Genomic DNA, 56,048 nt, shown 5'->3' on the forward strand with positions numbered 1-56,048 from the left:
TCCTTCGTTCCTGTTTCCAGGCCCTCCGGGCGCTTCCTTCGTTTCCGACTCTATCAGATCTTTCCGATCCGATTTCCTCGGTGCTTTCCGGTCCCTTTTGCTTTCGCTCCGGGCCCTTCCGGCGTGTCCACTACTTTAGCCGATTTCCCCGGCGACTCATAATCGAGCCGATCGAATAGGAATTCAGGCATGCCGAAATAATCCCCTGCTGGGGTGTTATCTCGATTGAGTGGGGTGGCCGCTGCGGGGTGCTTGAACAAGCAGACCGTTTCCAGCGGCTCGGGCTACGTTACGAGGTCGGGCGGCCCGAGTCAAGGCGGCGCTTCCTGGGGGTGTGCGGGCGGTACGGGCTGACGGTGGGATCGCCGGTGATCCAGAACCGCCAGGGGTGCGGGGCGCCGTCGCCGCCGACTCCCGTGCGCGGGCCGCTGCTGACGCGGTCCGCCGCCGGGGGCGTACCGGTGAGCAGGGCGAGCGGGCCGTCCTGGCCCGCGCAGGCGTCCGCTCCGTTGAGGGAGAGCGCGATGTCGAGGGCGGTGGCGAGGCGGGCCGGGCCCTTCGCCAGCTCGTGGTCGGAGCGGGCCGAGCGGCGGCGGGGGCGGGCCTGGCCGGCGCCCTCGACGATCTCACCGGCGCGCAACAGGACCCCGCTCGCGTGCCCCTCGGGGCCGCACACCAGGTTCAGGCAGTGCCACATTCCGTACGTGAAGTAGACGTACGCGTGTCCGGGTGGTCCGAACATGACGGCGTTCCGTGCAGTGCGGCCCCGGAAGGCGTGCGAGCCGGGGTCGATCGCGCCGGCGTACGCCTCGACCTCGGTGAGGCGCAGTTCCATCCGGCCCTCGTCGGTGGTGCGGACGAGGGTGCGGCCCAGGAGATCGGGGGCCACGTCCAGGACGGGGCGGTCGAAGAAGGCACGTGGGAGCGGCGTACGGTCGGGGCTCTCGCTCATGCGGTCCGAGCGTAGTGGGGAACCGGCTACGGTCGTCGCGCGTATGTAGGGGTCAGGACCCGAGAAGGAGTGGAACATGGGATTCAAGAAGCTGCTCGCGAGCCTGGGTGCCGGTGGGGCGAGCGTGGAGACGGTGCTCACCGAGGAGAACGTCGTCCCGGGCGGGGTCGTCCAGGGCGAGGTGCGGATCCAGGGCGGCAGCGTCGACCAGCAGATCGAGGGGCTGTCCGTCGGGCTCCAGGCCCGGGTCGAGGTCGAGGGCGGTGACCAGGAGCACAAGCAGGACATCGAGTTCGTGAAGGTGCGTCTGGGCGGGGCCTTCGAGGTCAAGGCCGGGGCCGTGCACGTGGTGCCGTTCGGGCTGGAGATCCCGTGGGAGACGCCGGTGACCTCGATCGCGGGTCAGCAGCTGCGCGGGATGAACATCGGGGTGACGACCGAGCTGGAGATCGCCCGGGCCGTGGACTCCGGTGACCTGGACCCGATCAACGTGCACCCGCTGCCGGCGCAGCAGGCGATCCTGGACGCCTTCCTCCAGTTGGGCTTCCGCTTCAAGAGCGCGGACATGGAGCGCGGGCACATCCGGGGCACGCGGCAGCGGCTGCCGTTCTACCAGGAGATCGAGTTCTTCGCGCCGCAGCAGTACCGGGGCCTGAACCAGGTCGAGGTCAGCTTCGTCGCGGACGACCGTGAGATGGACGTCGTCCTGGAGATGGACAAGAAGCCGGGTCTGTTCGGTGAGGGCAGCGACTCCTTCCGTGCGTTCAAGGTGGGGCTGCACGACTTCCACGCGACCGACTGGGCGGCTTACCTCAACCAGTGGCTCGCCGAGGTCGGCGGCCGCCGCAACTGGCTCTAGGCTCGGCTCCGTCAGCGTTGACGGACGATTCGGAGGTACTCGACGTGTCCGAGGGCAAGAGGGCGCCGCTCCCCCATGACTTCCATCCGCCGGTGGCGGCCTTCACCGTGGTGAGCGACGACGTCGCGCCGGGCGGGGTTCTGAAGGACGCCCAGGTGTACGCGGAGGGGAACACCTCTCCTCAGCTGAGCTGGGAGGGCTTCCCCGCGGGGACGAAGAGCTTCGCCGTGACCTGTTTCGACCCGGACGCCCCGACGGGCAGCGGGTTCTGGCACTGGGTGCTGTTCGACATCCCGGTGTCGGTGACGGAGCTGCCGGCGGGTGCCGGGTCCGGGTCGTTCGCGGGGCTGCCGGCCGGTGCCGTGCAGGCGCGGAACGACTACGGGTCGAAGGACTTCGGCGGCGCGGCTCCTCCGGAGGGGGAGCTGCACCGGTACGTCTTCACGGTGTACGCGGTGGATCAGGAGAAGCTCGGTCCGGACTCCGACGCCTCTCCGGCGGTCGTCGGATTCAATCTGCGGTTCCACACGCTGGGGCGTGCCCAGCTGGTCGGTGAGTACGCGGCTCCCGCGGCGGTCTGATCGTTCGTTTGTTGTTTGCCTGCTTCTGGTCTTGGAGAGATCAGAGGCAGGCATCTTTTGTTTCGCGAGAAATTGCGTTGTCCGACCCGGCCGGCCCGGCCATCGTTGATCCAAGCCCACAGTCCCCTCCCGGGGTCGGGGCCGGCACACGGGAGGTGGGCAACATGCGGGACACGCTGGTACTCAACGCGAGCTTCGAGCCGCTTTCGACGGTCACACTCAACCGTGCGGTGGTGCTTGTCCTACAGGACAAGGCCGTCGTCGAGCAGGCCCATCCCGAGCTGCGGGTGCGCGGTGCCGCCGTCGATCTTCCGGTGCCCCGGGTGATCAGGCTCTGCCGTTACGTACGGGTCCCGTTCCGAAGACAGGCTCCGTGGTCGAGGAGGGGAGTGCTGGTCCGGGACCAGCACCGTTGCGCGTACTGCGGGCGGCGGGCGACGACGGTCGACCACGTCGTGCCGCGGGCCCAGGGGGGTGGCGACAGTTGGCTGAACACGGTCGCCTCCTGCGCCGAGGACAATCACCGCAAGGCGGACCGGACGCCGGAGCAGGCGGGGATGCCGCTGCTGCACCAGCCGTTCGAGCCGACGCCGGCGGACGCGATGCTGCTCGCGATGCGGGCGAGCGAGCGGTCGGAGCTGCCGGACTGGCTGGCGAAATCGGCCGCGTAGCCGTGTGATCCGTGATCGTGCGGAAGGGCCCGGCCCCCTCGGTGGGGGCCGGGCCCTTCCGCGTGCGGTCTAGCCGAGGGTCAGCTGGAGGATCGCCACGATGCCGACGGCGATGATCACTCCGCGCAGGACGGCCGGGGGCAGTCGGCGGCCGACCTTGGCGCCGAGCTGGCCGCCGAGGGTGGAGCCGACCGCGATGAGCAGGACGGCCGTCCAGTCGAAGTCGGCGACGAAGAGGAAGAAGACGGCGGCGACTCCGTTGACCAGGGCGCCGAGGATGTTCTTGACGGCGTTGATGCGCTGGAGGTCGTCGTGGAGCAGCAGGCCCATGAGGGAGAGGTAGAGCACGCCCTGGGCGGCGCCGAAGTATCCGCCGTACATGCTGGCGAGGAAGAGGCCGGAGAGGAGGACGGGGCCGCCGTCGGGGTGGGCCTCGGTGCCGGTCCGCTCGCGGCGGCGCTGGACGGCGGCAGCGATGCGGGGCTGGAACAGGACCAGGACGAGTGCGAGGCCGATGAGGACGGGGACGATCGCGTCGAAGGCCTCGGACGGCAGGGCCAGGAGCAGCATCGCTCCGATGAGTCCGCCGAGGAGGGCGACGGCGCCGAGGCGCAGGACGCGGTTCTTCTGGCCCTTGAGCTCGCGGCGGTAGCCGATGGCCCCGCTGACGGATCCGGGCACGAGGCCGAGGGCGTTGGAGACGTTCGCGGTGATCGGGGGGAGTCCGGTCGCGAGGAGGACCGGGAAAGTGATCAGCGTGCCCGATCCGACGATGGTGTTGATGGTGCCGGCGCCGATGCCGGCGGCGAAGACTGCCAGGGCTTCCCAGATGGACAACGCCATCTCCTTACATGGTCAGTGGCTCGCCTCCCCGCCCTGGCGGTGCCGGGGTCGAGGGGCTCGCACCGATCATGCACGAAAATTACGTGTACGTGTCAGTCAACCGAGGGCTCGTCTCGTCGCGCGGCCGGGACGTCGCCCTTCACGTTGAATCCGGGGACGCCGCCGCCGGCGTTTCCGAGGGCTCCGGAGAGGCCCTTGAGGGCGTCGCCGATCTCGCTGGGCACGATCCAGAGCTTGTTGGCGTCGCCCTCGGCGATCTTCGGGAGCATCTGGAGGTACTGGTAGGAGAGGAGCTTCTGGTCCGGGTCGCCGGCGTGGATGGCCTCGAAGACCGTGCGGACGGCCTGTGCCTCGCCCTCGGCGCGCAGGGCGGCGGCCTTGGACTCGCCTTCGGCGCGGAGGATCGCGGACTGCTTCTCGCCCTCGGCGGTGAGGATGGCGGACTGGCGGGTGCCCTCCGCGGTGAGGATCGCGGCGCGCTTGTCGCGCTCGGCGCGCATCTGCTTCTCCATCGAGTCCTGGATGGAGGTCGGCGGCTCGATCGCCTTGAGCTCGACGCGGTTGACGCGGATGCCCCACTTGCCGGTGGCCTCGTCCAGGACGCCGCGCAGGGCCGCGTTGATCTCCTCGCGGGAGGTGAGGGTCCGCTCCAGGTCCATGCCGCCGATGATGTTGCGCAGGGTGGTGACGGTGAGCTGCTCGATCGCCTGGATGTAGCTGGCGACCTCGTAGGTCGCGGCGCGGGCGTCGGTCACCTGGTAGTAGATGACGGTGTCGATGTTGACGACCAGGTTGTCCTGGGTGATCACCGGCTGCGGCGGGAACGGGACGACCTGCTCACGGAGGTCGATCCGGTTGCGGATCGAGTCGATGAACGGGACGACGATGTTCAGTCCGGCGTTGAGCGTGCGGGTGTAGCGGCCGAAGCGCTCCACGATCGCCGCGCTCGCCTGCGGGATGACCTGGATCGTCTTGATCAGGGCGATGAAGACGAGCACCACCAGAATGATCAGGACGATGATGACTGCTGACATCGTGTTCCCCGTGCCCTTCGCTGCCGGTTGTCTGCCGGGTTTCTTCCGATGATCCAGTTTCCCAGATGACGAAGCCTCATGGGCGCGGTTCGGTCACATGACCACCGCGGTCGCCCCGTCGATGTCCACGACGTCGACCTGTTCGCCCGGTTCGAAGGCCTGTCCGCCGTCGAGCGTGCGGGCGGACCAGATCTCGCCCGCGAGTTTGATGCGGCCTCCGCTGCCGTCGACCCGTTCCAGGACGACGGCCTGTCGGCCCCTCAGGGCGTCGATGCCGGTGGCGAGTCCGGGTCCGCCGTCGCGGTGGCGGGCGGCGATCGGCCGCACCACGGCGACGAGTGCCACGGAGACCACGACGAAGACGAGGACCTGCGCGACGACACCGAGGCCGAGGGCGGCGGTCACCGCCCCGGCGACCGCTCCGACGGCGAACATGCCGAACTCCGGCATCGCGGTCAGTACCAGCGGGATGCCGAGCCCCACCGCGCCGATCAGCCACCAGACCCATGCGTCGATGTCCACATGGTCATGGTAGGGCGGTGGGGTCCTTCCGGGACAGGGCGCGGGCGGCTGTGCGGGACGCCGGTGCCCTCCCGGTCACTTCAGGGGCAGGCCGTGGGCGGTCCAGCGGTCGCCGACGCGCTCGACGACGAGCGGGAGCCCGAAGCAGTGCGAGAGGTTGCGCGAGGTGAGCTCCATCTCGACCGGTCCCGCGGCGAGGACCCTGCCCTGGCGGATCATCAGGACGTGGGTGAACCCCGGTGCGATCTCCTCGACGTGGTGGGTGACCATGATCATGGAGGGGGCGTACGGGTCACGGGCGAGCCGGCCGAGGCGGCGGACCAGGTCCTCGCGTCCGCCGAGGTCGAGGCCGGCGGCGGGCTCGTCGAGGAGGAGGAGCTCCGGGTCGGTCATCATCGCGCGGGCGATGAGGGTGCGCTTGCGCTCGCCCTCGGAGAGGGTGCCGAACCTGCGGTCCAGGTAGTCGTTCATCCCGAGCCGGTCGAGGAAGGCCTTGGCGCGCTCCTCGTCGACCGGGTCGTAGTCCTCGTTCCAGGTGGCGGTCATGCCGTACGCGGCGGTGAGGACGGTCTCCAGGACGGTCTGGCGCTTGGGGAGCTTCTCCGCCATGGCGATGCCGGCCATGCCGATGCGGGGGCGGAGTTCGAAGACGTCGGTGCCGACGCCGCCGAGCTGCTCGCCCAGGATGCGGGCGGAGCCCTTGGTGGGGAAGAGGTAGCTGGAGGCGATGTTCAGAAGGGTGGTCTTGCCGGCGCCGTTGGGTCCGAGGATCACCCAGCGCTCGCCCTCCTTGACCGACCAGGAGACCTCGTCCACCAGAGCCCGTCCGTCGCGGACCACGGATACGTCCACCAGCTCCAGTACATCGCTCATGAGCGCGTTGTCTCCCCTTGGGGTCGAGTCTTGTCGACGCCATGCGCCGATGGGCGCGGCGTCCAGGGGAAAACCTACGTTATCGACGGAGCGGACCGGTCCGTAGGGCTTCCTTTCAGTCCTTAGTCTGGGGGGATGCTTTCGGAACCACGCTCAGGACGTCTGGCCGCCTGGGGCAATGCCCTGCTGGCCGGTGCGGTGTCGCCCGACGAGGCGGCGACGGCGATTGTCGGGGAGGACGCGGTGCACCGCGTGGAGGGGCTGCCGGGTGAGGCGGGGCCGGTGGGGCTGACGCTCGCGCTGGGCCGGCTGCGGCGGCTCGGGGTGACCGGGTGGCGGGTCGCGCTGCCCGCACCGGGGCATCCGCTGGGGTTGAGCGGACCGCCGGACTTCAACGCGCGCGCGTTGGAGGCGGAGGAGGCGGTGGTGGGCTTCGGCGCGCCGTACGGCCTCGTGCCGGAGGTCGCGGAGGCGGGTCCGGCGGGTGACGTGCACGTCTCGGTGGTCTGGCACTGCCTGGCGGTGCGGGAGGCGCCGCCGGCCGACGTGCCCTCGCTCGGCGAGGCGGAGCGGGAGCTGGCGGAGGCGCTGCGGGACGCGACGGCGGTGCTGACCCGGCTGGACGTGGCGGCCTCGGGCCCGGCGGCGGACGCGGCGCGCGAGGCGTACCGGGCGCGGGCGGAGGTGGGGCGCGAGGTGCTGGCCCCGGGCTATCCGCCGCGTGCGGTACGGGTCCTGGAACTGGCGCAGCGGATCGGCCTGCTCGTGGACCTGGCGTACGACCACGGTCACGGGGGCGCGGTGAGCGCCTCGGAGATGTCGGCCCGGGGTGAGGCGCTGCGGCCGGTGGAACGGGTGGCCCGGCGGGCCCAGGTCGCGGCGTACAACGCGTACGTGGAGGAGCGGGAGCGGGACCGGGGGTTCTGAGGCGGGGCGTTCGGGCCTCGGGCCCCGGTTCCGGGGGTTCTGGGGCCGGCCTGGGCGCCCTCGGGCTCCGGGGGTGCGGGCGGGCAGGGTCCTGCGGGGTCGTGCCGACCCGTTCCGCCCCGCGGAACGATGGCCCACAACGGTGCGGGAACGGCGAAGCCCCGCCGCCGGGGGGATCGTCCGGGGCGGGGTTCGGGGGTGGGGTCAGCCGTTGACGGCGCCGTTGCCGAAGGCCGGGTTGAGCAGGCCGATCACGTTGACCGTGTTGCCGGAGACGTTCACGGGGACGTGGACCGGGACCTGCACCAGGTTGCCGGACGCGACGCCCGGCGAGTGGAGGGCCTGCCCGGCGGCGTCCGCGTTCGCGGAGGCGACGCCCGCGCCGGCGGCGACGATGCCACCGGCGACCATGGTGAGGGCAGCGGCCTTCTTGAGGTTCTTCACTTGGTACATCCTCCTGGTCATCGCTGCGGCAGGTCCGCCGCAGCACGCCATGGAGAACGCCGCAGCCCCCGTCGGGTTGCGCCGAACGGGGGACATACACACGACGGTATGAAGGACTGAACGGTCGTGCGCCCCCGCGCGCAGGGGGCGCGTACCTGAGCGGCGTCAGCGTGTGAGGCCGTGCCGCACCGCCCACAGCGCCGCCTGGGTGCGGTCCGCGAGGTCGAGCTTCATCAGGATGTTCGAGACGTGCGTCTTGACCGTCTTCTCGGAGAGGACCAGCGCGCGGGCGATCTCCCGGTTGGACCGGCCGTCCGCGATCAGGCCGAGGACCTCGCGCTCCCGCTCCGTGAGCGTCGAGCCCCGTCCCGTGCCCTGCGACTCGTCCTGGGCGAGGAGCGCCCCGGCGACCTCGGGCTGGAGCAGCACGTGCCCCGCGTGGACGGAGCGGATCGCGCCGGCCAGGGCGTCCGGGTCGACGTCCTTGTAGACGTACCCGAAGGCGCCGGCGCGGAGCGCGGGCACGACCGTCCGCTGCTCGGTGAAGCTGGTGACGATCAGCACCCTGGCGGGGTTGGCGAGCTCGCGGAGCCGCTTGAGCGCCTCGATGCCGTCGGTGCCCGGCATCTTCACGTCCATGAGGACCACGTCGGGGCGGAGCTCCTCGGCGCGGGCGACCCCCTCGGCACCGTCGGAGGCCTCCCCCACCACCTCTATGTCGTCCTGCACCTCCAGGAAGGTGCGCAGGCCTCTGCGGACGACCTGGTGGTCGTCGACCAGCAGGACTCGGATCGGCTTGTCAGCCACCGGGAACCTCCATCTCGATCGTGGTGCCCTCGCCCGGGGCCGAGGTCACGGTGAGCCGTCCGCCGACGCCGCCCGCCCGGTCCCGCATGGAGACCAGGCCGAGGTGGCGGCCGGCGCTGCGGACCGTGCGCGGGTCGAATCCCCTGCCGTCGTCGGTGACGGTGAGCCGCGCGCCCTGGCCGCTGCGGACGAGGGAGACCGCGACGAGCTCCGCGTCCGCGTGCCGCAGGGCGTTGTGCAGGGCCTCCTGGGCGACCCGGAGGACGGCCTCCTCCTGGGCGGCGGGCAGGGCCCGGGTCCCCGGGCTCTCGAAGGTGACCCGGGCCGAGTGGGCGCGGTCGAGGACCTGGATCTGGGTCCGGAGGGTGTGGACGAGGCCGTCCTCGTCGAGGGCGGCTGGCCGGAGCTCGACGACGGCGGCGCGCAGCTCGTCGGCGGCCTCGGCGGCGAGCGAGGCGACCTGCTGGAGCTCGCCCTTGGCGCGCGCGGGGTCGCGGTCGACGAGGGCCGCGGCGGCCTGGGCGGTGAGCCGGAGCGAGAAGAGCTTCTGGCTGACGGCGTCGTGCAGCTCGTGGGCGAGGCGCGAGCGCTCCTCGGCGATGGTGAGCTCACGGCTGCGCTCGTACAGGCGGGCGTTGGTGAGGGCGATGGCCGCGTGCTGGGCGAGGATCGCGAGGAGCGCCTCGTCGTCGGCGGTGAAGCCGCAGCCGCCGCCGGGCTTCGGACAGCGCTTGTTGGCGAGGAAGAGGGCGCCGAGGATCTCGTCGCCGTCCCGGACGGGCAGGCCGAGGAAGTCGGACATCTCGGGGTGGGCGTCGGGCCAGCCCTCGAAGCGGGGGTCCTGGCGGACGTCGGCGAGCCGCTCGGGCTCGGCCTTGTGGAGCATCGAGGCGAGGATGCCGTGCTGCCGGGGCAGCGGGCCGATCGCCCGCCACTGCTCGTCGCTCACGCCGTCGACCACGAACTGGGCGAAGCCGCCGTGGTCGTCGGGGACGCCCAGGGCCGCGTACTCGGCGTCGAGCAGCTCGCGGGCGGACGCGACGATCGTCTTGAGGACGTCGCGCACCTCCAGGTGGCGGCTCATCGCGAGCAGGGCGGTGCTCACGGCGGCCAGGCCGGAGCTGGGTCGATGGCTCATGTGTTCACGGTACCGGCGGGGTGTGACGGTCCGTATCCGACCGGGGACGAGGGCGGGGCCGGTCCCGGGACCTAGGTCGAAGTGCCCTCGGGGGTCCGGGCCCGGGGACGAGGCGGCGGGCGGGGACGCCGCCGGAGGCTTGAGCCATCGACACGGAGAGGGGACGGACGTCATGGCAGTCGCGATCATCACGGGGGCGTCGAAGGGTCTGGGGCGGGCGCTGGCGCAGGCGCTCGCCCGCCGGGGCTGGGACCTGGTGCTCGACGCCCGTACGGCACAGGTGCTGGAGGAGGGCGCGGAGGCGGCACGCGCGCGGGGGGCCCGGGTGGTGGCGCTGGCCGGGGACGTCACGGAGGCGTCCCACCGGCGGGAGCTGGTGGCGGCGGCCCGGGAGCTCGGCGGACTCGACCTGCTGGTGAACAACGCGGCCGTACTGGGCGCGGAGCCGCTGGTGCCGCTCGCGGATCAGCCGCTGGACGGATTCCGGGCGGCCCTGGAGGTCAACGTGGTGGCGCCGCTGGCGCTGCTCCAGGAGGCGCTGCCCCTGCTGCGCGCGGCGCCCGAGGGCGCGGTGCTGGGTCTGACGTCGGACGCGGCCGTGACGGCGTACCGGACCTGGGGCGCGTACGGGGCGACGAAGGCGGCGCTCGACCTGATGTCGGCGGTCCTGGCGGTGGAGGAGCCGGGGCTGCGGGTCTGGTGGGTGGACCCGGGCAGCATGCGGACCGGCATGCTGGCCGCGGCGGAACCCGGCGAGGACCTGTCCGGGACTCCCGCTCCGGACGAGGTCGTCCCCGTCTTCCTGCGGCTGCTCGACGAGCGGCCGGCCGGCGGCCGGTACACGGCGGCGGAGTGGGCGGGGGCGGACCGGTGAGCGTGCTGTCCGACGGGCTGGAGGGGCTTCGGGTGCCGCCGGAGCTGTCGGCGCGGGTGCCGGCCGAGCAGCGGGGGCCGGGGCACGGCCGGGACGACGTGCGGCTGCTCGTGTCGCGGGGCGAGGCGGTCTCGCACCACGCCTTCGCGGAGCTGCCCGCGCTGCTGCGGGCCGGGGACGTGCTCGTCGTGAACACGTCGAGCACGCTGGCGGCGGCCGTGGACGGGCGGCTCGGTCCGGAGCCCGGCGGGGAGCCGGTGGTGGTGCACTTCTCGACCCGCGGGGACGACGGGCGGTGGGCCGTGGAGCTGCGGGCGCCGGACGGGTCGGGCAGTACGCGCCCGCGTGGGGGCGGCCCCGCGGGGGCGGTCGTGCGGCTGCCGGGCGGGGCGCGGCTGGTGCTCGGGGAGCCGCTGGCGCCCGGGAGCGGGCGGCTGTGGTGGGCGCGGGCGGACGGGGACGTGCCGGGGCTCATGGGGCGGTACGGGCGGCCGATCCGGTACAGGTACACGGAGCGGGACCAGCCGCTGTCGGCGTACCGGACGGTGTTCGCGCGCCCCTCCCCCGACGGCTCGGGCTCGGCGGAGATGCCGAGCGCGGGGCGGCCCTTCACGGCCCCGCTCGTGGCGGAGCTGGCCGGCCGTGGCGTACGGATCGCTCCGCTCTCCCTTCATACGGGGGTGGCGTCGGCGGAGGCGCACGAGCCGCCGTATCCGGAGCGCTTCGCGGTCCCGGCGGCGACGGCGGCCGTGGTGAACGGGGCCCGCGCCGCGGGCCACCGGGTGATCGCGGTGGGGACGACGGCGGTACGGGCGCTGGAGTCCGCGACGGGCGGCGACGGGGTGGTCCGGGCCCGCGCGGGGTGGACGGACCTCGTGGTGACGCCCGCGCGGGGGGTCCGTGCGGTGGACGGGCTGCTCACGGGGCTGCACGAGCCCGAGGCCTCGCACCTGCTGATGCTGGAGGCGGTCGCCGGGCGACCGGCGCTGCGGAGCGCGTACGCCGCCGCGGTGAGGGGGCGCTACCTCTGGCACGAGTTCGGCGACGTCCATCTCCTCCTTCCGGAGGAGAACGTTCACCGTATGCATTGCTGAAGCAACGCCTGGTGAGTTCGTTACGTGCCCGATGTGAGGCCGCGCATAGGACCCAGGTCACTTACGAAGCCCCCTAGTGGTTACCCGAATGCCGGATATGGGCGGAGGAAACGGGCCACAGGGGGCTTTGTGTGGCCTGTGCACAGGTCCCTGATCCACTACCCGGGATCGTACGTCACTCCTTTGCCACGGGATTTTGCCGCCGCTAAGAATTGCCCTCGTCGCCGCCGAGCAGGCGCAGCGCCGCCCCGGCCGCCGAGCGACCCCCCAGCGATTCGAAGAGGTAGCCCAGCATGTCTGCGAACACCCCTGGCCACAGTCGTGGTCTGAAGAAGACCCACAAGGCCACGATCGCCGGCGTCGCCGCTCTGGGCGCCGCCGCGCTCACCCTCTCCCTCGTGTCCGGTGGCGACGGCGGCACCGAGACGGAGCCGCAGGCCCTCGCCGGTACGCAGCAGGTGGCCTGGTCGTACGACGCGAACAGCCCGCAGGCGAAGGCCCTGGCGGCCAGCATCGACCAGCAGCAGAGCACGATCGGTCTGAAGGCCAAGCAGGAGGCCGAGGCGAAGGCCAAGGCCGCCGCCAAGGCGAAGGCCGACGCGAAGGCGAAGGCCGCGGCCAAGGCGAAGGCGGACGCCCGCGCCAAGGCTCAGGCGAAGGCCAAGGCGGAGGCGAAGGCCAACAAGGCCGCCGCGGCCGCGAAGAAGCGCGCCGCGCAGAAGGCCGCCGCGAGCCGTTCCGTGGCCCGCACCCCGGTCTTCGCGAACAACCTCGACGGCTGGATCCGCGAGGCGCTCTTCATCATGGACAAGCACAACATCCCGGGCTCGTACAACGGCCTGCACAAGAACATCATGCGCGAGTCCAGCGGCAACCCGTACGCCATCAACAACTGGGACATCAACGCCATCAACGGCATCCCGTCCAAGGGCCTGCTCCAGGTGATCTACCCGACGTTCAAGGCGTACCACATCGCCGGCACCAAGTTCGACCAGTACGACCCGGTCGCCAACATCGTCGCCGCCGCCAACTACGCGGCCGACCGCTACGGCTCGATCGACAACGTCAACAGCGCGTACTGAGTCGTCTCGGACGCGCCGAAGGGCGGCACCCCGCGCGGGGAGCCGCCCTTCGGGGCTGTCGTCACTTGCGCATGACCTCGGGCTCGTGGCGGCGCAGCAGCCGCGCCACGAGGACGCAGCAGACCGTCGCCATGAGGAGCTGGATGCCGAGGTCCAGGCTCCACTGGCCGACCGTGTGCTCCCACAGCGGGTCGGTGTTCGTGGGGTCCTTGTGGTCCCACGGCGGCATCAGGTGCGCCAGGTCCAGGGTGGTGCCGGCGCCGGCGATGCCCCAGCGGGAGGGCATGAGCCAGGCGAACTGCTCCAGGCCGGGCGAGCCGTAGACCTGGAAGAGGATGCCGGTGAACACGACCTGGATGATCGCGAACATGACGAGCAGCGGCATGGTCTTCTCGGCCGTCTTCACCAGCGCGGAGATGACCAGGCCGACCATCATCGAGGTGAGTCCGAGCGCGATGACCTGGACGCACAGCTCGACGGCCGGCGGCATGAACAGGCCCTCCTCGGGCAGCGCGCGCGTGGAGAAGCCGATGCCGCAGATGATGACGCCCTGGAAGGCCGTGATCACGCCGAGGACGATCACCTTGGACATCAGGTAGGCGGAGCGGGACAGGCCGACGGCGCGTTCGCGCTCGTAGATGACCCGTTCCTTGATCAGCTCTCGGACGGAGTTGGCCGCGCCGGAGAAGCACATGCCGACCGCGAGGATCAGCATGATCGTGCCGGCGTCCCCGTTGAAGCGGGACGGCGGCGTGGGCTTGCCCAGGCCGAAGTCGGCCGGGATGACGACGGACACCGCGCCGAGGACGGCCGGCAGGATCACCATCAGCGCCATGAAGCCCTTGTCGGACGCGATGACGGAGACGTAGCGGCGGATCAAGGTCAGCAGCTGCGAGCCCCAGCCCTGCGGCTTCGGCGGCCTGGCCATCGCCTGCTGCGGCATCTGGACCGGCTGCGCGGCGACGGCGTCGATGTCCGCGGCGTACATCTGGTAGTGCTGCGAGCCCTTCCAGCGGCCCGCCCAGTCGTAGTCGCGGTAGTTCTCGAAGGCGGAGAAGACGTCGGCCCAGGTGGAGTAGCCGAAGAAGTTCAGCGCCTCCTCCGGCGGGCCGAAGTACGCCACGGAGCCACCGGGCGCCATGACGAGCAGCTTGTCGCAGAGGCCCAGCTCGGCCACCGAGTGCGTGACGACGAGGACCGTCCGGCCGTCGTCGGCGAGGCCGCGGAGCAGCTGCATGACGTCGCGGTCCATGCCCGGGTCGAGACCGGAGGTCGGCTCGTCCAGGAAGATCAGCGAGGGCTTGGTGAGGAGCTCCAGGGCGACGGAGACGCGCTTGCGCTGGCCACCGGAGAGGGAGGTGACCTTCTTCTCCTTGTGGATGTCGAGCTTGAGCTCGCGCAGCACCTCGTCGATGCGGGCCTCGCGCTCGGCCGTGGCGGTGTCGCCGGGGAAGCGGAGCTTGGCGGCGTAGCGCAGCGCCTTCACGACGGTCAGTTCCTTGTGCAGGATGTCGTCCTGCGGGACCAGACCGATGCGCTGGCGCAGTTCGGCGAACTGCTTGTAGAGGCTGCGGTTGTCGTAGAGGACGTCGCCCTCGTTGGCCGGACGGTAGCCGGTCAGCGCCTTGAGCAGGGTGGACTTGCCGGAACCGGACGGGCCGATGACGCCGATCAGCGACTTCTCCGGGACGCCGAAGGTGACGTCCTTGAGGATCTGCTTGCCGCCGTCGACCGTGACCGTGAGGTGGCGGGCCGAGAAGGAGACCGATCCGGTGTCGACGAACTCCTCGAGCTGGCCGCCGACGATGCGGAAGGTCGAGTGGCCGACGCCGACGATGTCCTGCGGTCCGAGGAGGGCCGAGCCGCCCTTGGGGATCGGCTGACCGTTGACGTAGGTGCCGTTGTGCGAGCCGAGGTCGCGGATCTCGAAGCGGCCGTCGGGCGTCGCGTGGAACTCGGCGTGGTGCCGCGAGACCTGGAGGTCGGAGACGACCAGTTCGTTCTCGAGGGCACGGCCGATCCGCATGACGTGACCGAGGGACAGCTGGTGGAACGTGGTGGGGCTGCGGTCGGAGTAGGCCGACGACGCCCCCGCGGCGGCACCGGGGTGGCCCGGCCCGGGTCCCTGCTGGTGCGGGACCTGCTGGTGCGGGACCTGCTGCTGGACGGGCGGCTGCTGGGCCTGCTGCGGCCAGCCCTGCTGCTGAGACGGCTGGTGCTGCGGCGCCTGGTGCTGCGGAGGCGCCTGGTGCGTGGCCCAGTCGGCCTGGGCCGGGCCGGCGGCCTGGTGGGCCGGGGCCTGCTGGTGCGGTGCCTGCTGGTGCGGTGCCTGCTGCTGAGGCGCGGCGGCCGCGCCGGCGGCGAGATTCAGCCGCGGGCCGTCGGTCGCGTTGCCCAGGTGGACGGCCGAGCCGGGGCCGATCTCCACCTGGTGGACCCGCCGGCCCTGGAGGAAGGTGCCGTTCGTGGAGCCGTGGTCCTCGATGACCCAGCTCCGGCCGCCAAAGCTGATGGTGGCGTGCCGCCACGAGACCCTGGCGTCGTCGATGACCAGGTCACCCTGAGGGTCCCTGCCCAGGGTGTACGACCGGGACGGATCGAGCGTCCAGGTCCTGCCGTTCAATTCCAGTACGAGTTCTGGCACTCCATGCCCCACTACTTGTCCCCCGATGTACCCCCGTCTTCGGGAGTCCAGGGATGGCGAATCATCCTGGGGAACTATTTCAGGCCCGGTCCGTTCTCGGAAAGTCGGGCCGCGTGAAGACCTTCGGGTCAACTCCTGGACCACTCGGGTGTCCGCAGGGCGGGACGGGCGGTCGAGCGGCGCACGGTGCCCGATACGGTGGAACCACCATGAGCGCATCGCAGACCTCAGACGTTCCCACCCTTCTCGTCAAGATCTTCGGGAAGGACCGTCCCGGGATCACCGCGGGACTCTTCGACACCCTCGCCGCCTACTCCGTCGACGTCGTGGACATCGAGCAGGTCGTCTCCCGCGGCCGCCTCGTCCTGTGCGCGCTCGTCACCGAACCGACCGTCGCCCCGCAGGGCGAACTCCGGGCCACCATCCACAGCTGGGCCGAGTCGCTGAAGCTCCAGGCCGAGATCATCTCCGGCACGGGCGACAACCGTCCCCGCGGTGAGGGGCGCTCGCACGTCACCGTCCTCGGCAACCCGCTCACCGCCGAGCAGGCGGCGGCCATAGCGGCCAGGATCGCGGAGACCGGCGGCAACATCGACCGCGTCTTCCGCCTCGCGAAGTACCCGGTGACGGCGGTCGAGTTCGCCGTCTCGGGCTGCGGGACCGAGCCGCTGCGGACCGCGCTGGCCACCGAGGCGCACAGCGTCGGGGTCGACGTGGCCGTGGTCTCCGCCGGTCTGCACCGCCGGGCCCAGCGCCTGGTGGTGATGGACGTCGACTCGACCCTGATCCAGGACGAGGTGATCGAGCTCTTCGCCGCGCACGCGGGCTGCGAGGACAAGGTCGCCGAGGTGACGGCCGCGGCGATGCGCGGCGAGCTGGACTTCGAACAGTCGCTGCACGCGCGCGTGGAGCTGCTCGCCGGCCTGGACGCCTCGGTGGTGGACAAGGTCCGCGCCGAGGTGCGGCTGACGCCCGGTGCCCGCACCCTGATCCGTACGCTCAAGCGGCTCGGCTACCAGGTGGGCGTGGTCTCCGGCGGGTTCACCCAGGTCACCGACGACCTGAAGGAACGTCTCGGCCTGGACTTCGCATCGGCCAACACGCTGGAGATCGTGGACGGGAAGCTCACCGGCCGGGTGACCGGCGAGATCGTCGACCGGGCGGGCAAGGCACGGCTGTTGCGCCGGTTCGCCGCGGAGGCGGGGGTGCCGCTGTCGCAGACCGTGGCGATCGGTGACGGGGCCAACGACCTGGACATGCTGAACGCGGCCGGGCTCGGGGTGGCCTTCAACGCGAAGCCGGTGGTCCGCCGCGCGGCGCACACCGCGGTGAACGTGCCGTTCCTGGACACGGTCCTCTACCTGCTCGGCATCACGCGCGAAGAGGTGGAGGCCGCGGACGGCGGCGAGGAGGACCTGCCGCACTGAGCGGTGGGGGTACGGAGGAGGGCCCGGGCGTCGGTCGACGCACGGGCCCTCCTCCGTGTCCGTACGGGGATCAGTCGTGCGGGGTCCAGAAGTCGACGAGGCGGCCGACGCCGTGCTCCACGGCCTTCCAGGAGCCGTCGAAGGTGAGGACGGCGAAGGCGGAGGTCGGGAAGCCGCTGCGGTTCATCCGGGGCAGGAGGTCGCCCTCGGACTCTCCCGCGAGGGCGTCGGCGAGCGCGTGCATCCCGGGGTTGTGGCCGATGATCAGCAGGTCGCCGACGGTGTCCGGGGTCTCGTTGACCAGGGCGATGAGCTCGCCCAGGGAGGCCTCGTAGATCCTCTCCTCGTACACCGTCTTCGGGCGCGCGGGCAGCTCGTGGACGGCCAGCTTCCACGTCTCGCGGGTGCGGGCCGCGGTCGAGCAGAGGGCAAGGTCGAAGGTGATGCCGCTGTCGGCGAGCTTGCGGCCCGCCACCGGGGCGTCCTTGCGGCCTCGTTCGGCCAGGGGTCGCTCGTGGTCGGACTCGTCGTTCCAGTCAGCCTTCGCGTGCCGGAGCAGCACGATCCTGCGGGTTGTGTCGACGCTCATGGTCCACAGCTTCGCACGAAACAGGCCACTCCGACTCAGAGAGAGAGCGTTTGCCAGAGGTGCTCCAGGATCCGGCCGACCGTGGGGTCGACGCTCGCCGCCTGCGCCTCGCCCGGCCCCGCCATCAGGACCAGGAGGGCGAGGAAGGCGGCCGCGGGGAGCGCGAGGGCCCACCAGGGCAGCCGGGTGTCGACGCCGGTGGCCGTGGTCCGTACGCCGGGGTGCGTGGGGGCCGACATGACCGCCTCCGTGGGTGAGTTCCGCGCTTTCGCCGTCGTCACCAACGTACGGACGGCGGGTCCCGCGGCCCATCCGGTGATCCACCCACTTCCCCCTGAGACCCACCCCCTAGGGGATGCGGGGGCTACCCCCACCTCACGGGGAGGCGAAGGAGGCGATGACGCCGATGACGACGGTGATGCCGAGCATCGCGCCGAGCACGATCAGCAGCTTCTTCTGGCCGTTCTGCGGACTGGGTTCGAGGTAGGGCATGGGACCAGTCTCGCATCTCAGCATTCGTCCTCGACCGTCCGGTCCCTGCCCGCGAGGGTGCCGACGATCATCTGCGGCACGATCAGTCCGCCCATGAGGGCGATGGGCAGGCCCCAGCCGCCGCTGTGCTGGTAGAGCACGCCGACGAGGAGCGGGCCCGGGATCGAGATGAGGTAGCCGACGCTCTGGGCGAAGGCGGAGAGCCGGACGACGCCGGCGCCGGTGCGCGAGCGCATGCCGATCATCGTGAGGGCGAGCGGGAAGGAGCAGTTGGAGATGCCGAGGAGCACCGCCCAGACCCAGGCCCCGGCAGCGGGGGCGAGGAAGAGGCCGGTGTAGCCGGTGAGTCCGCACAGCCCCAGGGCGACGACGATCGGGCCCTGGTTCTTCATCCGGGTCGCGAGGCGCGGGATGACGAAGGCGAGCGGGACGCCCATGACCATGGTGACGGCGAGCAGCACGCCCGCGGTGGTGGCGGGGACGCCGGAGTCGCGGAAGATCTGCGGCATCCAGCCCATGGTGATGTAGGCGCCGGTGGCCTGGAGGCCGAAGAAGACGCCGAGCGCCCAGGCGGTGCGGCTGCGGGTGATGCGGGGCGCGGCGGCCGGGGCCGCGGCGGCGGTCGCCGACCGGTCGGCGCCCGTGTCGGCGCCCCGGTCGGTGTCCCGGTCGCGCAGCAGCGGGAGCCAGGGCAGTACGGCGAGCGCGGCGAGGACCGCCCAGACGCCGAGGCCGAGGCGCCAGCCGCCGCCGAGGGCCTCGGTCATGGGGACGGTCGCGGCCGCGGCGATCGAGGTGCCGAGGGCGAGCGCCATGGAGTAGAGGCCGGTCATGCTGCCGACGCGGTCGGGGAAGTACCGCTTGACGATGACGGGCATCAGGACGTTGCTGACGGCGATGCCCATGAGGGCCAGGGCGCTGGCCGCGAGGAAGCCGGCGGTGCCGGTCGCGAAGGGCCGGAGGAGGAGGCCGGTGAAGATCGCGGCCATGCCCGCGCAGACGACGGCGGCGGGGCCGAAGCGGCGGGCGAGGCGGGGGGCGGTGATGCCGAAGACCGCGAAACAGAGCGGGGGGACGGAGGTGAGGACGCCGGCGACGCTGCCGCTCATGTGGAGGTCGCCGCTGACCTCTTCGAGGAGGGCGCCGAGGCTGGTGATGGCGGGGCGCAGGTTGAGCGCGGCCAGGACGAGTCCGACGGCGACGAGGCCGAGGGGCCACCGGCGCTGCGGGGCGGCGCGGTCCGGTGCGGGAGAATCCCCGGCTGTGGTGGCCGCCACCGCGGAGGTACCGGCCGGTCGCGCGGTGGTCTCCGCCGGTGTCACGGCGGGGTCGAGGGTCTTCGGCTCGTCAGGCATGAGGCCATCATAGAATCATGGGATGATTGGTTGTCCAATCTCGAACGAATGGGAAGGCGCTCCATGGCCCTCGGTCACCCCCGGCGCACCGGTCTCTCCGATCAGGTGATCGCCGAACTGCGGAACCAGATCACGTCCGGCGAGTGGCCGGTGGGTTCGCGCATCCCGACCGAACCCGAACTGGTCGAGCAGCTGGGCGTCGCCCGCAACACGGTGCGCGAGGCGGTCCGCGCGCTCGCGCACAACGGGCTGCTCGACATCCGCCAGGGCTCCGGGACGTACGTCGTCGCCACGAGCGAGCTGGCGGGCGTGATGCACCGGCGCTTCGCCGGCTCCGACCCCCGGCACGTCGCCGAGCTGCGCTCCACGCTGGAGTCCGCCGCCGCCCGGTTCGCGGCCGGGCGCCGCTCGGAGCGGGACCTGAAGCAGCTGGACGCCCTGCTGGTGCGGCGCGAGGAGGCGTGGGAGTCCGGTGACGCGGAACGGTTCGTGACGGTCGACGCCGCCTTCCACCACGCGGTGGTCGCCGCCTCGGGCAACGAGGTCCTCACGGAGCTCTACGCGGACCTCGGCGATCTGCTGCGGGACTGGCTGCGCGACGATGTCGGGCAGGTGCTGCGGCCGGAGAACCACATGGACCACGCGCGCCTGGTGGACGCGATCCGGGAGGGCGACGCCGAGCGGGCCGGCACGGAGGCGGCCGGCTACCCCTTCCTGTGCCTCAGGAGCCCCGTACCGGAGGAGGGTCCTGGGCGGGCGCCGGGTCCGCGGGCTGGTGCGTGATCCAGGCGGACCGGACCTCTTTCCAGCAGCGGCCGGTGACCTGGGCGTAGTCGGCGGGCTCGACCTCCACGGGGGCGCTGTCGCTGTCGACGTCCCACCAGCGGTCGCACTCGACGTGGAGGCGGATCCGGTCGGTGCGGGGGTACGGGTTGTTGCAGTGCGCGGTGACGCGGGAGCCCTCGACGACGGTGCGGCAGGAGGCCCCGAAGTTCTCCGGGTCCCCGGCCGCCGCCGTGGCCGGAGGGTCCTCTGCGGGGGCGGGGGCGGCCCTCAGCTCGGCGGCCACGGCCGTCCCGGTGATCAGGACGGCGACGGAGGCGATCACCCCGAAGCCCCGACGTATCGCGCGCATGCCCGTACCTCCTCCCCGTCAGCAGCAGAACGTCACGCTCTGCCCCAGTCTGGGGTCGTTCGGGCTACTTTTCGACCCGTGCAGGAGTTGCGGAACGGCTAGGGCCGTGTGTCCGCGGCGGAGGCGGGTGGACGACGACGCCTGTGTCCGCCGGTGGGAGCACGTGAACCACGAAGAGGCCATGGGGGCGCGTGAACGACGAAGGGCCGCGCGTCCGCCGCTGGGGCGGGCGCACGGCCCTTCGGTCACTGCCGGGTGGTCAGGCGCCGATCGCGTGCAGACCGCCGTCGACGTGGATGATCTCGCCCGTGGTCTTCGGGAACCAGTCCGAGAGCAGCGCGACGATGCCGCGGCCGGCCGGCTCCGGGTCCGAGAGCTCCCACTCCAGCGGGGAGCGGCTGTCCCACACGGAGGCCAGCTCGCCGAAGCCCGGGATGGACTTGGCGGCCATGGAGCCGAGCGGGCCCGCCGAGATCAGGTTGCAGCGGATGTTCTGCTTGCCGAGGTCGCGCGCCATGTAGCGGCTGGTGGCCTCCAGGGCGGCCTTGGCCGGGCCCATCCAGTCGTACTGCGGCCAGGCGAACTTGGCGTCGAAGGTGAGGCCGACGACCGAGCCGCCCTCGGACATCAGCGGCAGCAGCGCCATCGTCAGCGACTTCAGGGAGAAGGCGGAGACGTGCATGGCGGTGGCCACGGACTCGAACGGCGTGTTCAGGAAGTTGCCGCCGAGGGCGTCCTGCGGCGCGAAGCCGATGGAGTGGACGACGCCGTCGAGCCGGTCGCCCAGGTGCTCGCGGACCTGGCCCTCCAGGCGGGCGAGGTGCTCGTCGTTGGAGACGTCGAGCTCCAGGACCTTCACCTTGTCGGGGTGGGGCAGCTTCTTGGCGATGCGCTCGGTGAGCGTCGGCCGGGGCCAGGCGGTGAGGATGATCTCCGCACCCTGCTCCTGGGCCAGCTTGGCGGCGTGGAAGGCGATGGAGGACTCCATCAGCACACCGGTGATGAGGATGCGCTTGCCCTCGAGAATTCCGCTCATGGTGATCAGTGACCCATGCCCAATCCGCCGTCAACCGGGATGACGGCTCCAGTGATGTACGAGGCGTCGTCGGAGGCGAGGAACTTCACCGCCGCGGCGATCTCCTCCGGCTGCGCGTAGCGGCCCAGCGGCACCTGGGACACGATGCCCGCGCGCTGCTCGTCGGTGAGCACCTTGGTCATGTCCGTGTCGACGAAGCCGGGGGCGACGACGTTGAAGGTGAGGTTGCGCGAGCCCAGCTCACGCGCGAGGGAACGGGCGAAACCGACCAGGCCGGCCTTGGAGGCGGCGTAGTTCGCCTGCCCCGCGGAGCCCAGCAGTCCGACGACCGAGGAGATCAGGACGACGCGGCCCTTCTTGGCGCGCAGCATCGCGCGGTTGGCGCGCTTGACGACCCGGAAGGTGCCGGTGAGGTTGGTGTCGAGGACGGACGTGAAGTCCTCCTCGGTCATGCGCATGAGGAGCTGGTCCTTCGTCACGCCGGCGTTGGCCACGAGGACCTCGACCGGACCGTGCTTCTCCTCGATCTCCTTGTAGGCCGTCTCCACCTGCTCCGCGTCGGTGATGTCGCACCTGACGGGAAGGCAGCCGAGTTCGACCAGGGCGGCCGGGGGCTCGCCGGAGCGGTACGTGATCGCGACCTTGTCGCCGGCCTCGGCGAACGCGCGGGCGATGGCGAGGCCGATGCCCCGGTTTCCTCCGGTGACGAGAACCGAGCGGCTCAACGGATCACCCTTTCGATAGCGGTCTGGTAGCCGAAAACCTATCGGTATCCCTCCCGACATGAGCAATCGACCTCCGACAGTGGCGTACGGGCGTCACTGTCGGATCCCTACAGCTCCGGGGTGGTTCGACGGGGGTCCGCTAGGCGCGCAGGTCCGCCCCGGCCAGCTCGGCGCACAGGTCGTCGAGCGTCCGGTCGTCGAGCACCGAGCGGTGCGCGAGTGCGTTGCGCGCCCTCACGAGGAGCCGGAGGAGCCGGGCGTCGTCCGGGGGCAGGGCGAGGGCCCCGCTGATGTGGGCGCGCAGCAGCTCGCCCACCTGGAGCTCCAGGAACGCCCGCTCGGGCCCGCCGCCGGTGTGCGCGGCCGGCCGGTCGGCGTGGTCGGCCACGACGGCGGCGGCCGGCCGGTTGAGGTGGCCGAGCGCCCGTACGGCGAGACGCTGTCTGGCCTCCTCGATCCACGGGAAGAGCACGCGCTGCTGGGCCTGGGACAGGTGCGTGGCGAGCCGTGCCCGCGCGTCCGCGGCGGGGGCGTCCGGGTGCCAGACGGCCGGGTGCGGTCGCAGGAGCCCCTCCCAGGAGACGACGGCGCCCCGGGCCCAGGCCCGGCGCAGTTCGGCGCCCGGCCGCGCGAGGGCGCCGATCCGGCGCAGCGGCGGGCAGTCGGCCGGGACGGGGCCGGGCAGCGTCGCGAGGCAGCGTCCGAGGACGGCGCCGAGGGTGTGCTGGGCGCCGTCCCACTCCGCTGCGAGGAGCCGGGCGAGCTCCAGGTCGGGGCCGCAGATCTCGACCACGGTCTCGGCGCGGACCGCGCGGCGTATCCGCTCGCCCGGCGGATCGCGGTCCCGGCCGCCGGGGGCGGGCCCCCGGTCGAGGACGGGGGCGATCGCGGCGGCCGTGTCGTGGCGCCCGAGCGCGCCCCACCACCAGTGCACGGCGGTGTCGCCGAGGCCGTGCCGGAGCTCGTCCGGGAGGGTCTCGGGCAGGTCGCGGAGGCGGGCGACGACCAGCAGCCGGGGGCGCTCGCCCGGGGGCAGGCCGGCCTCCTTCACGGCGGCGGCGAGCGACCGGAAGAGCCGCTCGACGGCAGCGCCGCGCGGGTGCGTGACGCCGGCACCCGCGCCCGCTTCCGCACGCGGGTCCGCGCCGGTGTCCGCGCCGGTACGCGCGCCCCCGCCCGTACGCGCGGCCGTACGCGTCTCGGCGCCCGCGCCCGTCCGCGTATCCCCGCCGGTGTCCGGGTCCGGGTCCGGGCCGCCGTCCCGTTCCGTCCAGGCACGGACGCCGACGACCGGGCGGCGGTCGCGGCCCGGGGCGACCAGGGCGGCCACGGCCCCGTCGGGCTCGGCGGAGAGCTCCTTGGCCAGCCGGGCCAGCAGGCCGTACGGGTCGTGCCGGGGGACGTCGGAGGCCCGGCGGGGTGCCGGGAGCCGGGGCGGGCGGTCCTGGACGGACCAGCCGAGGTCGAGGTCGAAGCCGTCGTCGGGCAGGTCCAGGAACGGCAGGTCGTCGGTGTCGTCCCAGGGGCGGTCGTCGGGGTCGTCCCAGGGCGGGTCGTCCGACGGGCGGGGAGCGGGGTCCGCCGGACGCGGAGCCGGTTCCGCGTCTGCCGCACGCGCGCGCGGGGACGGGGCCTCCGGACCCGGCGCCGGGACGTCGACGTGCGCCGGGCCGGAGCGCAGGGCCTCCCGGTACAGCTCCTCCGCGAGGCCCGAGTCGACGAGGGCGTCGGTGACCAGCCAGAGGCAGTTCCGGCCGGCCGCAAGGTCGGCGGCGACGGCCCGGACCCTCGCCCGTACGCCCGGCAACTCGCCGGGCGGCACGGCGTGCGCGGCCGGGAGACGCGAGGCGGGAGCGGCCGGGACACGCGAGCCGGGAGCTGCCGGGAAGCGCGAGGGAGTCGAGCCCGGGAGACGCGAGGGAGGCGCTGCCGGGAAGCGCGAGGGAGTCAAGCCCGGGTCCCGGGGGCGTGCGTCCGTCACGTCACCTCTCCCCGGCCGCCGCCCGGGACCGCACCGCGCGGTAGGTCACCGGCTCCACGGCGAAGCCCTCGGGGGTCTCGTCGAGGACGCCCAGCAGGCCCAGGTGCTGGAGCCAGGCGTCGGTGTCGGCGTCGGAGCGTTCGACTGCGGCCGCCACGTCGTCGCGCGGCAGGCCCTGGCCCTCCTCCACGTATCCCGTCCAGGCGGAGAGGAGTTCCAGGTCGGCGGCGTCGAGCCCGGAGAGCCGCAGGTGCTCGTCGATGTTGCGGGGTCCGGCGATGAGCGCCCGGATCCGCTCGACGGCGCTGTCCAGCGTCGCCCCGTGCACGGACACGTCCGTCACCGCGGCCTCCATCCAGCGGGGCCAGCCGCCGGTCGCGGCGACCAGCCGGTAGCGGTCCTCCCGGGAGACGAAGGGGCATTCCGACCAGGCACGCAGGGCGTCCGCCGTCCAGCGCTCGGGGCGCAGCCAGCGGACGGCGAGCTCCTCGTGGCCGTCGTCGGCGGCGAGTCCGGCGAGGGCGGCGGCGTCGGCGACGACCACCACGGAGCGGTTCTCGTTGCCGCCGCTGCGCTGCTCGGTCTGCCGGACGAGGCGGTCGGCGGCGGGCCCGGCGTGGACCAGCATCGAGCGGACGGCCTCGCGGAGCCGCGCGGGGGGCGCGCCGCGCAGGTCGGCCATGATGACGTGGGCCTTGCGGCGGCGGCCCTTGAGGAGGGCGGTGAGGTCCTCGCCGTGGGTGTACGGGACGACTTCGACGCCCCGGTTGACGGCGAAGGCGGTGACGGCCCTGCGGACCAGCTCGGGCCGGTGGAGGGCGGTGGTGCCGATGAGGCTGACGCCGGACTGGGCGCTCTCGTGGAGCTGTTCCTCGGTGAGCGGGCTGTAGGTCTGGACGTTGCGGGCGTCACGGCCGAGGAGGCGCCGGGCGGCGTGCGGGTTGTAGTCGTAGGGCAGGCCGAACTCGGTTTCGCGCAGTTCGAGTTCGAGTTCCTCGCGGGTGCCGAGCATGTTGACGACGTTGGGGCTGCGGACGGCGAAGCGGGAGCGGTCGCCGAGCTGGATGAGCAGGCCGAGGCCGACCATCTCGGTGAGGAAGATCTGCGCCTGCTTGGCGGTGAGCATCTCGAAGCCCTCCGGCCACGCCTCACGGGCCTGCCGGAGCAGTTCGCTGGCGCTGTAGTCGCCGCGGTAGGCGTCCTGGAGGCTGCGCAGGGCTATGACGAGGGCGAGGACGCGGTAGCGGTCCTCCAGGTTGATGGTGAAGCGCAGCCGTTCGGCGATCTGGCGCCGGACGGTCTCGGAGGCGGCGACCTTCTGGACGTCGTCCTCGGTGATCCGGACCGGGCCGTCGGAGAAGGCGTACGGGCGGTCGTGGAGGACGCGGACGAGTTCGCGGCAGAAGATCTGCACCAGGTTGGCCTGGTAGTTGGTGATGGCGAGGATCCGCCACACGAGTTCGGGGCGCTCGAAGAAGTGGCCGAGCGCGGACATGGGCTCGGTGACCAGCCGGACGGCCGCCTGGGTGCCGAGGGGGCCGACGAGGACGTCGGGGCCGCCGTGCACGGTGGAGACGTTGGAGAGGTGGCCGAAGCGCTGGACCTGGTGGAGTCCCGCGAAGACGATCTTGAAGCGGCGTTCGGTCTGCTCCATGAGCCGCTGGAAGTGCATGACGTTGGGGAAGGTGGACTCGCTGCCGAGGCGGTAGGCGCGGCGCGAGTCGGTGTTGAGAAAGGCGTCCGCCTCGTCGGCCAGGACGAGGATCCGCCGGGTGTCGTCCTCCTCCAGCCAGGCCTGGATGTTCCGTACGACGACGTCGGGGCCGGCCTGGTCGGACATCTTGCTGTTGAAGACGCCCTTGCGCTTGAGGTCCTCGACCAGCCGGCTCCAGATCCGGTCGGGCGCCTCGGCGTGGCCGATCTCGGCCTTCAGGAGGTCGAGGTAGACCGCCACGTGGGTGTCGGCGCGGCTCGGGAAGATCTCCGCGACCCGGCGCAGCAGCGCCGACTTGCCGAGCTGCCGTCCGCCGTAGAGGAACATGCCGCCCTCGCGCCCCATGACCTCCCGCATCTCCTCGTCGCGGCCGTAGAACACCTCGGGCGGCACGAGCCCGGCCACGAACGGCGTGTACGGGTTGTACGCGGCCCAGGGCAGGGTGACGCGCTGGAGCGAGCGGAAGGAGCCGGGGGCGCGCGCCGCCATCCACCCCATCACCGCGGAGTCGACGACCAGCGCCTGCTGGGCGAAGGAGCGGGCGGACTCGGCGAGGCCCCGCCGTCCCTCCAGGCCGAGCGGGTGCAGGTAGAGCACGAGGTTGGCGCCGACGTCGGCGTCCTCCAGGTGGGCCAGCGGGCCGTCGGCGGGCTGCTCCTCCCAGACGAGGAGGACGGTGTACGAGGAGGCCCGGGAGCCGAGCGCCGCGACGTAGCCGGGGCGTTCGGCGACCCGGGCGCGCACCTTGAAGCGGCGCATGCCCTGGCCCAGGGCCACCCGCTCGGCGACGACCTGGCCCGGGGAGACGTCGAGACCGAGCAGCCGCAGGAGCCGGGAGAGGTGCTGGGGCAGCTCGCCGCGGCGCCCCTTCGGCCCGCACAGCGCCGCCCAGGCCTCCAGGCCGTTGGTGGCGGCCGGGGTCGGCGAGGAGGCCGGGTCGCCGTAGTGCTTCGCCCACCAGTCGGCCTCGACGCCCTCCCCGCCGGCCTTCGGCGCTCCCGGGGCGGTCACGCCGCCGAGGAAGGCGTCCAGTTCGGAGCCGTCGTCGTACCGGGCGCCCTGTTCGGGCAGCGGGGTGTGGCTCGTCGCGAGGGCGAGGAACTCCTGCGCCGTGACCGTGTCGCCCTCGTCGATGAGGCGGGCGATGCGGTCGTGGTCCCCGGCCGAGAGCGGCTGGTCGGAGCGGGCGCGCAGCTGGGCCAGATTCTCCCGGAGCTGCCGGGTGTAGTCCTCGACGAGGGTGACGAGTTCGGCCTCCAGGGCGCGCAGCGACTCCACGGCGAAGCGGTAGCGGCCCGACTCCTCGCCGTCGGCGAACTCCTGGAGCCGGCCCACGAACTCCCGCTCCTGGTCGGCCGCGAGCTGGTTCAGGGTCCGCATCTGGGCGAGCAGTCCGGCCGCCGCGCGGTGGTGCTCGGCGACCTCGCGCCGCCAGTCCTCGTGTCCCTGCGCGAGCCGCCGGGCCGCCGTCTCGGTCCACTCGGGGTCGGTGCAGCCGTACTCCTCCGGGTCGCCCTCGACGGCGGCGACCAGCGCGCGGGCGAGGTGCAGGTCTCCGTCGTCCAGGTACCGGACGAGGGCGTACTCGGCGTCGGCGGGCACGAGCAGGGCGGCGATCCGGCGGGCCGCCCGGGGGTCGGCGAGGTCCGGGTCGCCGAGGGCGTCGCGGGGCAGGTCGGGCAGGCGGAGGAGGGCGTCGGCGGGCGGCACGGGGCCGCCGTTCTCCCGGAGCCGGTCGGCGGCGGTGTCCGCGGGGCGCACCTGCTCCCCCGTCAGCCAGGCGTGCAGCAGCCCGAGCGCGGCGCCTCCCGTCCCGGCCGGGGCGGGCTCGGCGGCGACGTCGCGCAGGACCGAGGCCAGTTCCGGGATGCCCCGGTCGCTCACGCCCTGGTGTGGCCGGGAGGCGGTGTGGGCGGCCTCGGCGCGCATGAGGAGCTCGCCGACGCTGCGGCAGGCGGTGTGCAGCTGGCGGAGGGCACCGGCGGTGATCGGCTCCTTGGCCTGCTTCGACGTGCGGAAGAGGGCGTCGGTGTCCTCGATGAGCCGGTCGATGTCCTCCGCGCGCCACAGCTGCTCGCCCAGCGCCCGGAAGCCGGGGGTGCCGGTGTACTGGGCGGGGGTCTGGTCCGACCACTCGATGACCTCGTTGAGCGCGTGGCGCACGGTGCCCGAGGGGCCGAGGAGGTACTGGAGCACCTGGGAGGCCCGCTGGTACTTCATCTTGCGGCGCGGCAGGTCGTCCAGGAGCTGACGGGCGGTGAGGCCGATCTCCTCGCGGGTCGCGGCCTGCTGCCCCTCCACGCTGCCCTGGAGCATGCCGGGCTCGAAGGCGCGGCCGTCGCGGACGGCGGCCACGAGCACGTTCAGCAGGTGCTGCCAGGCGCCGCTGAGCCCGGAGGGCATGACGAAGCCGCTGATCAGACCGTGCGGCCAGCGGGTGGTGAGCCCGGTGCGCAGGGCGGCCGCGAGGGCCACGAGGTGGGCCTCGCGGTCCTGTCCGGCGAGCGCGGGGTCGAGCTCGTGCGCCATCTGTACGGGGGTGGCCTCGCTGTCGGAGACGCAGGAGAAGGCGGCGGCGGCGAAGGCGAGCGTGCGCGCGCGGACGTCGCTCTCGCGGGAGGCGACGGTCATCCAGTACGCCTCCGCCGGCCGCCCCTCGCGCAGCAGCCGGGCGACGGGCGGCTCGCTGCCGGTGTCCCAGGGCGCGTACGGGTCCCAGTCGGGTGTCTCGACGCCGCGCGGCCAGGGCTCGTCCTCGACGGTCACGGGGCCCGCGCCGGACGCACCGGACCCGGCCTCGGCGGCGGGCACGGGCGCGGCGGCGGGCTGCTCCTCGACGGCGACGGGACCGGGCTCGGGTCCGGTGGCGTCACGTGCCCCGGGCGCGGTGGCGGGCGGTGCGGCGGAGGGCCCCGACGCGGGCGCGACGGCGGTCCCGTGACCCGTCACGGCGGACTGCCGGGGCCCCGGCACCGAGGCCCCCGACCCGGGCACGGCGGCGGACGGTCCGGCGGAGGGCCCCGGTTCGGACGCGGCGGCGGACGGTCCGGCGACCGCCCCCGCCTCGGGCGCGGGCTCGGGCTCGGGCTCGGGCTCGGGCTCGGGCTCGGGGGAACGCTCGGGCGCCTGGGCCGGGAGCGTCGCCGGGGCCTCCGCGGGTGCGGCGTGTCTCCTCGCGTCCGGCCGGGGCGGTACGACCGGGGGCGGCGGCTCCACCGCCCGGCGGACGGCCTCGATCGCGGAGGCGCCCGCGCGGACCCGGTCCGCGGCCCGGCCCTGGAGCGCGGCCGCGTCACCGGTGCCGTGCCCGGTCGGTCCGTCCGGCGACCCGGCGGCGTCGCTCGCCTCCGGTCCGGCCGGGGCCGCCTCGGCCGCCGGGGCCGGGTCCGCGAGGGGCTCCGGCGGGGCGGGCTCGGCGGACGCACCCGGTGCCTCCTCCGCCGGCTCACGCTCCGGCGGCGGCGCGTCCAGCACGGCCAGCTGGGCCTCGATGCGCTCCAGGTGGCGCCGCAGGTCGGAGGCCTCGTCCTCGTCGTCGGCGAGTTCGAGGAGTTCGGCGTACCGCCCGGCCTTGCGTCGCAGGGCGCCGATCTGCTCGGCGCGCGCCTCGCGCAGGCGCGTCAAGCCGGCCTCGGCGTCGGCGTATCCGAGCCCGGGCCCCCAGTCGACGCCCTCGTCGGCGAACGCGGCGGCGAGCCGTTCGCGCTCCCGCGACCACCCGGTGATGCCGTCGCCGGGTGCCCCCTCGGGGAGGAGGCCGGCCTCGACGGCGTCCGCCGCCGTGCGCAGCGCGGCGGCGAGGAGCTCTCCGGAGCGACGGAGGCGTGCGAGCGAGGCGGGCAGGTCGGCGGGGGATGCGGTGCCCGGGGAGGGAGCGGTCACGGGAGCGGCGTCCTCACACTCGGAAGGGGTGTTCGTCTGGGAGGTGGGCGGGGCGTCGAGGCCCGGGCCGATGGTGTGCGCGTCGGGGGGCGGCGGGCTGTCGGCCGCCGCTCGCAGGGCGGCCTCGTGCTCCCGCGCGAGGGGTCCCACCGGGAGCCGGCTCGTACCGGGCAGCAGCATGCCGTGGAGGGCGCACCGCGCGAGGGGCGGGTCGAGCACCCGGAGCATGACGAGGAGTTCGTCGAGGGTGGGGTCGGTGAGGGCGCGCTCGGGGAATCCGTACACGTCGCGGAGGGCCCGCACGGCCCAGACGAGTCCGCAGGCGGTGATGCTCGTCAGCTGGGCCTGCTGCGCCTTCGCGAGGCGCACGCGGGCCGCGTGCAGTTCCCTGCGCGTGGGGGGCGTGGGCCGCGCGGGGCGGTCGGCCGTGTGGGCGTGTCGGTCGCCGCGTAAGCACGGATGCCAGGTCAGCAGGGACCTGAGCGCGTCCTCGTCCAGCGAGGACAGCCAGGACCTGACCCCGTTCACCCACCCGTGCATGGCGTGGATCATCTCATCGGATCGGTGGCGGATCCATGCCTCTGCCCCATTCCGATTCTTCAAGGGCCGTCGGGCGGATGCCTGTTGGGACGGCTTCCGCCGGGGGCGCACTCCAATGCGCCGACTCGGCCGCCCGTCCCGTGATTGACTTCCGGGACAGTTTCGACCGCCGTCTTCCGATCGCCGAGAGCGAGGCCGCTCGTGGTCCATCAGATCGACCCTTCGTTCGTCGCGCTGCCGTTGCGGGCGCTCGCCGACGCGGCGCTCGCCCGAGCGCGCGCGCTCGGTGCCGAGCACGCCGACTTCCGCCTGGAGCGGGTGCGCAGCGCCTCGTGGCGGCTGCGCGACGCCAAACCGTCCGGTTCCTCGGACACCACGGACCTCGGTTACGCGGTGCGGGTGGTGCACGGCGGCGCCTGGGGCTTCGCGTCGGGCGTCGACCTGACCATGGACGGGGCCGCGCGGGTCGCCTCGCAGGCCGTGGCCATGGCCAAGCTGTCCGCGAAGGTGATCGCGGCGGCCGGGTCGGCCGAGCGCGTGGAGCTGGCCGAGGAGCCGGTGCACCCGGAGCGGACCTGGGTCTCCTCGTACGAGATCGACCCGTTCTCGGTGCCGGCCGAGGAGAAGAGCGCGCTGCTGGCCGACTGGAGCGCGCGGCTGCTCGGGGCGGCGGGCGTGGCGCACGTGGACGCCTCGCTGCTGACCGTCCACGAGAACAAGTTCTACGCGGACACGGCGGGCACCGTGACCACCCAGCAGCGCGTCCGGCTGCACCCGCAGCTCACGGCGGTCGCCGTGGACGAGACGACCGGCGAGTTCGACTCGATGCGGACCATCGCGCCGCCGGTCGGGCGGGGCTGGGAGTACCTGACGGGGACCGGATGGGACTGGGACAAGGAGCTCGACGAGATCCCGGGGCTGCTCGCCGAGAAGATGCGGGCGCCGAGCGTGGAGGCGGGCCGGTACGACCTGGTCGTGGACCCGTCGAACCTGTGGCTGACGATCCACGAGTCCATCGGGCACGCCACCGAGCTGGACCGGGCGCTCGGCTACGAGGCGGCGTACGCGGGCACCTCGTTCGCCACCTTCGACCAGCTGGGCAAGCTGGCGTACGGCTCCTCGATCATGAACGTGACGGGTGACCGGACCGCCGAGCACGGGCTCGCCACCGTCGGCTTCGACGACGAGGGCGTCGAGGCGCAGAGCTGGGACCTGGTGAAGGACGGCACGCTCGTCGGCTACCAGCTGGACCGGCGGATCGCGAAGCTCACCGGTCTGGGCCGGTCGAACGGCTGTGCCTTCGCCGACTCCCCCGCGCACGTGCCGGTGCAGCGGATGGCGAACGTCTCGCTCCAGCCGGACCCGGGCGGTCTGTCGACGGAGGACCTGATCGGGGGCGTCGAGCGCGGCATCTACGTCGTCGGCGACCGCTCCTGGTCGATCGACATGCAGCGCTACAACTTCCAGTTCACCGGCCAGCGGTTCTTCCGCATCGAGAACGGCCGGCTCGCCGGTCAGCTGCGGGACGTGGCGTACCAGGCGACGACCACGGACTTCTGGGGCTCGATGGAGCAGGTCGGCGGCCCGCAGACGTACGTGCTGGGCGGCGCCTTCAACTGCGGCAAGGCCCAGCCGGGCCAGGTCGCCGCCGTCTCGCACGGCTGCCCCTCCGCCCTCTTCCGGGGCGTCAACATCCTGAACACGACGCAGGAGGCCGGTCGATGAGCCGCGTCAGCAAGCCGTACGAGATCGTCGAGCGGGCCCTTGAGCTGTCCCGCGCCGACGGGTGTGTCGTCATCGCCGACGAGGAGTCCTCGGCCAACCTCCGCTGGGCGGGGAACGCGCTCACCACGAACGGGGTGACCCGGGGCCGGACGCTCACCGTGATCGCGACCGTCGACGGCGCCCAGGGCACCGCCTCCGGTGTCGTGTCGCGGTCCGCCGTGACCGTCGACGACCTGGAGCCCCTGGTCCGGGCCGCCGAGGCCGCGGCGCGCGCCGCCGGGCCCGCCGAGGACGCGCAGCCGCTGGTGACGGGCGTGCCCGTGTCGCCCGACTTCACGGACGCCCCGGCGGAGACCTCGTCCGCGGTCTTCACCGACTTCGCCCCGGCCCTCGGCGAGGCCTTCGCCCGCGCGCGGGCCGGCGGCCGGGAGCTGTACGGCTTCGCCCACCACGAGCTGACCTCCACCTACCTGGGGACGTCGACGGGACTGCGGCTGCGCCACGACCAGCCGAACGGGACCCTGGAGCTCAACGCCAAGTCCCCCGACCGCTCGCGGTCGGCCTGGGCGGGCCGCTCCACCCGGGACTTCAAGGACGTCGACCCGGCGGCGCTCGACGCCGAGCTGGCGACCCGCCTCGGCTGGGCCGAGCGGAGGATCGAGCTGCCCGCCGGCCGGTACGAGACGCTGCTGCCGCCGACCGCCGTGGCCGACCTGCTGATCTACCAGCTGTGGTCCTCGACGGCCCGGGACGCGGTGGAGGGCCGTACGGTCTTCTCCAAGCCCGGCGGCGGCACCCGGCTCGGCGAGACGCTCTCGCCGCTGCCGCTCACGCTGCGCAGCAACCCGAACGAGCCGGGTCTGGAGTCCGCGCCGTTCGTGATCGCGCACGCGTCCGGCGACGACTCCTCCGTCTTCGACAACGGGCTGCCGGTCGCCCCGGTCGACTGGGTGAAGGACGGCGCCCTGGCGCACCTGATCACCACCCGGCACACGGCGGGGCTCACTCGCTTGCCCGTGGCTCCGGGAGCGGGGAACCTGATCCTGGACGGCGGCGGCGAGCGCTCCCTGGAGGAGATGGTCGCCTCGACGGAGCGCGGTCTGCTGCTGACCTGCCTCTGGTACATCCGTGAGGTCGACCCGGCGACGCTGCTGCTGACCGGGCTGACCCGGGACGGCGTCTACCTCGTCGAGAACGGCGAGGTGGTCGGCGAGGTGAACAACTTCCGGTTCAACGAGTCGCCGGTGGACCTGCTGTCGCGGGCCTCGGAGGCGGGCCGGACGGAGAAGACGCTGCCGCGCGAGTGGAGCGACTGGTTCACCCGGGCCGCGATGCCCGCCCTGCGGGTGCCGGACTTCAACATGAGCTCGGTCAGCAAGGGGGTCTGACCCGCCTAGACTGGGCCGTCGTACGACAGACAACTTTCTGAGGAGACGGACGATCGTGACGGACATCGTCGACGAGCTGAAGTGGCGCGGGCTGTTCGCCCAGTCCACCGATGAGGACGCACTGCGCAAGGCTCTCGCGGACGGTCCCGTCACGTTCTATTGCGGTTTCGACCCGACCGCGGCCAGTCTCCACGTCGGCCACCTGGTCCAGGTGCTCACCGTCCGCCGGCTCCAGCAGGCCGGGCACCGGCCGCTGGCGCTGGTCGGCGGGGCCACCGGGCAGATCGGTGACCCCCGGCCGACGGCCGAGCGCACCCTGAACGACCCCGAGACGGTCGCGAACTGGGTGAACCGGCTGCGCTCGCAGATCGAGCCCTTCCTCTCCTTCGAGGGGGAGAACGCGGCGGTCATGGTGAACAACCTGGACTGGACCGCCGGGCTGTCGGCGATCGAGTTCCTGCGGGACATCGGCAAGCACTTCCGGGTCAACAAGATGCTGACCAAGGACTCCGTCGCCCGGCGCCTGGAGTCCGAGCAGGGCATCAGCTACACCGAGTTCAGCTACCAGCTGCTCCAGGGCATGGACTTCCTGGAGCTGTACCGGCGCTACGGCTGCACGCTCCAGCAGGGCGGCTCGGACCAGTGGGGCAACCTGGTGGCCGGCCTCGACCTGATCCACCGCCTGGAGCCGGGGGCGGAGGCGCACGCGCTGGCGACCCCGCTGATGGTCAAGGCGGACGGCACCAAGTTCGGCAAGACCGAGGGCGGGGCCGTCTGGCTCGACCCGGAGATGACCACGCCGTACGCGTTCTACCAGTTCTGGCTGAACGTGGACGACCGGGACATCTCGACGTACATGCGGATCCTGTCCTTCAAGCCCCGCGAGGAGCTGGAGGAGCTGGAGGCGCAGACCGCCGAGCGGCCGCAGGCGCGGGCCGCCCAGCGGGCGCTCGCGGAGGAGCTCACCACCCTGGTGCACGGCGCCGACCAGTGCGCGGCCGTCATCGGCGCGTCCAAGGCGCTCTTCGGTCAGGGCGACCTGGCCGAGCTGGACGGTCCGACGCTCGCCGCCGCGCTGTCCGAGCTGCCGCACGCGCGCGTGTCCGAGCTGGGCCAGGTCGTGGACCTGTTCGCCGAGGTCGGTCTCGTGGCGAGCAAGTCGGCGGCGCGCCGCACGGTGAAGGAGGGCGGTGCCTACGTGAACAACGTGAAGGTGACCGCCGAGGACGCCGAGGTGTCGGCGGAGGAGCTGCTGCACGGCCGCTGGCTGGTGCTGCGGCGCGGCAAGAAGAACCTGGCGGCGATCGAGTTCGCCGGCGCGTAGCGGGTTCACGACGGGAGGCCCGGCGGGCGCGCGATGCGCCCGCCGGGCCTCCCGTCGTGCTCAGGCGCGCTGTTTGTTGCCCCTGATCGAGGCCCACAGCATGTCGCCCACGCCGACGACGGCGACGGCGCCGATCAGCTGGAGCAGGTGTCGGGTCCAGTCGATCCCCTTGGTGTCGTTGACTCCGATCCAGGTCGCGACCGCGTTGCCGAGCACGCTGCCGAGAATGCCGAACACGGTCGTCAGCCACAGCGGGATCTGCTGCTTGCCGGGCAGGATCGCCTTCGCGATCAGACCGAGGACGAATCCCACGATGATCGCCCACAACCAACTCATCGTCGCCTCCTAGTGCGCGTGTGCGCCCAGTCTCGGCCCATCCGCCATACGCCGCATGTCGGACAGCGCCGTACGTGCCCCGGTCTCGTCGGCCGGGCCGGGCGGGCGTACGGTGGAGCGAGGTCCGGACCGGGGTGGGTCCGGCGCGACCGGTGGTGGTGAACGGCGATGCCGAAGCGTGGTGGAGACGAGGTCTTCCGGATCACGGGGGCCCGGCAGGGACTCGCCGACGACGTCCGGGGACGACAGCGGCGCTACGTCATCTCGATGACCGTGCGGACACTCTCCGTGATCGCCGCGGCGGTCCTGTGGAACGTCGAGCGGCACGTGGCCTTCGTGGCGCTGGGCCTGGGCATCCTGCTGCCGTACGTCGCGGTGGTGATCGCCAACGCGGGACGCGAGTCGGCTCCGTCCCTTCCCTCCACGTTCGTCCCGGCTCCGGTGCGCCCCGCGCTCGACGCACCGAACCTCAAGGGAAGCTCAGATCAATCATGACGATCCAGTGCACCGCACCCCATGTGCCGTGACATACTGCCTACGCGCTCCGCATCCCCCGTCGGAGCGACGGACCGATGCCGGGCAGCTCCCCCCGTGGCTGCCCGGCATCGCTGTTGCCGCACAATGATCCGGTGATCAATGGTCCCGTGAGCGAAGACAAGCCGATCTGTTCCGCCAAGGGGTGCCGCGCCGACGCCGTCTGGGTGCTGGCGTGGAACAACCCGAAGCTGCACACGCCCGAGCGGCGCAAGACCTGGCTCGCGTGCGAGGAGCACCGCGAGCACCTCTCCCAGTTCCTGGGGGTACGGGGCTTCCTGAAGGATGTCGTCCCGCTGGCCGACTGGGACTCAGCCGCCGATCGCTGACATCGGGCGGTCGGGCTGGAGGAAGCTCGGGTCGTCGAGACCCGAGCCCGCCTTCTTGCCCCACATGGCCTTCTTCCAGAGCTCCGCGACGGCCTCGTCCGGGGCGTCCGAGCGCAGGACCGCGCGGAGGTCCGTCTCCTCGGTGGCGAAGAGACAGGTGCGGACCTGTCCGTCGGCGGTGAGCCGGGTGCGGTCGCAGGCCCGGCAGAACGGGCGGGTGACGGAGGCGATCACACCGACGGTGTGGGGTCCGCCGTCGACCACCCAGCGCTCGGCGGGCGCCGAGCCGCGCTCGTCGGAGCCCTCCGGCGTCAGGGTGAAGCGGGTCCGCAGCGACTCCAGGATGTCACCGGCGGTGATCATGCCGTCGCGCTTCCAGCCGTGCTGGGCGTCCAGCGGCATCTGCTCGATGAAGCGGAGCTCGTAGCCCTCCTCGACCGCCCAGGCGAGCAGGTCGGGGGCCTCGTCGGCGTTGAGCCCGGGCATCAGGACGGCGTTCACCTTGACCGGGGTGAGGCCGGCCTCGCGGGCGGCGGCCATGCCGTCGAGGACGTCCTGGTGGCGGTCGCGGCGGGTGAGGGTCTTGAAGACCTCGGGCCGCAGGGTGTCCAGGGAGACGTTGACCCGGTCCAGGCCGGCCGCCTCGAGGGCGGCGGCGGTGCGCTTGAGCCCGATGCCGTTGGTCGTGAGGGACATGCGGGGGCGGGGCTCCAGGGCGGCGCAGCGCTCGACGATCCCGACGAGGCCGGGGCGGAGCAGCGGCTCGCCGCCGGTGAAGCGGACCTCGGTGACGCCGAGGTCGGTGACCGCGATGCGGATCAGGCGGACGATCTCGTCGTCGGTGAGCAGGTCCGGCTTGGCGAGCCACTGGAGGCCCTCCTCCGGCATGCAGTACGTGCAGCGCAGATTGCACCGGTCGGTCAGTGAGACGCGCAGGTCAGTGGCCACTCGGCCGTATGTGTCGATGAGCACTGTGGGCCCCCTCCCCGGATTCCGGATGCGTGTGCTTCGAGCCTACGTGAGGGCGCGGACAACGAGCAGGGCAGATTGTCACGAGGACCGGCGAGGCCGCGTCGTAGAACTCTACGACGCGGCCTCCGGATGGTCGCGGAACGTGAACGGTCCGGTGCGCTCCGGTCAGTGGGCGCCCACTCCGGTGAGGGATTTGACCTCCAGTTCCGCGTACTTGCCCCGGTCCGGGGTGTCCTTCGAGAGGACGGAACCCAGCCAGCCGAGCAGGAAGCCGAGCGGGATGGAGACGATGCCGGGGTTCTCCAGCGGGAACCAGTAGAAGTCCACGGTCTTGAACATCGACGTGGGCTTGCCGGAGACGACCGGCGAGAAGAGCACGAGGACGACGGCGGAGACCAGACCGCCGTAGATCGACCAGAGGGCGCCCCGGGTGGTGAACCGCTTCCAGAAGAGGGAGTAGAGGAGCGTCGGCAGGTTGGCCGAGGCGGCGACCGCGAAGGCGAGGGCGACCAGACCGGCGACGTTGAGGTCGCGGGCGAGGGCGCCGAGCGCGATCGAGACGATGCCGATGAGGACGGTGGCCCAGCGGGCGGCCCGCACCTCCTCCTTCTCCGTGGCCTTTCCGCGCCGGATGACGTTGGCGTAGATGTCGTGCGCGAAGGACGACGAGGACGCCAGGGTGAGGCCGGCGACGACGGCGAGGATGGTCGCGAAGGCGACGGCGGAGATGACGGCGAGGAGGATCGCGCCGCCGGTGGAGCCGGCGCCGCCGCCGATCTCCAGGGCCGCGAGCGGGGCGGCCGTGTTGCCGGCCTTGTTGGAGGCGACGATGTCGGTGTTCTTCAGGAGGGCGGCGGCGCCGAAGCCCAGGACGATCGTCATCAGGTAGAAGGCGCCGATGATGCCGATGGCCCAGTTCACGGATTTGCGGGCGGCCTTGGCCGTCGGCACCGTGTAGAAGCGGATGAGGATGTGGGGCAGACCGGCCGTGCCGAGGACGAGCGCGATGCCGAGCGACAGGAAGTCCAGCTTCGAGGTGGCGGTCGCGCCGTACTTGAGGCCGGGCTCCAGGAAGGCCGAGCCCTTGCCGCTGTTGGTGGCGGCGGCGCCGAGCAGCTCCGAGATGTTGAAGTGGAACTTGAGGAGGATGAGGAAGGTGATCAGGAGCGTGCCCGCGATGAGCAGGACCGCCTTGACCATCTGCACCCAGGTGGTGCCCTTCATGCCGCCGATCGTCACGTACACGATCATGAGGAGGCCGACCAGGGCGACGATCGCGATCTTGCCGCCGTCGCTGGTGATGCCGAGGAGCAGCGAGACGAGGACGCCGGCGCCCGCCATCTGCGCGAGCAGGTAGAAGATCGAGACGACGATGGTCGAGGTGCCGGCGGCGGTGCGGACGGGGCGCTGGCGCATCCGGTAGGCGAGGACGTCGCCCATGGTGAACCGGCCGGAGTTGCGCAGGGGTTCGGCGACCAGGAGCAGGGCGACCAGCCAGGCGACGAGGAAGCCGATCGAGTACAGGAAACCGTCGTAGCCGAAGAGGGCGATGGCTCCGGCGATGCCGAGGAAGGACGCGGCGGACATGTAGTCGCCGGAGATCGCCAGGCCGTTCTGGAAGCCGGTGAACTGGCGTCCGCCGGCGTAGAAGTCGGCGGCGCTCCTGGTCTGGCGGCCGGCCCAGACGGTGATGGCGAGGGTGGCGACGACGAAGGCCCCGAACAGGGCGATGATCAGGGGCCGGTGCTCGGTGGTGGCGTTGCCCGCCGCGAGCAGGACGGGGGTGCTCATGCGTCGCCCTCCATACGGGTTCTGATGGCCTCGGCCCTGGGGTCGAGGCGGCGTGCCGCGTGCCGCGAGTAGAGCCAGGCGATGAGGAAGGTGGTGAGGAACTGGCCGAGCCCGAGCACGAGCGCCACGTTGATGTTGCCGAAGAGCTTGGTGCCCATGAAGCCGCCCGCGTAGTTGGAGAGCAGCACGTAGAGCAGGTACCAGGCGATGAAGGCCAGGGTGAGCGGGAAGGCGAAGGAGCGGTGGGCGCGGCGCAGTTCGCCGAACTCCGCGCTCTCCTGGACCTCGATGAACTGCTCCGTGGTGGGCGACGCGGGACCGCGGTCGGTCTCCGTGCCGTCTCTGGGCGGCGGCGGTGCTTCGGTAGCCACGGAATCTCCTCGTGACGCTGGGGCGGGCGGCGTGGTCAAGGGGGCCTCACCACGGTGCGGGGAGGCGGGGGCGCCTGGCGGAGCCCTCCCCTGACCAACGGCACGGAGCGGGAAGCGAAGCGGTTCATCCCGTGGATTTCTTTGAACATATCTTCATGAAGTCTTCTCAACTCATTGAAGGTTCGGGAAGATCAGCGATAGCTTCACTCGTCATGCACCTGCCCACGCGCAAACCCGCGCGGGGACAGTACATACGGATGATGTGGAGAACCCATGGCTCATCTGGGATCGAGGCGCGGCCGAGCTCTCGCTCTGCCGGTCGGTCTCGCGCTCACGGCCTCGCTCGGCTTCCTCGCCCCCGGCGCCGCGTCCGCCGCGGAGCTGAGCGACGCTCCGGCGACCGTGGTGACGAACGGCCCGAAGCTCTCGTACGTCGTCAACGTCGAGGGGGGACGCTGGACCGCCGCCTCGGTGAAGAAGGCGATCGCCGCCGCCGGTGGCGAGGTGGTCATCTCGTACGACCAGATAGGCGTGATCGTCGTCCACTCGCAGAACCCCGAGTTCGCGAAGACGATCCGCACGGCGCGTGGCGTCGTGTCGGCCGGTTCGACCCGGACCGCCCCGCTCTCCGTGCAGTCCGACGACGCGGTCGACGAGGGCGCGCAGGCCCTGTCCCCGGCCGAGGCGAAGGCCGCCGCCGCCCGCGCGACGGACGAGCAGGACCCGCTGGAGCCCCTTCAGTGGGACCTCCCGGCGATCAAGGCCGACAAGGCCCACCAGAAGACGCTCGGCAGCAAGCGGGTCACCGTCGGCATCATCGACACCGGCGTGGACGACACCCACCCGGACCTGGCGCCGAACTTCAACGCCGCCGCGTCCGCCAACTGCGTCTCCGGCAAGCCGGACACGACCCCCGGCTCGTGGCGTCCGAACCCGGGCGAGAGCGACCACGGCACGCACGTCGCGGGCACCATCGGCGCCGCGAAGAACGGCATCGGCGTGACCGGTGTCGCGCCGGGCGTGAAGCTCGCGGGCATCAAGGTGTCCACCCCGGACGGCTTCTTCTACACCGAGGCCGTCGTCTGCGGCTTCGTGTGGGCGGCCGAGCACGGCGTCGACATCACGAACAACAGCTACTACACCGACCCGTGGATGTTCGCCTGCAAGAACGACGCGGACCAGAAGGCCCTCATCGAGGCGGTCACCCGGGCGACCCGCTACGCGGAGCGCCGGGGCACGGTCAACGTCGCCGCGGCCGGCAACTCGTCCTTCGACCTCGCCGCCGACTCGATCGTCGACAACAGCAGCCCGAACGACACCACGCCGGGCGACCGGGTCATCGACCCGAAGGAGTGCTTCGACTACCCGGCCCAGCTGCCGGGCGTCGTGACGGTCTCCGCGACCGGCGCCAAGGACCTCAAGGCGTCCTACTCCAACTACGGTCTCGGCGTGATCGACGTCGCCGCCCCCGGCGGTGACCGCACCGAGTACCAGACGCCGGACGCCCCGGCGGTCAACGGCCGCATCCTGTCGACCACGGTCAACGGCGGCTACAACTACAAGGCCGGTACGTCGATGGCCTCGCCGCACGCGGCGGGCGTCCTCGCGCTCATCAAGTCGACGCACCCCTGGGCGGGTCCGGCGACGCTGAAGGCGCTGCTGTACGCGCAGGCCGACGACCGCGCCTGCACGAACCCGTACGACATCAACGGCGACGGCACCGTCGACGCCGTCTGCGAGGGCGGCAAGCACAAGAACGGCTTCTACGGGGCCGGTCTGATCGACGCGCTCGACGCCGTCCGCCGGTAGTCCGCGCGGTCCGGTGAGGGCCCCGGTGTGGTGCGCCACGCCGGGGCCCTTCGCATGGCACCGGGTGCCACACTGCGCGCATGGACAACACAGTGCGCACGGGTACGGAGTTGCTGTGGTCGGCCCTGGGCGGCGATCCCGCCCTCGTCGACCGCGTGGAGTTCGGCGGGGTGTCCGGGCTGCTGCCCGCGCGGCTGCCGGTGATGGACCTGGCGCGCGGCGCGGTCGCGGCCTGCTCGCTCGCCGCGGTGGAGCACGCGGGACTCCCGGGACCGGTGCGGGTCGACGACGGCGCGGTCGCCACCGCCTTCGTCAGCGAACGTCATCTGCGGGTCGACGGGCGGGCGCCGGTCAGCTTCGCTCCCCTGTCACGGTTCTGGCGGACGGCCGACGGCTGGGTCCGTACGCACGCCAACTACCCTCACCACAAGGCCGCGTTGCTCGCGGCGCTGGGCGTCCCCGACACGGTGGAGGCGGTCGCGGCGGCGATCGGCGAGCGCCCGGCCGCCGAGACCGAGACGGCGGTGTACGCGGCCGGGGGCCTGGCCGTCGCCCTGCGCACGCCCGGGGAGTGGGCTGCGGGCGAGCAGGGCCGGGAGGTGGCGGCGCGCCCGCTCCTCACGCGGGAGCGCCTCGACGAGGCGCCGGCCCGGGGCCGGACGGGTCCGCTGCGGGTCCTGGACCTGACCCGGGTGATCGCCGGGCCGGTCGCGACCAGGACCCTCGCGCTGCTCGGCGCGGACGTGCTGCGGATCGACCCGCCGGGCAACCCCGAGCTGCCGGACCAGCACGCGGACGCGGGCGTCGGCAAGCGGACCTCCGCGCTCGACCTGGACCGGCCCTCGGACCGGCGCACCTTCGACGAGCTCCTCGACGCCGCCGACGTGCTGGTCACCGGCTACCGGCCGGGCGCGCTCGACCGGTTCGGCCTCGGCCGCCCCGGTCTGGTGACCGCCCGGCTCTCCGCCTGGGGCGACTACGGGCCGTGGGGCGGGCGGCGCGGCTTCGACTCCCTGGTGCAGGTGGCGACGGGGATCGCGGTGACGGAGGGCTCGGCCGAGGAGCCCGGGGCGCTGCCCGCGCAGGCGCTGGACCACGGGACGGGGTACCTGCTCGCGGCGGCGGTGCTGCGGTCGCTGACGGAGCAGCGCGCGGAGGGCGGCAGCCGGCTGGTCCGGCTGGCGCTCGCCCAGACGGGCCACTGGCTGACGCACACCCTGCCGAGGTACGAGCCGGAGCGGTACGTCACGGAGTCGCGGGGCCCGCTGGGACACCTGCGGCACGCGCTGTCGCCGGTGTCGTACGAGGGCGGCCCGGCGGACTGGTCCCGGCCGCCGGGCGTCGCGGGGGCGGACGCGCCGGAGTGGGCCGGGGAGTGAGCGGCGCCCGGCCGGCCCCTTCGCGGAGGGGCCGGCCGGGCTTCCGCGCTACGGCTTGACCAGCACCTTCAGGGCGGTGCGCTCGTCCATGGCCCGGTATCCGGAGGGGACGCCGTCGAGGCCGACCGTCAGGTCGAAGACCGGCGACGGGTCGATCGCGCCGGACAGGACGTCCGGAAGGAGCTCGGGGATGTACGCGCGCACGGGGGCGACGCCGCCGCGCAGCGCGATGTTGCGGTCGAACATGACCGAGAGGTCGAGGCCGGTGCCGCTGCCGTGCGGAACGCCGACGTAGCCGATGGAGCCGCCGTCGCGGGCGATCGCGACGGCCGTGCGCATGGACTGCTCGGTGCCGACGGCCTCGATGACGCCGTGCGCGCCCTGGCCGCCGGTGAGCTCGCGGACGGCGGCCTCGGCGGCCTCGCCGCGCTCGGCGACGACGTCGGTGGCGCCGAAGGCGCGGGCGATGTCGGTCCGGGCGGTGTGGCGGCCCAGCGCGATGATCCGCTCGGCGCCGAGGCGCTTGGCGGCGAGGACGCCGCAGAGGCCGACGGCTCCGTCGCCGACGACGGCGACGGTCGAGCCGGGCTTCACGCCCGCGCCGAGCGCCGCGTGGTGGCCGGTGCCGAGGACGTCGGAGAGGGCGAGCAGCGCGGTGAGCAGGCGGTCGTCACCGGCCGCCTCGGCGGGCAGCTTGACGAGGGTGCCGTCGGCGAAGGGGACCCGGACGGCCTCGCCCTGGCCGCCGTCGGAGCCGACGGAGCCCCAGAAGCCGCCACGGGGGCAGGAGGTCTGGAGACCCTCGGCGCAGTACGCGCAGCTGCCGTCGGACCAGACGAAGGGGGCGACGACGAGGTCTCCGGCGGCGAAGCCGGTGACGTCGGAGCCGGCGGCCTCGACGATGCCGAGGAACTCGTGGCCGATGCGCTGGCCGGGCTGCCGGGCGGCCTCGCCGCGGTAGGCCCAGAGGTCGCTGCCGCAGATGCAGGCGCGCAGGACGCGCAGGACGACGTCCGTGGGTTCCTGGATCACCGGGTCGGGCACGTCCTCCACGCGCATGTCGAACGGGGCGTGGATGGTGGTGGCGCGCATGGGGGGCGGTCCTTGCTGTCAGACGGTTGTACGACGTTCACCGTACATCGCGTGGAGCGTGCCCGCGGTCAGGAGGTACTGCGCCGCGATGTACGTCAGCATGACCCAGAAGTCGGAGGACGGCAGCCGGGGCCAGTCGGCGATCCCGGTGGCGATGAGGGTGTCGGACAGCAGGAACAGCGCGCCGCCGGTCCCGGCCGTGCGCCCGAGGGCGCTGGAGCGGTAGGCCATCGCGGTGAGCAGCAGGGAGTATCCGGCGACGGGGATCCGCAGCGCGGCGGGGAGGTCGGGCCAGAGGAGGAGGACGGTGCCGGTGAGCGCGACGGCGTAGAGGGCCCCGAGCGCCGGAGACGTGGGCCGGCGGCCGAAGAGGACCAGATAGCAGACGTGGCCGGCGGCGAAGCAGCCCATGCCGGCGAGGAAGGCACCGTCGGCCTCGGAGAGCAGGAGGAGGTCGCCGGCCCAGCCGAGGAGGAGCGCGGCGGTCAGGAGCCCCGGGGCGCCGCGGCTGACGGCGTACGCGGCCAGCAGCGGCATCAGGAGCGGTTTGGCGAGCAGGTGGCCGGGCTCGGCGCCGGCGAGCAGGGAGACCAGGTCGACGGCGGAGACGAGCGCGAAGCAGGCGAGCAGGACGCGGGAGGAGGTCTTCACGCGGTGACCTCGGGGACGGCGGGGACGGCGGTGGTGACCCGCGGCGCGGGCTGCCAGCCGGGCCCGCGGAAGACCCGTCCGGCCCGCTCGCGCCAGCCGTGCGCGGCGCGCAGCTCGCGGGCGATGGCGGCGTACTCGTGGGTGGCGACGCGGAGCGGGTTGTACGTCTCGATGTTCTTGGTGAGTCCGTAGACGGGCCGCTCGGTCTCGCCCGCCCAGGAGCCGAAGACCCGGTCCCAGAGGATGAGGATGCCGCCGAAGTTCCGGTCCAGGTAGCCGCCCTGGGAGGCGTGGTGGACGCGGTGGTGCGAGGGGGTGTTGAGGACGTACTCGAAGGGGCGCGGCAGCCGGTCGATGCGCTCGGTGTGGATCCAGAACTGGTAGACGAGGTTGATTGAGGAGCAGAAGGCGACGGCGGCCGGATGGACTCCGAGCAGGATCATCGGCAGGTAGAACGGCCAGCTGGTGAAGCCGGTCCACGGCTGGCGCAGCGCGGTGCTGAGGTTGAACTTGCGGCTGCTGTGGTGGACGACGTGGCTGGCCCACAGGATCCGGACGACGTGGTGTCCGCGGTGCTGCCAGTAGTAGCAGAAGTCCTGCGCGAGCAGCATGAGCGGGACGGTCCACCAGAGGAGGGGGACGCGGAGCGGCGTCAGCTCGTGGACCGCGGCGTAGATCGCGACGACGGGGATCTTCCAGAGCGGGTCGACGACGAGGCTGCCAAGACCCATGCCCATGCTGGTGGCGGCGTCCTTGGCCCCGTACCCGGCGGCGTCCTCGTCGGGATGGATCCGGACGCTGATCATCTCCAGGACGGTGAGCAGGACGAACGCGGGGATGGACCAGAGCACGACATCGGGCAGGTGCGGCATGCCGACGACGGTAGAGGCGGAGGGGCGGACGCGACTAGACGTGATTACTTACAAGTAAGCGAGACGACTTGTCAGCAAGCTTTGGCACCTTCCGACAAGCCCGTACGCCCTACGATCACAGGGGGCGACGAGCGAGGGGGAGGAACTCCGTTGCAGGGTCTTGAAGTTGTACTGCTGCGCCTGGCGGGGACAGCGGTGGGGGCGATCGCGCGGTCCGCCGTCGCCCCGCGGAAGGGAGCCGGGCTCGTCCCCTCCCCGCTCCGCCCCGTCCCCCGGCCGGCGAAGCCCGACCGCCTGGCGAAGGTGCTGGGCGGACGGCTCGCGGAGCGGTACGGCGCCCTGCCCGAGCACGACCGGCTCGCCGCGATCGAAGGGGTGCGGGACGCCTTCGCAGCGGCGGGCCCGATCGACACGGACCGGCTGTTCGCCGCCGGCCTGGACCCCGCCCGGCTGCGCGACGCGCTGCGCTCCCCGGACCGGGGACTGTCCGGACGGACCCTCGAGCTCTACGACGACCTGCTCGGACTGTGCTGCGCCCACCTCGTCGAGCAGCTCACGGCCGAGCCGTCCTTCCCCGCGCGCGCCGCCGTGGAGCAGGTGCGCGCGGCCGACCGGACCCGCGATGCCGTGGAGTCCCTGATCGCCGAGCGGCCGCGCCCCGAGGCGGCGGCCCTCGCCTTCGAGGAGCGCTACGCGCGGTACGTGGCCCAGACGCACGGGCGTCTCGAACTGTTCGGCCTCACCCTCGGACGCTCGGCCCGGGAGTGGCCGCTCGACACCGCGTACATCACGCTCGCGGTGAGCGGCGGTCACGAGGCCGTCCACGGACTCTCCCGCACGGGACCGGCCACCGTGAGCACCGAGGTGGCGCTCACGACGACGGACCGGCTGCTCCTGCACGGCCCCGCCGGATCCGGCAAGAGCACGCTCGTCCAATGGCTGGCCCTCAACGCCGCCCGGCGCTCCTTCGAGGGGGACCTCGCCGACTGGAACCGCTGTGTGCCGTTCGTCCTGCGGCTGCGCGCCTTCACGTCGGCGGACGCCCTGCCCCTGCCCGAGGACTTCCTCAGGGCGACGGGCGTGCCCCTGAGCCCTCCGGCCGGCTGGGCGGAGGACCTGCTCACGCGCGGCCGGGCGCTCGTCCTCGTCGACGGCGTGGACGAGGTGCCGGTCCGGCTCCGACAGCGGACCGAGACCTGGCTGAGGGGCCTCGTGACGGCCTTCCCGCAGGCCAGGTACGTCGTGACGACCCGGCCCTCGGCCGTCCCCGAGTCCTGGCTCTCGCGGCAGGGCTTCGCCCCGCACACCCTGCTCCCGATGGACCGGAACGGGATCCGCGCCTTCGTCGCGCACTGGCACGAGGCCGCGCGCCTGGAGGCCCCGGAGGAGGACGCGGATCTCACCACCTACGAGAGCGCCCTCCGGCAGGCCGTCGGTACGCGCCGTGACCTCGGCCGGCTCGCCACCAACCCGCTGATGTGCGCCCTGCTGTGCGCGCTGAACCGCGACCGCCGGATGCAGCTTCCGCGAGCGCGCAAGGAGTTGTACGACGCCGCGCTCGACATGCTGCTCGTGCGGCGCGACACGGAGCGGGAGATCTGCGGGGTCGAGGGTGTCGGTCTGACCCGGGAGGAGCAGACGGCCCTGCTCCAGCGGCTGGCGTACTGGCTCATCCGCAACGGGCAGGTGGAGGCCGACCGCGACGAGGCCGAGGAGATGGTCGGGGAGTGGCTGGCCGCGATGCCACAGGTCCGGGGGACGCGGGAACAGGTCTTCGCCCATCTGCTGATCCGCAGCGGTCTGCTGCGGGAACCGGCGCCGGGCTCGGTGGGGTTCGTGCACCGCACCTTCCAGGACTACCTGGGCGCCAAGGCGGCGGTGGAGGCGCGCGACTTCGGGGTCCTCGTCAAGAACGCCCACGACGACACCTGGGACGACGTGGTGCAGATGGCCGTCGGCCACGCCCGCCTTGAGGAGCGCGGCCGCCTCCTCAAGCAGCTGCTCCGCCGCGCGGAGCGCGCCCCCCGGCTGCGCGGGCGCCTGGTGCTGCTCGCGGCGGCCTGCCTGGAGCACGCGCCGGAACTGGAGCCGGGGGTGCGGGCGGAGGTGGAGCGCCGGGCACGCGAACTGATCCCGCCGCGCTCCGTGAAGGACGCGGAGGACCTGGCGAAGGCGGGCGAGCTCGTCCTGGAGCTGCTGCCCGGCCCGGAGGACCTGGACGCCGACGGCGCGGCGGCGGTGGTCCGCACGGCGGCGCTGGTGACGGGGGACGCGGCGTTCGAGGTGGTGGCGCGCTTCCGGGGGGACGAGCGGTCAGTCGTGAACATCGAGGTGTCCGAGGCCTGGGGTGCGTTCGAGACCGAGCGCTACGCACGGGAAGTCCTGGCGGCAAGCACGTGGGGCGTGGTCTCCCTCAACGTACAGTCCCGGGAGCAGCTCACATCCCTGCGTCTCCTGCCGAGCACGCGGGGTGTTCGCCTCGCAAACCTCGACGTCGATCTGTCCGCCCTGCACGTACTCGACGACCTGCGGCGCGTCTTCGTCTACGAGAACGCCTCACTCACCGATCTCTCCCCGCTGCGGCGCTTCTCCTCGCTCACGTCGGTCGGGCTCAGCCGATGCTGGATGCTGAAGGATCTCTCCCCGCTCGCCCGCCCGGGCCTGGAGACGCTCTCTCTGTACGATCTGCACCCCGAGCTGTCCATCGAGCCGCTGCGCGACATGCCGGACCTCTCGTCCTTCACTCTGGCGCTGCCGCTGCTGGCGGAACGGCTGGACGACCTTCCCCTCAACCCCAGCCTGAGGCACCTCGGCCTCTGGCCGCAGGCGCGCTACCTCGACCTGAGCGGCATCGAGCGCTGGCCGCTGCTCGACAGCCTCGTCCTGCAGGGCCGAACACAGACCGACCAGCTCCTCGCCCTGCGCACTCCCCCGAAACTCACCACTCTGCAACTCATCGAGATCGCCGTCCCCGACTTCGCGTCGTTTGCCGGCCTGGGCGAGTTGCACGACCTGTATCTGTCCCGGTGTGACATCCCCGATCTCGCACCCCTGCGCGACCATCCCTCGATCGGTCATGTCCGACTCTGGCAGTGCACCCGGCAGGGCGGGAGACCGATCGACCTCACGCCACTCGCGGACCGGACGGGGCTCACCCTCACAGCGAACTCGGATGCCGATCTCCTCGGCACGGAGCTGTTTCCGCCCGACCGCCTCCGGCTCGTCTAGACCCCCGCCGCCCCCAGCAGCGAGCCCGCGCCGTACGTCACCGCCATCGCCAGGGCGCCGCCCGCCGCGTTCCGGAGGATCGCCGGGCCCGCCGGGGCGCTGCCGAGGCGGGCGCTCCACCAGCCGGTGAGGGTGAGGGCGGCGAGGACGGAGAGGACCGTGACCCAGAGACGGGCTGAGGCGGGTGGGAGGACGATCGCGAGCAGCGGGAGCAGGGCGCCGACGGTGAAGGCGAGGAAGCTGGCGCCGGCCGCGTGCCAGGGGTTGGTGAGGGCGTCGGGGTCGATGCCCAGCTCGACGCGGGCGTGGGCGCGCAGAGCGTCGCGGGCGGTGAGCTGTTCGGCCGCCTCGCGGGCCACCTCCCGGGAGAGGCCGCGGGCGGCGAGCAGGTCGGTCAGTTCGGCCAGCTCCGCCTCCGGGTCCTCGCGCAGCTCGCGCTTCTCCTGGGCCAGCGCGGCCTTCTCCGAGTCGCGCTGGGTGGAGACCGAGACGTACTCCCCCGCCGCCATCGACATCGAGCCCGCGAGGAGTCCGGCCAGGCCCGCCGTGAGCAGGGCGTCCCGGGACTCGGTGGCGCCGGCGACGCCGACGACGAGGCCGGCGGTGGAGACGACGCCGTCGTTGGCTCCGAGCACGGCGGCCCGGAGCCAGTTGAGACGGGTGCCGAGGCCGCCGCCGTGGGCCTCGTCGTGTGCGGGGGCTTCAGTCACTCCAGGAGGGTCGCACCCGCCGCGTCACCACACGCGGACCGACCCGCCCGGGGCGAAGGCGGGACTGGTGGCGCCCTCGGGGACCTCCTTCAGGGGCTGGGCGATCTCCTCGACGGTCGGGCCGTGGACGGCGGCGAGCCGGTCGAGGAGGGCGAGGTCGAAGCCGTAGACGCGGGCGGCGTTCCCGCCGACCATGGCGGCGACCTCCTCCCGGGGCAGTCCCGCGTAGGCGATGCGGAGGCCTTCGCGGGAGTACGGGGTGGTGCCCTCGTCGTGCGGGTAGTCGCTGCCCCACATGATCTTGTCGAGGCCGATCCGGTCGCGCAGCGGCACCTCGTGGGGGCGCATGAAGCTGGCGCCGACGAAGCAGTTGTCCCGCCAGACCTCCTTCGGGCCCCTGCCCATCGATTCGGCGAGCCCGGCGCCGAACTTGGACTCGGCGGTGGCGGCCCGCGTCGCGGCCGACACCAGGCGCCGGTGGTAGTACTCCAGCATGTCGAGCACGCCCGGGATCCAGCCCGAGCCCTGCTCGGTCAGGACCAGCTTGAGCCCCGGGTGGCGCCGGAAGGCCCCGCCGAAGACCAGGTGCCACAGGGCCCGGTGGGAGAACCAGGTGGTCTCCACCATGAAGACCGCCCGGGCGGCCGGTTCGTCGCCGAGGGGCGGCGAGGCGGAGCCGCCGTGGTGGTTGACCGGCACGTCGAGCTCGGCGCAGACGGCCCAGATCGGGTCGTACGCCTCGGAGTACAGCTCGGGGACGGGCGAGCCCGGCGGGACGCCGGGCAGCAGGATGCCGCCGGTCAGTCCGGCCTCGCGGGCGCGGCGGATCTCCGCGACCGCCGCGTCCACGTCGTTCAGCAGGATCTGGGCGACGCCCGCCCTGCGTCCCGGGGCGTCCGCGCAGAAGTCGGCCAGCCAGCGGTTGTGCGCCTGGAGCCCGGCCCAGCGCAGCTCGTACTCGGCGCGGGTGGGCGGCTGGGCCATCAGGGAGGCCTTGGGGAAGAAGGGCGGGATGGTGTTGGGGAAGACGACCTCGGCGACGATGCCGTCCGCCTCCAGCTCGCGCAGCCTGCGCCGCGAGTTCCAGTTGCGGTCGGCGGTGTCGGCGAGGAGGTCCTCGTAGGGGTTGACGTAGCCGGCCGCCCAGGCGTCGAAGGCGTCGTGGTGCCTCTTCTCCAGGTAGGGCCGGTAGTCGAGGAGGTCGGCGCCGGCGTGGCAGTCGGCGGAGACGACGGTGTAGCGGTCGGTCACGGGTTCACCCCCAGGACGGGGAACTCGTGGTCGGTGAGCCAGTGCCGGCCGACTTCCCTCGAGCGGGCCCAGGAGGCCTCGACGGCGGCCTGGTCGGCGGGCTGGCCCAGGTCGGCGGGGGCGGGGCCGATCCGGCGGGCGATCGGCTCCAGCGCGGGGACGTCGAATCCGAAGACCTCGGCGGCGGCGAGGCCCAGCATCCGCCGGGTCTCCCCGACGGGGATGTCGTGGAAGGTCCTCCGCAGCCAGGCGCGCGTGTCGGGCCAGGTGCCCTCCGGGTGCGGGAAGTCCGAGCCCCACAGGATGTTGTCGACGCCGATCTCGTACCGCTGCGCGAGCTCGCGCCGCTTGGTGTTGGTGGCGCAGACGAAGACCTGCCGGTCCAGGTATGCGCTCGGCGGGCGCTTCAGCTCGGCGAACGGGGACAGCTTCTTCCCACCGTGCGCGCCGAGGTAGAGGCGGTCCATGAACCAGAGCAGGTTCGGCAGCCACCAGCAGCCGGACTCGGCGACCCCGAACCGCAGGCCGGGGTGGCGCTCGAAGACGCCCGACCAGAGGAGGAACCACAGCGGCCTGGCGGGCCACCAGGTGACCTCGGAGACGTAGATCCCGAGGTGGTCGCCGTACTCCTCGCGGGGCGCGGCCCCGGAGTGGGTGACGACCGGCATGCCGGTCTCGGCGGCCGCCGCCCACACCGGGTCGTAACGCCGGTCGTGGTAGGGGGCCTTGTCCACCCACATGGAGGGGATCATGAGCGCGCCGAGCCCGGACTCCTTGGCCCGGTGGACCTCGGCGACGACCTCGCGGACGTCGGCGGTGACGGGCAGCAGGGCGACCCCGCGGTGGCGGTGCGGGTTCGCGGAGACGAACTCGGCGAGCCAGCGGTTGTGCGCCTTCGCGCCCGCCATGCCGAGCTGCGGGTCCTGGTCCCCGGAGAGGCCGAGGCCGACGCCGAAGGGGGCGGCGGTCCGGCTGTCGACGGCGTCCGCGTCGGGGAAGACGACCTCGCCGGCCACCCCGTCGCCGTCGAGCTCCTTGATGCGCTGCGCGGGGTCCCAGCCGCCGCGCAGGCCCTCCTCGTTGTCGCTGAACCACCGGTCGGCGAAGGCCTCGTTGCGCACCCCGAGCCGGGTCATGGCCTCCCGGCGGGCCTCGCGTCCCGCCAGGAAGTCGTCGAAGTCCCGGTGGAAGCGGGGGTCGAGATAGGGCCGGTACTCCTCGGTGGGAAGCCCGGCGTGGCAGTCGGAGGAGACGATCAGGTACGGGTCCTCATAGCTCATGGTCACGCCCCTCAGTCGAGGATGAAGCTCTCCAGGTAGGACGGGTTGGCCCGGTCGAGCATCGACCGCGAGCGCGCCGTGATCTGGCGGTCGCTGTGGTCGCTCGCCGGCAGCATCCAGAAGCGGTCGGCGCGGATGCCGTCGACGACGTGCTCGGCGACCTCCTCCACCGGTGTGAAGGCCACCTCGTGGCCCGCCTCCTTCATCGCGGCCTCGTACTGGTCGAGGCTGCGGTACGGGGTCCTGCGCGGCCGCCGCTTGGCGTACCGCTCGGGGCGGTTGCGGTGCGACTCCCACAGGCCGGTGCGCAGCATGTGCGGGCCCGGGAAGAGGACGGAGGCGCCCACGGACGCGCGCTCGGCCCTCAGGTGCGCGTACAGGGACTCGGTCATGGTGACGACGGCGGCCTTGGTGACCGCGTACACGGAGGCGGTGGGCAGCGGGGCGATGCCGCCGTCGCCGGAGGAGGTGTTCACGACGTGGCCGGGCTCGCCGCCCGCGAGCATGCGCGGGACGAAGGCCTGGATGCCGTGGAAGACGCCCCACACGTTGACGGAGAAGGCCCACTTCCAGTCGTTGGGCTCGTGCTCCCACATGCGGCCCTCGGCGCCGGAGCCGACGCCCGCGTTGTTGCAGAGGACGTGGACGGCGCCGAAGGCGTCGAAGGCGGCGTCCGCGAACGCCTTCACCTGGTCCGGGTCGGAGACGTCGACCGTCCGGGCGAGGACCCGCGCCCCGCCCGCCGCCAGTTCCTCGGCCGCCTCCTCCAGGGCGGCCCGCTCGACGTCGCCGAGGACGACGGCGAGGCCCTCGGCGGCGAAGCGGCGGGCCATCGCGCGGCCGATGCCGCTCGCCGCGCCCGTGACGACGGCGACCTGCCCCTGGCGCAGCTCCATCAGACACTTCCTTCCGGGGGGCCGTCGAGGATCTGGAGCGGGTCGTCGTACCGCTGGTGGACGAAGGGCAGCAGGTCCCGGGCGGAGACGCGCTCGGCGACCGTGCCCTTCTGGTCGGTGGTCTTCTCGCCGATCGTGATCTCGACGAGCCGGCGCACGGGGAGGTCGGCGACCGGGTCGTACATGGACTCGCGCAGGACCACGTCGCCGGTGATCCGCTCCAGCTTCCGCACCTTCTCGTTGCGGACGCAGTGGACGAGGACGGGGTCGGCGTCGAAGCCGGTGCCGTCGACGCCCGGGAGGAACTTGAAGTAGAAGTCGGTCTTCTCGACGGGCTCCGGCAGCGGGAGCGGTCCGGAGACCGCGCCGCGCACCTCGACGAAGGCGATGCCGTGCCGGGCGAGGGCGGCGCGGACGACGAGCCCCTCGCGCTCGACCGTGACCTCGCCGAGCTTCTTCGGCTCGCCGAAGACCTCGCGCCCGCCGATCAGGGCCCGCTCGTGGGTCATCGGCATGACCAGCGGGTACCAGCCCTCGCGGTCGCCGTGGGCGGCGGCCACGGCCACCGAGCCGGCGCCGAGCGGATAGCCCGGCAGGTCGACCTTGCTGATGTTGGCGCGCACCAGGGGGCGCGCGGTGGGCTTCAGCGGGGGCGGCAGGACCGCCGCCACGACGTCCGGGTCGGTCTCCCAGACGGCGACCACACCGGTGGACCAGATGTCGGGGAGCTTGGCGGACCGCTCGCGGGCCGCCGCCGCCTCCGCGTCACCGCGTGCCCCGTACCGTACTCGTGCCATGACGTACCACCCTTCGGGATCGTCGGCCTGTAACACAGTTACACCGCCGCCCTCGAAGGGTAAAGAGGTGTGCACGCAGAGGAGTTGGGGGAACGATGGCACGCTCCGCGCTGACCCGCGACGAGGTCCTGGACACCGCGGCCGCCCTGGTGAGGGAGCACGGCCCGGACGCGCTCACGATGCGCCGGCTCGCCGCCGAGCTCGGCACCGCGGTCACCTCGATCTACTGGCACGTCGGCAACCGCGAGTCGCTCCTCGACGCCCTGGTCGCCCGCACGGTCGCCGACCTGGGCACGATCCGGCCCCGGGGCGCGACCCCCGCCGAGCGGATGGTGTCGGTGGCCCGGGCGCTGCGGCGGGCGCTGCGCGAGCGCCCGCACCTGGTGGCGATGGTCCACGAACGGGGGCTGACGGAGCGCATGTTCCTGCCGGCGCAGCGCGCCCTGGTGCGCGAGGCGCACGCGGCGGGACTGCGGGGGGCGCGGGCCGCGCGGGCCGTCCGCGCCGTCCAGTTCCAGGTGGTCGGCTACGTCCTGGTGGAGCGCAACCGGGAGCGGGCGCCCGCCCAGTCCCCGGCCGAGGAGGAGCTGTGGCGGGGCGAGGAGGCCGAGGCGGACGGGCCCCTCGCGCGCGCCCTGGCCGCGCCGGTCGACACCGAGCGGCTCTTCGCCGACTCCGTACGGGCCCTGGTGGAGGGTCTGCTCGCGGAGCCGGCCGGACCCGGCCGCGAGGACGCCGGAAAGGGAGCCGGAGGGGACACCGGGGACGGGGGTGTCGGTCGCGGGCCGTATTCTCAGTGACCGTGCTTGACGACCGTACGACAGCAGCGATGTGGCCGGCCGCCTACCCGCAGGGGTACGCGGTCGTCGACGTGGAGACCACCGGACTCGCGCGGGACGACCGCATAGTGTCGGCCGCCGTCTACCGGCTGGACGCCCAGGGGAACGTCGAGGACCACTGGTACACGCTCGTCAACCCCGAGCGTGACCCCGGCCCGGTCTGGATCCACGGGCTGACGAGCGACGTCCTGGAGGGCGCTCCGCTCTTCCCGGAGATCGCGGCGGAGTTCGCGGCGCGGCTGGACGGCCGGGTGCTCGTCGCGCACAACGCCATGTTCGACTGGCAGATGATCGCCCGGGAGTACGCGCGGGCGGAGTCGGCGGCGCCGGTGCGCCAGCGGCTGTGCACCATCGCGCTGGCGAAGGAGCTGTCGCTGCCGCTGCCCAACCACAAGCTGGAGTCGCTCGCCGCGCACTTCGGCGTCGTGCAGCAGCGCGCGCACCACGCGCTGGACGACGCCCGGGTGCTCGCCGAGGCGTTCCGGCCGAGCCTGCACGCGGCGGCCGAGCGGAACGTCCGGCTGCCGCTCCTGGAGTGCCGCCCGCTGACGGAGTGGGCCTCGGGCCCCCCGCGGCCGCGGATCGGCGCGCAGTCCTCCTACCGGGCGGGCAGCTGGCGGCCCTCCCGGAAGCGTCCGCCGTGCCCGTACCCCAACCCCGGACGGTACGAGTCGGACAAACCGCTCAAGCAGGGCATGCGGGTGGCCTTCTCCGGCGACACCTCCGTCGACCGCGAGCTCCTGGAGGACCGTACGGTCGAGGCCGGACTGCACGTCGCCGGCAGCGTCTCCCGGCTGACCAGCCTGCTCGTCACCAACGACCCGGACTCCGCCACCTCCAAGACGCTCAAGGCGAGGTCCTTCGGCACCCCGGTCGTCGACGAGGCCGCCTACACCCAGCTGCTGCGGGACGTGAGCCCGGCAGACGGGTGACGCCCCCGGCCCTGCGGGCGTGCCGAGCTGCGCGCGCCCGCCGGGCGCTCCACCCTGTGGCGCATGGCACGTTGTGAGGTCTGCGGAAACGATTACGGCATGTCCTTCGAGGTGCACGCGCAGGGCGCGGTGCACGTCTTCGACTGCTTCGCGTGCGCCATCCACCGCATGGCGCCCCTGTGCGAGCACTGCCGCGTCCAGATCATCGGACAGGGCGTCGAGGTCGACGGCAGCTGGTACTGCGGGGGCCACTGCGCCCGCGCCGAGGGGAAGGCGGGCATCGTCGACAGGGTGTGAGGAAACGTTCCAGAACGGGTGCCCCGCGTCACCCGGAACCCCCGTGCGTACACCCCTCGGCCCGAAAGGTACGGTCATGGGGTGTACCGCTTCCTGTTGTCCCGGCAGTGGGTGATCCTCACCCTCATCGCCCTCGTCCTCATCCCCACGATGATCGAGCTGGGCTTCTGGCAGTTCCATCGCCACGAGAACCGGGTCGCCCAGAACACCCTGATCGCGGACAACCTCAAGGCGAAGCCGGTCCCGGTCGAGCGGCTCACCTCCCCCGGCCACACCGTCCCGCGCGGCGACTACTGGCGGCCCGTCACCGCGACCGGCACCTTCGACACCGCGCACGAGGTGGTCGTCCGCCGCCGCACCTCCTCCGACGACCGGGTGGGCGTGCACGTCCTGACCCCGCTCGTCCTGCGCGACGGCAGGATCGTCCTGGTCAACCGGGGCTGGGTGCCGGCCGCCGCCGACCAGCACTCCTACCCGCCGGTGCCGCCCGCCCCCAAGGGCGAGGTCACCGTCAGCGGCCGCCTCAAGGCGGACGAGACGACCGGCGCCAGCGGCATCAAGGACCTCAAGGGCCTGCCGGACCGCCAGGTCATGCTCATCAGCAGCCGGCAGCAGGGCGAGCTCATCGGCCGCGAGGTGCTCGGCGGCTACCTGGAGCTGACCGCGCCCGAACCCGCCGGCGACACCCCCGAGCCGATCGCCGAGCCGGACCACGACTCGATCGGCCCCCACATGGCGTACGCCGTGCAGTGGTGGCTCTTCGTCGCGGGCGTGCCCGTCGGCTGGGTGATCCTGGTGCGCCGGGAGAAGCGCGACCGGGAGGCCGCGGCCGCCTCCGACGTCCCCGGATCGCCGGAACCGGACCCGGCCGCGGCGCAGGTGGCCCCGTCCCGCTGATTGACCACCGCCGCTTCCGGGAACAGCCCAGAGCGTGACACAACGTATCGACGACTACGCCCTCATCGGCGACCTCCAGACCGCCGCGCTCGTCGGCCGCGACGGATCGGTCGACTGGCTGTGTCTG

The 56,048-nt window shown here is 72.7% G+C and carries 52 protein-coding genes (1 of these 52 running past the window's edge); 22 read left to right on the forward strand and 30 right to left on the reverse strand.

The annotated features are described in order from the left end of the window. Positions 1-289: 289 nt before the first annotated feature. Positions 290-952, reverse strand: coding sequence for a DNA-3-methyladenine glycosylase (locus tag ACFYXU_RS06775; protein WP_376517755.1), 663 nt, complete (start codon positions 950-952; stop codon positions 290-292). 76 nt (positions 953-1,028) lie between these two features. On the opposite strand from ACFYXU_RS06775, the gene ACFYXU_RS06780 reads away from it, so the two are divergent. The 3 genes from ACFYXU_RS06780 (at position 1,029) to ACFYXU_RS06790 (ending at position 3,063) form a co-directional block, all read left to right on the forward strand. Then, on the forward strand, positions 1,029-1,811 hold the full coding sequence (locus ACFYXU_RS06780; protein ID WP_329856333.1) for a sporulation protein: 783 nt from the start codon (positions 1,029-1,031) through the stop codon (positions 1,809-1,811). Positions 1,812-1,855: 44 nt separating this feature from the next. Beyond that, positions 1,856-2,392, forward strand: a complete 537-nt coding sequence (locus ACFYXU_RS06785; protein WP_361399565.1) for a YbhB/YbcL family Raf kinase inhibitor-like protein — start codon at positions 1,856-1,858, stop codon at positions 2,390-2,392. A gap of 164 nt (positions 2,393-2,556) precedes the next feature. Further along, positions 2,557-3,063, forward strand: a complete 507-nt coding sequence (locus tag ACFYXU_RS06790) for an HNH endonuclease (protein WP_329856335.1) — start codon at positions 2,557-2,559, stop codon at positions 3,061-3,063. Positions 3,064-3,132: 69 nt separating this feature from the next. Here ACFYXU_RS06790 and ACFYXU_RS06795 read toward each other — a convergent pair whose 3' ends face one another. The 4 genes from ACFYXU_RS06795 to ACFYXU_RS06810 all read right to left on the reverse strand — a co-directional run bounded on the left by ACFYXU_RS06795 (position 3,133) and on the right by ACFYXU_RS06810 (position 6,335). Beyond that, positions 3,133-3,906, reverse strand: coding sequence for a sulfite exporter TauE/SafE family protein (locus tag ACFYXU_RS06795; RefSeq protein ID WP_361399568.1), 774 nt, complete (start codon positions 3,904-3,906; stop codon positions 3,133-3,135). Positions 3,907-3,998: 92 nt separating this feature from the next. Continuing rightward, positions 3,999-4,940 carry an SPFH domain-containing protein gene (locus tag ACFYXU_RS06800; protein WP_376515176.1) on the reverse strand — a complete coding sequence of 314 codons (942 nt, stop codon included), beginning with the start codon at positions 4,938-4,940 and terminating at the stop codon, positions 3,999-4,001. A gap of 93 nt (positions 4,941-5,033) precedes the next feature. Next, entirely contained in the window at positions 5,034-5,462 is a 429-nt protein-coding gene (locus ACFYXU_RS06805) for an NfeD family protein (RefSeq protein ID WP_361399573.1), read from the reverse strand. 75 nt (positions 5,463-5,537) lie between these two features. After that, complete coding sequence (locus tag ACFYXU_RS06810) at positions 5,538-6,335, reverse strand: ABC transporter ATP-binding protein (RefSeq protein WP_329856341.1); 798 nt, start codon at positions 6,333-6,335, stop codon at positions 5,538-5,540. 135 nt (positions 6,336-6,470) lie between these two features. On the opposite strand from ACFYXU_RS06810, the gene ACFYXU_RS06815 reads away from it, so the two are divergent. Beyond that, complete coding sequence (locus ACFYXU_RS06815) at positions 6,471-7,262, forward strand: hypothetical protein (RefSeq protein WP_376515179.1); 792 nt, start codon at positions 6,471-6,473, stop codon at positions 7,260-7,262. 204 nt (positions 7,263-7,466) lie between these two features. Here ACFYXU_RS06815 and ACFYXU_RS06820 read toward each other — a convergent pair whose 3' ends face one another. From ACFYXU_RS06820 to ACFYXU_RS06830, 3 genes are all read right to left on the reverse strand, one after another. Further along, entirely contained in the window at positions 7,467-7,706 is a 240-nt protein-coding gene (locus ACFYXU_RS06820) for a chaplin (protein WP_329856343.1), read from the reverse strand. A 165-nt stretch (positions 7,707-7,871) separates the two neighbouring features. Further along, the gene (locus tag ACFYXU_RS06825) at positions 7,872-8,513 is read right to left on the reverse strand and encodes a response regulator transcription factor (RefSeq protein ID WP_329856345.1); all 642 of its coding nucleotides are present in this window, start codon (positions 8,511-8,513) and stop codon (positions 7,872-7,874) included. After that, positions 8,506-9,651, reverse strand: coding sequence for a GAF domain-containing sensor histidine kinase (locus ACFYXU_RS06830; RefSeq protein WP_329856346.1), 1,146 nt, complete (start codon positions 9,649-9,651; stop codon positions 8,506-8,508). The genes ACFYXU_RS06825 and ACFYXU_RS06830 overlap by 8 nt, the downstream gene beginning before the upstream one ends. A gap of 172 nt (positions 9,652-9,823) precedes the next feature. On the opposite strand from ACFYXU_RS06830, the gene ACFYXU_RS06835 reads away from it, so the two are divergent. The 3 genes from ACFYXU_RS06835 to ACFYXU_RS06845 all read left to right on the forward strand — a co-directional run bounded on the left by ACFYXU_RS06835 (position 9,824) and on the right by ACFYXU_RS06845 (position 12,701). After that, positions 9,824-10,525 carry an SDR family NAD(P)-dependent oxidoreductase gene (locus ACFYXU_RS06835; RefSeq protein WP_389456774.1) on the forward strand — a complete coding sequence of 234 codons (702 nt, stop codon included), beginning with the start codon at positions 9,824-9,826 and terminating at the stop codon, positions 10,523-10,525. After that, a complete protein-coding gene (locus ACFYXU_RS06840; RefSeq protein WP_389456776.1) occupies positions 10,522-11,619 on the forward strand; it encodes an S-adenosylmethionine:tRNA ribosyltransferase-isomerase in 1,098 nt (365 codons plus the stop codon). Before ACFYXU_RS06835 ends, ACFYXU_RS06840 begins: the two co-directional genes overlap by 4 nt. 293 nt (positions 11,620-11,912) lie before the next feature. Beyond that, on the forward strand, positions 11,913-12,701 hold the full coding sequence (locus tag ACFYXU_RS06845) for a transglycosylase SLT domain-containing protein (protein ID WP_389456778.1): 789 nt from the start codon (positions 11,913-11,915) through the stop codon (positions 12,699-12,701). A gap of 61 nt (positions 12,702-12,762) precedes the next feature. Here the strand turns inward: ACFYXU_RS06845 and ACFYXU_RS06850 are convergent, their stop codons facing one another. Beyond that, complete coding sequence (locus ACFYXU_RS06850; RefSeq protein WP_389456780.1) at positions 12,763-15,357, reverse strand: FHA domain-containing protein; 2,595 nt, start codon at positions 15,355-15,357, stop codon at positions 12,763-12,765. Positions 15,358-15,554: 197 nt separating this feature from the next. On the opposite strand from ACFYXU_RS06850, the gene serB reads away from it, so the two are divergent. Then, on the forward strand, positions 15,555-16,772 hold the full coding sequence (gene serB, locus ACFYXU_RS06855) for a phosphoserine phosphatase SerB (RefSeq protein WP_389456782.1): 1,218 nt from the start codon (positions 15,555-15,557) through the stop codon (positions 16,770-16,772). Positions 16,773-16,842: 70 nt separating this feature from the next. On the opposite strand, the gene ACFYXU_RS06860 is transcribed toward serB, so the two are convergent. The 4 genes from ACFYXU_RS06860 to ACFYXU_RS06875 form a co-directional block, all read right to left on the reverse strand. Beyond that, the gene (locus tag ACFYXU_RS06860) at positions 16,843-17,361 is read right to left on the reverse strand and encodes a histidine phosphatase family protein (RefSeq protein WP_329856353.1); all 519 of its coding nucleotides are present in this window, start codon (positions 17,359-17,361) and stop codon (positions 16,843-16,845) included. Positions 17,362-17,396: 35 nt separating this feature from the next. Next, positions 17,397-17,600, reverse strand: coding sequence for a hypothetical protein (locus ACFYXU_RS06865; RefSeq protein ID WP_361399589.1), 204 nt, complete (start codon positions 17,598-17,600; stop codon positions 17,397-17,399). A 136-nt stretch (positions 17,601-17,736) separates the two neighbouring features. Continuing rightward, the gene (locus ACFYXU_RS06870) at positions 17,737-17,853 is read right to left on the reverse strand and encodes an SGM_5486 family transporter-associated protein (protein WP_329856355.1); all 117 of its coding nucleotides are present in this window, start codon (positions 17,851-17,853) and stop codon (positions 17,737-17,739) included. Between the two features lie 17 nt (positions 17,854-17,870). Then, positions 17,871-19,208, reverse strand: coding sequence for a CynX/NimT family MFS transporter (locus tag ACFYXU_RS06875; RefSeq protein WP_389456784.1), 1,338 nt, complete (start codon positions 19,206-19,208; stop codon positions 17,871-17,873). A 63-nt stretch (positions 19,209-19,271) separates the two neighbouring features. Between ACFYXU_RS06875 and ACFYXU_RS06880 the strand changes: the two genes are divergently transcribed. Further along, positions 19,272-19,991, forward strand: a complete 720-nt coding sequence (locus ACFYXU_RS06880; RefSeq protein ID WP_376515206.1) for a FadR/GntR family transcriptional regulator — start codon at positions 19,272-19,274, stop codon at positions 19,989-19,991. Here the strand turns inward: ACFYXU_RS06880 and ACFYXU_RS06885 are convergent. The 5 genes from ACFYXU_RS06885 to ACFYXU_RS06905 form a co-directional block, all read right to left on the reverse strand. Then, positions 19,930-20,343: a hypothetical protein gene (locus tag ACFYXU_RS06885; protein ID WP_389408372.1), complete on the reverse strand. Its 414-nt coding sequence runs from the start codon at positions 20,341-20,343 to the stop codon at positions 19,930-19,932. The genes ACFYXU_RS06880 and ACFYXU_RS06885 overlap by 62 nt on opposite strands. Before the next feature lie 259 nt (positions 20,344-20,602). Beyond that, complete coding sequence (fabI, locus tag ACFYXU_RS06890; protein WP_329856359.1) at positions 20,603-21,379, reverse strand: enoyl-ACP reductase FabI; 777 nt, start codon at positions 21,377-21,379, stop codon at positions 20,603-20,605. Positions 21,380-21,384: 5 nt separating this feature from the next. Beyond that, positions 21,385-22,104 (reverse strand): 3-oxoacyl-[acyl-carrier-protein] reductase, encoded by a 720-nt coding sequence (gene fabG / locus ACFYXU_RS06895; RefSeq protein ID WP_361399599.1) that lies wholly within the window; start codon positions 22,102-22,104, stop codon positions 21,385-21,387. A 139-nt stretch (positions 22,105-22,243) separates the two neighbouring features. Further along, positions 22,244-23,926 carry a hypothetical protein gene (locus ACFYXU_RS06900; RefSeq protein WP_389456786.1) on the reverse strand — a complete coding sequence of 561 codons (1,683 nt, stop codon included), beginning with the start codon at positions 23,924-23,926 and terminating at the stop codon, positions 22,244-22,246. Positions 23,927-24,086: 160 nt separating this feature from the next. Next, complete coding sequence (locus ACFYXU_RS06905; RefSeq protein WP_389456788.1) at positions 24,087-30,221, reverse strand: hypothetical protein; 6,135 nt, start codon at positions 30,219-30,221, stop codon at positions 24,087-24,089. Between the two features lie 201 nt (positions 30,222-30,422). On the opposite strand from ACFYXU_RS06905, the gene ACFYXU_RS06910 reads away from it, so the two are divergent. The 3 genes from ACFYXU_RS06910 to tyrS are packed head-to-tail and all read left to right on the forward strand — an operon-like array spanning position 30,423 to position 34,658. Next, on the forward strand, positions 30,423-31,946 hold the full coding sequence (locus ACFYXU_RS06910; protein ID WP_361399607.1) for a TldD/PmbA family protein: 1,524 nt from the start codon (positions 30,423-30,425) through the stop codon (positions 31,944-31,946). Then, a complete protein-coding gene (locus ACFYXU_RS06915; RefSeq protein ID WP_389456790.1) occupies positions 31,943-33,334 on the forward strand; it encodes a metallopeptidase TldD-related protein in 1,392 nt (463 codons plus the stop codon). Before ACFYXU_RS06910 ends, ACFYXU_RS06915 begins: the two co-directional genes overlap by 4 nt. Before the next feature lie 55 nt (positions 33,335-33,389). Next, positions 33,390-34,658, forward strand: coding sequence for a tyrosine--tRNA ligase (gene tyrS / locus ACFYXU_RS06920; RefSeq protein WP_329856365.1), 1,269 nt, complete (start codon positions 33,390-33,392; stop codon positions 34,656-34,658). A gap of 60 nt (positions 34,659-34,718) precedes the next feature. Here the strand turns inward: tyrS and ACFYXU_RS06925 are convergent, their stop codons facing one another. Continuing rightward, on the reverse strand, positions 34,719-34,994 hold the full coding sequence (locus ACFYXU_RS06925) for a GlsB/YeaQ/YmgE family stress response membrane protein (RefSeq protein ID WP_329856366.1): 276 nt from the start codon (positions 34,992-34,994) through the stop codon (positions 34,719-34,721). A gap of 168 nt (positions 34,995-35,162) precedes the next feature. On the opposite strand from ACFYXU_RS06925, the gene ACFYXU_RS06930 reads away from it, so the two are divergent. Together ACFYXU_RS06930 and ACFYXU_RS06935 are read left to right on the forward strand one after the other, a co-directional pair. Further along, on the forward strand, positions 35,163-35,489 hold the full coding sequence (locus tag ACFYXU_RS06930; RefSeq protein WP_376508865.1) for a DUF3099 domain-containing protein: 327 nt from the start codon (positions 35,163-35,165) through the stop codon (positions 35,487-35,489). Positions 35,490-35,638: 149 nt separating this feature from the next. After that, entirely contained in the window at positions 35,639-35,857 is a 219-nt protein-coding gene (locus ACFYXU_RS06935) for a hypothetical protein (protein ID WP_329856368.1), read from the forward strand. On the opposite strand, the gene moaA is transcribed toward ACFYXU_RS06935, so the two are convergent. The 3 genes from moaA to ACFYXU_RS06950 form a co-directional block, all read right to left on the reverse strand. Further along, a complete protein-coding gene (moaA, locus tag ACFYXU_RS06940; protein WP_376508863.1) occupies positions 35,840-36,829 on the reverse strand; it encodes a GTP 3',8-cyclase MoaA in 990 nt (329 codons plus the stop codon). The genes ACFYXU_RS06935 and moaA overlap by 18 nt on opposite strands. A gap of 165 nt (positions 36,830-36,994) precedes the next feature. Next, positions 36,995-38,620 carry a cation acetate symporter gene (locus ACFYXU_RS06945; protein ID WP_361399616.1) on the reverse strand — a complete coding sequence of 542 codons (1,626 nt, stop codon included), beginning with the start codon at positions 38,618-38,620 and terminating at the stop codon, positions 36,995-36,997. Continuing rightward, positions 38,617-38,991 (reverse strand): DUF485 domain-containing protein, encoded by a 375-nt coding sequence (locus ACFYXU_RS06950; RefSeq protein ID WP_329856371.1) that lies wholly within the window; start codon positions 38,989-38,991, stop codon positions 38,617-38,619. The genes ACFYXU_RS06945 and ACFYXU_RS06950 overlap by 4 nt, the downstream gene beginning before the upstream one ends. 273 nt (positions 38,992-39,264) lie before the next feature. Between ACFYXU_RS06950 and ACFYXU_RS06955 the strand changes: the two genes are divergently transcribed. Together ACFYXU_RS06955 and ACFYXU_RS06960 are read left to right on the forward strand one after the other, a co-directional pair. Next, complete coding sequence (locus ACFYXU_RS06955; protein WP_329856372.1) at positions 39,265-40,800, forward strand: S8 family serine peptidase; 1,536 nt, start codon at positions 39,265-39,267, stop codon at positions 40,798-40,800. An 80-nt stretch (positions 40,801-40,880) separates the two neighbouring features. Then, positions 40,881-42,179: a CoA transferase gene (locus ACFYXU_RS06960; RefSeq protein WP_389456793.1), complete on the forward strand. Its 1,299-nt coding sequence runs from the start codon at positions 40,881-40,883 to the stop codon at positions 42,177-42,179. A gap of 48 nt (positions 42,180-42,227) precedes the next feature. On the opposite strand, the gene ACFYXU_RS06965 is transcribed toward ACFYXU_RS06960, so the two are convergent. From ACFYXU_RS06965 to ACFYXU_RS06975, 3 genes are read right to left on the reverse strand one after another with little or no spacing between them, the layout of a single operon-like run. Then, a complete protein-coding gene (locus ACFYXU_RS06965; RefSeq protein WP_389456795.1) occupies positions 42,228-43,271 on the reverse strand; it encodes a zinc-dependent alcohol dehydrogenase family protein in 1,044 nt (347 codons plus the stop codon). 18 nt (positions 43,272-43,289) lie between these two features. Continuing rightward, a complete protein-coding gene (locus ACFYXU_RS06970; RefSeq protein ID WP_389456797.1) occupies positions 43,290-43,922 on the reverse strand; it encodes a lysoplasmalogenase in 633 nt (210 codons plus the stop codon). Then, positions 43,919-44,794 (reverse strand): sterol desaturase family protein, encoded by an 876-nt coding sequence (locus ACFYXU_RS06975; RefSeq protein WP_389456799.1) that lies wholly within the window; start codon positions 44,792-44,794, stop codon positions 43,919-43,921. Before ACFYXU_RS06975 ends, ACFYXU_RS06970 begins: the two co-directional genes overlap by 4 nt. 150 nt (positions 44,795-44,944) lie before the next feature. On the opposite strand from ACFYXU_RS06975, the gene ACFYXU_RS06980 reads away from it, so the two are divergent. Then, the gene (locus ACFYXU_RS06980) at positions 44,945-48,022 is read left to right on the forward strand and encodes an NACHT domain-containing protein (RefSeq protein WP_389456801.1); all 3,078 of its coding nucleotides are present in this window, start codon (positions 44,945-44,947) and stop codon (positions 48,020-48,022) included. Here ACFYXU_RS06980 and ACFYXU_RS06985 read toward each other — a convergent pair. The 5 genes from ACFYXU_RS06985 to ACFYXU_RS07005 are packed head-to-tail and all read right to left on the reverse strand — an operon-like array spanning position 48,019 to position 52,956. Then, the gene (locus tag ACFYXU_RS06985) at positions 48,019-48,732 is read right to left on the reverse strand and encodes a VIT family protein (protein ID WP_329856379.1); all 714 of its coding nucleotides are present in this window, start codon (positions 48,730-48,732) and stop codon (positions 48,019-48,021) included. The two genes, ACFYXU_RS06980 and ACFYXU_RS06985, sit on opposite strands and share 4 nt — an antisense overlap. Positions 48,733-48,756: 24 nt before the next feature. Next, entirely contained in the window at positions 48,757-49,983 is a 1,227-nt protein-coding gene (locus ACFYXU_RS06990) for an amidohydrolase family protein (protein WP_329856380.1), read from the reverse strand. Then, positions 49,980-51,263 carry an amidohydrolase family protein gene (locus ACFYXU_RS06995; protein WP_389457562.1) on the reverse strand — a complete coding sequence of 428 codons (1,284 nt, stop codon included), beginning with the start codon at positions 51,261-51,263 and terminating at the stop codon, positions 49,980-49,982. Before ACFYXU_RS06995 ends, ACFYXU_RS06990 begins: the two co-directional genes overlap by 4 nt. 11 nt (positions 51,264-51,274) lie before the next feature. Continuing rightward, the gene (locus ACFYXU_RS07000; RefSeq protein ID WP_376508851.1) at positions 51,275-52,159 is read right to left on the reverse strand and encodes an SDR family NAD(P)-dependent oxidoreductase; all 885 of its coding nucleotides are present in this window, start codon (positions 52,157-52,159) and stop codon (positions 51,275-51,277) included. Next, a complete protein-coding gene (locus ACFYXU_RS07005; RefSeq protein ID WP_361399644.1) occupies positions 52,159-52,956 on the reverse strand; it encodes an acetoacetate decarboxylase family protein in 798 nt (265 codons plus the stop codon). Before ACFYXU_RS07005 ends, ACFYXU_RS07000 begins: the two co-directional genes overlap by 1 nt. Positions 52,957-53,051: 95 nt before the next feature. Here ACFYXU_RS07005 and ACFYXU_RS07010 point away from each other — a divergent pair, with 95 nt between their 5' ends. From ACFYXU_RS07010 to ACFYXU_RS07030, 5 genes are all read left to right on the forward strand, one after another. Further along, positions 53,052-53,756 carry a TetR family transcriptional regulator gene (locus ACFYXU_RS07010; protein ID WP_329856385.1) on the forward strand — a complete coding sequence of 235 codons (705 nt, stop codon included), beginning with the start codon at positions 53,052-53,054 and terminating at the stop codon, positions 53,754-53,756. Continuing rightward, entirely contained in the window at positions 53,753-54,727 is a 975-nt protein-coding gene (locus ACFYXU_RS07015; protein WP_361399650.1) for a DEDDh family exonuclease, read from the forward strand. Before ACFYXU_RS07010 ends, ACFYXU_RS07015 begins: the two co-directional genes overlap by 4 nt. 63 nt (positions 54,728-54,790) lie before the next feature. Next, positions 54,791-55,024, forward strand: a complete 234-nt coding sequence (locus ACFYXU_RS07020; RefSeq protein WP_329856389.1) for a hypothetical protein — start codon at positions 54,791-54,793, stop codon at positions 55,022-55,024. An 81-nt stretch (positions 55,025-55,105) separates the two neighbouring features. Continuing rightward, complete coding sequence (locus ACFYXU_RS07025; protein WP_389408365.1) at positions 55,106-55,921, forward strand: SURF1 family protein; 816 nt, start codon at positions 55,106-55,108, stop codon at positions 55,919-55,921. A 34-nt stretch (positions 55,922-55,955) separates the two neighbouring features. Then, positions 55,956-56,048, forward strand: partial view of a glycoside hydrolase family 15 protein gene (locus ACFYXU_RS07030; protein WP_389408364.1) — the beginning only. Its footprint extends 1,692 nt past the window's final position; only the first 93 of its 1,785 coding nucleotides appear in the window; it begins with the start codon at positions 55,956-55,958; its stop codon lies beyond the right edge, outside the window.

Source organism: Streptomyces sp. NPDC002232, from assembly GCF_042890295.1.
GTDB lineage: Bacteria > Actinomycetota > Actinomycetes > Streptomycetales > Streptomycetaceae > Streptomyces.

Bases quoted from the DNA above. Each gene is read 5' to 3' on its own strand.
- ACFYXU_RS06775 (WP_376517755.1), bottom strand. From the start codon at position 952: ATGAGCGAGAGCCCCGACCGTACGCCGCTCCCACGTGCCTTCTTCGAC.
- ACFYXU_RS06780 (WP_329856333.1), top strand. From the start codon at position 1,029: ATGGGATTCAAGAAGCTGCTCGCGAGCCTGGGTGCCGGTGGGGCGAGC.
- ACFYXU_RS06790 (WP_329856335.1), top strand. From the start codon at position 2,557: ATGCGGGACACGCTGGTACTCAACGCGAGCTTCGAGCCGCTTTCGACG.
- ACFYXU_RS06795 (WP_361399568.1), bottom strand. From the start codon at position 3,906: ATGGCGTTGTCCATCTGGGAAGCCCTGGCAGTCTTCGCCGCCGGCATC.
- ACFYXU_RS06800 (WP_376515176.1), bottom strand. From the start codon at position 4,940: ATGTCAGCAGTCATCATCGTCCTGATCATTCTGGTGGTGCTCGTCTTC.
- ACFYXU_RS06810 (WP_329856341.1), bottom strand. From the start codon at position 6,335: ATGAGCGATGTACTGGAGCTGGTGGACGTATCCGTGGTCCGCGACGGA.
- ACFYXU_RS06815 (WP_376515179.1), top strand. From the start codon at position 6,471: ATGCTTTCGGAACCACGCTCAGGACGTCTGGCCGCCTGGGGCAATGCC.
- ACFYXU_RS06830 (WP_329856346.1), bottom strand. From the start codon at position 9,651: ATGAGCCATCGACCCAGCTCCGGCCTGGCCGCCGTGAGCACCGCCCTG.
- ACFYXU_RS06835 (WP_389456774.1), top strand. From the start codon at position 9,824: ATGGCAGTCGCGATCATCACGGGGGCGTCGAAGGGTCTGGGGCGGGCG.
- ACFYXU_RS06845 (WP_389456778.1), top strand. From the start codon at position 11,913: ATGTCTGCGAACACCCCTGGCCACAGTCGTGGTCTGAAGAAGACCCAC.
- serB (WP_389456782.1), top strand. From the start codon at position 15,555: ATGAGCGCATCGCAGACCTCAGACGTTCCCACCCTTCTCGTCAAGATC.
- ACFYXU_RS06860 (WP_329856353.1), bottom strand. From the start codon at position 17,361: ATGAGCGTCGACACAACCCGCAGGATCGTGCTGCTCCGGCACGCGAAG.
- ACFYXU_RS06865 (WP_361399589.1), bottom strand. From the start codon at position 17,600: ATGTCGGCCCCCACGCACCCCGGCGTACGGACCACGGCCACCGGCGTC.
- ACFYXU_RS06870 (WP_329856355.1), bottom strand. From the start codon at position 17,853: ATGCCCTACCTCGAACCCAGTCCGCAGAACGGCCAGAAGAAGCTGCTG.
- ACFYXU_RS06875 (WP_389456784.1), bottom strand. From the start codon at position 19,208: ATGCCTGACGAGCCGAAGACCCTCGACCCCGCCGTGACACCGGCGGAG.
- ACFYXU_RS06880 (WP_376515206.1), top strand. From the start codon at position 19,272: ATGGCCCTCGGTCACCCCCGGCGCACCGGTCTCTCCGATCAGGTGATC.
- ACFYXU_RS06885 (WP_389408372.1), bottom strand. From the start codon at position 20,343: ATGCGCGCGATACGTCGGGGCTTCGGGGTGATCGCCTCCGTCGCCGTC.
- fabI (WP_329856359.1), bottom strand. From the start codon at position 21,379: ATGAGCGGAATTCTCGAGGGCAAGCGCATCCTCATCACCGGTGTGCTG.
- ACFYXU_RS06905 (WP_389456788.1), bottom strand. From the start codon at position 30,221: ATGCACGGGTGGGTGAACGGGGTCAGGTCCTGGCTGTCCTCGCTGGAC.
- ACFYXU_RS06915 (WP_389456790.1), top strand. From the start codon at position 31,943: ATGAGCCGCGTCAGCAAGCCGTACGAGATCGTCGAGCGGGCCCTTGAG.
- ACFYXU_RS06925 (WP_329856366.1), bottom strand. From the start codon at position 34,994: ATGAGTTGGTTGTGGGCGATCATCGTGGGATTCGTCCTCGGTCTGATC.
- ACFYXU_RS06930 (WP_376508865.1), top strand. From the start codon at position 35,163: ATGCCGAAGCGTGGTGGAGACGAGGTCTTCCGGATCACGGGGGCCCGG.
- ACFYXU_RS06945 (WP_361399616.1), bottom strand. From the start codon at position 38,620: ATGAGCACCCCCGTCCTGCTCGCGGCGGGCAACGCCACCACCGAGCAC.
- ACFYXU_RS06955 (WP_329856372.1), top strand. From the start codon at position 39,265: ATGGCTCATCTGGGATCGAGGCGCGGCCGAGCTCTCGCTCTGCCGGTC.
- ACFYXU_RS06960 (WP_389456793.1), top strand. From the start codon at position 40,881: ATGGACAACACAGTGCGCACGGGTACGGAGTTGCTGTGGTCGGCCCTG.
- ACFYXU_RS06965 (WP_389456795.1), bottom strand. From the start codon at position 43,271: ATGCGCGCCACCACCATCCACGCCCCGTTCGACATGCGCGTGGAGGAC.
- ACFYXU_RS06975 (WP_389456799.1), bottom strand. From the start codon at position 44,794: ATGCCGCACCTGCCCGATGTCGTGCTCTGGTCCATCCCCGCGTTCGTC.
- ACFYXU_RS06995 (WP_389457562.1), bottom strand. From the start codon at position 51,263: ATGAGCTATGAGGACCCGTACCTGATCGTCTCCTCCGACTGCCACGCC.
- ACFYXU_RS07000 (WP_376508851.1), bottom strand. From the start codon at position 52,159: ATGGAGCTGCGCCAGGGGCAGGTCGCCGTCGTCACGGGCGCGGCGAGC.
- ACFYXU_RS07005 (WP_361399644.1), bottom strand. From the start codon at position 52,956: ATGGCACGAGTACGGTACGGGGCACGCGGTGACGCGGAGGCGGCGGCG.
- ACFYXU_RS07010 (WP_329856385.1), top strand. From the start codon at position 53,052: ATGGCACGCTCCGCGCTGACCCGCGACGAGGTCCTGGACACCGCGGCC.
- ACFYXU_RS07020 (WP_329856389.1), top strand. From the start codon at position 54,791: ATGGCACGTTGTGAGGTCTGCGGAAACGATTACGGCATGTCCTTCGAG.